Source organism: Allobosea sp. FG18, from assembly GCF_057809495.1.
Window position 1 is genome coordinate 1 of the sequence record NZ_JBMDKB010000015.1, and the last position, 54,915, is coordinate 54,915.

Consider the following 54,915-nt stretch of genomic DNA (forward strand, 5'->3'; position numbering starts at 1 on the left):
CACCCAGTCGTGGGTTCCGGGTTCGCGCCTGCGGCGCGCCCCGGAATGACAAGGGCGGTTGTGCCTAAGGCAAAGGGACGCCCTCAGCCTTCGAGACGAGCGATGAGGCTCGACGTATCCCAGCGATTGCCGCCCATCTTCTGGACTTCGGCATAGAACTGGTCGACCAGCGCGGTGACCGGCAGCTGCGCGCCGTTGCGGCGGGCCTCGTCGAGCACGATGCCGAGATCCTTGCGCATCCAGTCGACGGCGAAGCCGAAATCGAACTTGTTCTGGTTCATCGTCTTGCCGCGGTTCTCCATCTGCCAGGAGCCGGCCGCGCCCTTGGAGATGACCTCCAGCATGGTCTCGACATCGAGCCCGGCGCGCTTGGCGAAATGCACGCCCTCCGACAGGCTCTGCACCAGACCCGCGATGCAGATCTGGTTGACCATCTTGGTGAGCTGGCCGGAACCGGCCGGGCCCATCAGCTTGCACATGCGCGCGAAGCTCGCGATCACCGGCTCGACGCGGGCATAGGTCTCGGGCTCGCCGCCGCACATCACGGTCAGCACGCCGTTCTCGGCGCCGGCCTGCCCGCCCGAGACCGGCGCGTCGACGAAGCCGAAGCCGCCCTGCTTCGCGGCTTCGTAAAGCTCGCGCGCGACATTGGCGGAGGCCGTGGTGTGGTCGACGAAGACCGCGCCCTTCTCCATGCCGGCAAAGGCTCCGTTCTCGCCCGTCGTCACCGAGCGCAGGTCGTCGTCATTGCCGACGCAGCAGAAGACGATCTCCTGCCCTCTGGCGGCCTCGGCCGGGGTCGGCGCCGAGAGCCCGCCATGGCGGGAGACCCAATCCTGCGCCTTCGTCGGGTTGCGGTTGTAGACGGTGACCTCATGACCCTTGGCCTTGAGATGGCCGGCCATGGGGAACCCCATCACGCCGAGACCGATGAATGCGACTTTGGCCATGCCGAACTCCCGCTTTTCTTCAAAGATAATCCCGCTTTAGCGTGCACGCGCCGGGCGGGGAAGGCGATTGCACGCCATTCGCCCATGCGGCTTTTCCCTTGCGGGCGCGAGGCGCGCGGCTTAGCTCCGGTTCATGACCATATCCAACGACGACGAATTGCAGGCGCTGAAGGAGATCGGCGGCATCGTGGCCCGCGCACTCGCGGCCATGGGCAAGGCGATCGAGCCCGGCATGACCACCGCCGAACTCGACACGATCGGCCGCGATTATCTCGAACACCATGGCGCGCGCCCTGCCCCGGAGCTCGCCTATGAATTCCCCGGCGCGGCCTGCATCAGCGTCAACGAGGAGATCGCCCACGGCATTCCCGGCGAGCGGCGCATCCTGGCGGGCGATCTCGTCAATATCGACGTCTCCGCCGAGAAGAACGGCTTCTTCGCCGATACCGGCGCGTCCTTCGCCGTGCCGCCGGTCAAGCCGAAACTGGATCGCTTGTGCCGCGACGGCCGGCGGGCACTCTGGGCCGGCATCGGGCAGGTCGGCGCCGGCAAGCCGCTGGCCGGAATCGGGCAGGCCATCGGGCGCTTCGCCGACAAGAACGGCTATACGCTGGTGCGCAATCTCGCGAGCCACGGCGTCGGCCGTTCGCTCCACGAGGAACCCAAGGAGATCGCGACCTGGCCGGATCGCAGCGAACGCCGGACCATGACGAACGGGCTCGTCTTCACCGTCGAGCCGTTCCTGTCGCTGGGCGCAGACTGGGCGGAGAACGCAGACGGTGATCGCTGGACGCTCTACAGCGATCCGTGCGCGCCCACCGTCCAGTACGAGCACACCGTCGTCGCCACCCCACGGGGCGCGGTGGTGCTGACCCTGCCGGGCTGAGACCGGGTCAGCGCAGCGCCATGTGCCGGCTCAACCTGATTTCGAGCCTGTCCCAGATGCGGCGGATGATCTCGACCAGCACGAGATAGATCAGCGCGGCATAGAGATAGATCGTGAGGTCGAAGGAGCGGGCGAAGGCGAGCCGCGTCGCGCCCATCAGGTCGAACAGGGTCACCAGCGAGACGATGGCGCTCGACTTGATCATCACGATCAGCTCGTTTCCGAGCGGGCGCAGCGCCAGGATCATCGCCTGCGGCAGCACGACGAGGCGCAGCGTCGACCAGCGATGCAGGCCGAGCGAGAGCGCCCCCTCGAATTGGCCGCGCGGGATGGCCTGGATGGCGCCGCGCAAGATCTCGGCCTGATAGGCGGCGGTATTGATGGTGAAGGTGAACAGCGCGCAGAAGAACGGCTCGCGGAAGAACCACCACAGGCCGATGCCCTGCCAGAACTCGCGGAACTGGCCGAGCCCGTAATAGACGAGGAAAAGCTGGCAGAGCAGCGGCGTGCCGCGCAGGAAGGTGGTGTAGCCGCTCACCGCCATCCGTGCCCAGCGCGGGCCGTAGAGCCGGGTCACGGCAAGGCCGAGCGCCAGAAAGAACCCGATGGCGACCGAGATCGCCACGAGTTCGAAGGTGACCCAGAGGCCGCTCGCCATGCGGCAGCCGTAGTTCTGCAGTACTTCGCTGCCGACCCAGGCGCCGGGATATTCGCACCAGTTCATCGCGTCGCTCCGCCGAAGGCGGCCTGGCCGCGATTGGTGCGCTGCTCGAGCTTGTCGATGCCCCAGGCGGAGACCAGCGAGAAGAAGAAATAGAGCAGCATCGCCGTGCCGAAGAACAGGAACGGCTCCTTGGTCACGACATTGGCCCGCGTCGCAATGAACATGATGTCCTGCAGCGTGATCACGGAGATCAGCGAGGTCTCCTTCAGAAGCACCATCCAGTTATTGCCGAGGCCGGGCAGCGCCACGCGGATCAGTTGCGGGAAGACGACGAGGCGAAAGGCCTGCGCCTTCGAGAGGCCGAGCGCGGCGGCAGCCTCGCGCTGGCCCTTCTGGATCGAGTTCAGCGCGCCGACCCAGACCTCGCTGGAGAAGGCCGCGAGCACCATGCCGAGCGCGACCATGCCGGCGCCGAAGGGCGGGATCGAGAAGCCGGTCCAGGCCTTCTGCACCAGGATCTGGATGCCGAAATAGATGATGTAGAGCGTGAGCAGCTCCGGCACGCCGCGGAACACGGTGGTGTAGATCGTGGCCAGCGCCCGCAGCAGGACGTTGTCGGAGCGCTTCAGCAGCGCGATGACGAGGCCGAGCCCCAGGCCGAATGGCAGGGTTGCGAGCGCGACCGAGAGCGTCGTGGCGGCGCCCTGAAGCAGCGCCGGCCCCCAGCCGGAAGGACCGAAGCCGAGCAATGCGAATTTTTCGAGCATGAGGTGCCGTGCGGGAGAGAATGCTCGCCGGCGCAAAGGCGCCGGCGAGAGTCAGGCGTTTGCAGGCGTCACTTGGAGAATTTCAGCCACTTGTCCTGAATTTTCTGGTTCGAGCCGTCGGCGGTCGTCTCGGCGATCGCCTTGTCGAACATGGCCTTCAGCGCCGTGTCGGACTTGCGGATCGCGGCGCCTACACCCGGGCCATGGATCGCGTCGTCGCGCTTCACCTCGGCGACGAACTTGCAGCAATCCTTGCCCTTGCCGGTCAGGAAGTCCGAGAGGGCGAGCGCGTCAGCGACGATATAGTCGAGCCGGCCGTTGATCAGGTCGAGATTGGCCTCTTCCTGGGTCGGGTAGAGCCGGGGCGTCGAGTCCTTGTAGTACTTCTCGAGATAGTTGGCGTGGATGGTCGAGCCCTGCGCGCCGATCGCCTTGCCCTTCAGCGCCGCCGGCGAGATGTCGTCCGACTTGGTGCTCTTCGGGCCGATCATCCAGATCGGGGTCTTGTTGTAGGGCGTGGTGAAATCGACCTGCTTCTTGCGCTCATCGGTCGCGTTCATGCCGGCGATGATGACGTCGTATTTGTTGGCCAGCAGCGCCGGGATGATGCCGTCCCAGTCCTGCACGACCCAGGTGCATTTCACCTTCATCCGCTCGCAGAGCAGGTTGCCGTAGTCGATCTCGTAGCCTTCGAGCTCCTTCTTGGCATTCAGGTTGTTGAAGGGCGGATAGGCGCCTTCCGTGCCGATCCGGATCTCCTTCCACTCCTTGGCCTGCGCGAGCGCACCTGTCGCGCCGGCAACCGTCAACGCCGCCGCCGCGATGAAACGAACGAAACTCTTCATGGAACCTCCGCAGATTCAGCCGGCCGGTCTTCCTGTTGTCCCGGTCCGGTTCTGTGGCGACAGATTGGGCGCAGTTTCGCGCCGCTCGCAAGAGGGAGCGGTGCAGCTTTTCGCGGCTTGCACGCCCAAACGACCGGCGCTGACCGGAATGCGACCAAAGAAGCAGGTGATGGGCGGGCCGGAAAGGCCCCGCCATCAGGTTCAGCGGCGCGCGTCGAGAACAGCGACGATCCAGATCGCGAGACCGCCCAGCGCCAGGCCTGAGCCGACCCAGCCGGTCGAGGTCCAGCCGTAGCCGGCGGCGATCGCCATGCCGCCGAGCCAGGGGCCGAGCGCATTGGCGGCGTTGAAGGCGCTGTGGTTGAGCGCGGCAGCGAGCGTCTGCGCGTCGTCGGCAACGTCCATCAGGCGGGTCTGGAGCATGGCGCCGAGTCCGCCGCCGCTGCCGATCATGAAGATGACCAGCGAGACCGCCCAGATATTGCCGGCCGCGAAGGGAAAGGCCGCCAGCCAGAAGGCGCTCCAGAGCAGCATGCCTGCGGTTGCGGGAACGAGCGCACGGTCGGCGGCCCAGCCGGCGACGAGCGTGCCGGCCGTCAATCCCAGGCCGAAGATCGCGAGCACGACGGGAACGAACGCGGGCGAAACCTCGGTCACCGCCATCAGGGTCGAGGCGACATAGGTATAGACAGCAAAGAGGCCGCCGAAGCCGATCGCGCCGGTCGCCAGCGTCAGCCAGACCTGCCGCCGCTTCAGGGCGCCGAGCTCCCGCAGCGGGCTCGCGCCCGGCTGGACGGTGTCGCGCGGCGCGAACAGGGCGATCAGGACCACCGTCAGCAGGGCGAGGCCGGCGACGATGGCGAAACCCGTGCGCCAGCCCAGCACCTGCCCCATCCAGCTCGCGGCGGGAACACCGAGAATCGTCGCAACCGTCAGGCCGAGCATGACGCGCGCCACCGATTGCGCCCGGCGATTCGGCGCCGAGAGTGAGGCCGCAACCAGCGCCGCGACACCGAAATAGGCGCCGTGCGGCAGACCGCTCAGGAAGCGGAAGACCAGCATCCAGTGATAGGTCGGGGCCAGCGCGCTCAGCCCGTTGCCGAGCGCGAAGAGGGCCATCAGACCGATCAATAGCGTGCGGCGCGGAATCCGCGCCGCCAGCACGGCGATCAGGGGCGCGCCGACGACGACGCCGAGCGCATAGATGCTGATGACATGGCCCGCGGTCGGCTCGTCGATGCCGAGACCCGCCGAGAAATACGGCAGCAGGCTCATCGTCGCGAATTCGGTGGTGCCGATGGCGAAGCCGCCCATGGCGAGCGCGAACAGCACGAGCCCTGCCGAGGCAGGCGCATGAGCGGACGCGGATACGTCCAGGCTGCGATCGTTCGCGGCGAGCGTCATATTGGGCTTTCACGGAAGGCGGCAGCGAATGCTGCGGCGCAACATGAAATAGCCATGCACCATCAAACGATCAACGACGTGCACGGCAATATTTCATGCAATCCGTGCATATCGTTTTGGCTTCCGAGCCCTCGGATCAAATGCGCTATAAGGCGGCTTCCCAGACAGGCGAGAGCGACGTGATACCCTGGACCACCCTTGATACGGCAGCCTTGCCGGATGGCAGCGGCGATCTCCGGCTGAAGCAGCGCGGCACCGAATTCTCGATCATGCTCGGCAGCAACGAGCTGATGAACAGCCGCCTCAGCGGATCGGAGGAGGCTTTGGCGACATTGGTCTGCGACAGGCTGGGACAGCGCCGGCAGCCGAGCATCCTGATCGGCGGCCTCGGCATGGGCTTCACGCTGCGGGCCGCGCTCGACCATCTGCCTGATGATGCGCAAGTGGAGGTGGCGGAACTCATTCCCGCCGTCGTCGCCTGGGCGCGGGGGCCGATGGCCGCGGTCTTCGCCGGCTCTCTCGACGATGCCCGCGTGCGGGTGAATGTCACCGACGTCGCCGCCGCGATCGGCGCCGGCAAGGCGCGCCACGACGCCATCCTGCTCGATGTCGACAATGGCCCGGAAGGGCTCACCGTCGCCGGCAACGACCAGCTCTACGGGGCGGAGGGGCTGCAGGCCGCCCGGGCGGCATTACGGCCGGGCGGCATTCTGGCGGTCTGGTCCTCGGGGCCGGATCACGGCTTCACGCGGCGTTTGCGCCAGGCCGGCTTCGCCACCGAAGAGGTGACCGCACGCGCCCGCCGCACCGGCGGCGGGGCTCGGCATGTGATCTGGCTGGCGACGCGGCCCTGAGAGCGGCGGCGCCGCCGCTCAGTTGACGAGGCAGAAGAGCTCGCAAGGAGCGGCGGTCACGGCCGTGGCGAAATCCGTGATCGCCTTCTGCGCTTCCGGCTTCAGGGACGGGCGAACCGCCTGGAGCGCCGACACGAGCGCAGTCCGATCCGGCGGGGCCAGTGCGGTGGCGATGCCGGCGGCATTCTCGGCGAAGGCCTGCGCGATCAACAGGCGATTCGCATCGCGCAGTTCGGGGCTGCGCAGCGCCAGCGCCGCGCCGACGACGATCTCCTGCAGGCCGAGCCGCATCTCCCGCAAGCCCCGTGCCCGATCCTCGGTCTTGTCCTGATCCTTCAGCCTGGCGGCGAAATCATTGATCGCCGACAGGACGCCGCCCGCCGTCTGAAGCAGGAAGACGCGCGCCCGGGTCAGCTCGTCCTGAAACTCGACGGCATTCGCCGCCTGGTCCGGGGCCTTCCGGCCCGGCTGCGGCGAGAACAGGGCATAGGCCTGCAGGATGCTGGTCTGCTTCTTCACGAAATCGATCAGCGTGGGGAGATCGTCGGCGCCATAGGGCGGCTTGCCGAGGATTGCCGGGGCGTTCCAGACATCGGCCAGAACCTTGCCGTCGACCGGGTCCGACAGGCGCGGCAGGTTGGGCTTGCCGTCATACAGCTTGAACAGCGATTCGACGGAGGCGTAGGCGGCGTCCAGATAGGCCTTTCCGTTGGCGGGCACCTCGGCGCGCGCGGCGGGAGCCAGCAGGCAGAGCCCGCCGAGCGCGGCGATCCGTGCGATCGATCGAATCCGAATCATGGTCGTCCTTTTCCCGAAGCGCGCGCCTCAGCCAGCAGGCAGAGCTCGGTGAAGAGCACCTGTGCCGCGCACTGCGCCGTGTTGCTTGTCGCGTCGTATTGCGGGGCGACTTCTACGACATCCGCGGCGACGATGTCGCGTCCCTTCAGCGCCCGCAGGATCGCCAAGGCCTCGCGCGGGCTCAAGCCCCCGACTTCGGGCGTGCCCGTACCCGGCGCAAAGCCCGGATCGAGCGAATCGACATCGAAGGAGACATAGGTCGGCCCGTCGCCGATCACGGCCAATGCCTTCGCAATCACCGCCTCCAGGCCGAGATCGTCGACCTCGTTGGCGTGGATCACGGTCATGCCGGACTCGTAGGAGAACTCCCAGAGATATTCGGCGCCGCCGCGGATGCCGATCTGGATCACGCGCTCGGGATCGAGCACCCCGTCGAGCACCGCCTGCCGGAACGGCCCGCCATGATGGAATTTCGAACCCTCATAGGGGCCGGATGTATCGCAATGGGCGTCGATATGGACCATGCCGACCGGGCGCTTCGCGCCGACCGCCTTCAGGATCGAATAGGTGATGGAATGGTCGCCCCCGACGGCCAGCGGCGAAACGCCGGCCTCGACGATCGTCCTGAAGGTCGCCTCGATATCCTCGTGGCAGCTCTCCAGCGAGTAACGCGAGCGGAACGGCACGTCGCCGATATCGGCGGCCCTGAGCATGGTGAAGGGCGCGGTGCCCAGCACATGATCCATCGGCCCCATGCGCTCGATCGCACGCACCGCGCGCGGACCGAGGCGCGCGCCGGCGCGATTGGTGACGCCGAGATCCATCGGCACGCCGATGATCGCGACGTCGAGCCCGCCGAGGCCGGGCGTGGTCAGGGCATCGGGGCGGTAGGGCGCACCGACGAAGGTCGCGACATCGGCGAAGGGCCATTTGCGCTTGTCGCCGGTGAACTGGGCCGCGGCCACCTTGGCGAAATGCGGATCGTGAATGTCGCCGCCTCCGGCTCCGGCATAACGCTGCCGCAGCTTCGCGAGCCTGTCCTGATCCATGCCGGCCTCCCCGCCTCACGCCCTTCCGCCGGGGATGCGTTCGAGCATCACCACCGGCCTGTTCTGATAATCGACCTGTCCGAAACTCTTGTAGCCGAGCTTGTGCGCGACGCGGAAGGAGGCAAGATTCTCGGGCGCGATGATGCAGACGCTGCGCTGCTCGCCATGGGTCGCGGCGAACCAGCGATGGGCCGCCGCCGCAGCCTCACCCGCATAGCCCTTGCCATGCGCGGCGCTGGCCAGGATCCAGCCGGCCTCGGGCGCATTGTCGAAATCGGGGGACAGGCCCCGGCAACCGTCGAACAGGCCGACTTCGCCGACCAGGGCGCCGCTGCCCTTCTCGACGACCGCGAACATGCCGTAGCCGCGCAGGGCCCAGTGGCCGACGAGGCGCATCAGCCGGTGCCAAGCCTCCTCGCGATTGAGCGCGCGGCCGCCGAGGAAACGGACGACATCGAGGTCGCTGCGCATCGCATGGATCGCGTCGAGATCATCGATCTCGGGACGGCGCAGGCGCAGGTTTTCGGTCTCGATCATGCCCGCTTTAACCATCGCCGGAGGAGCGCGCCAAGATGCGGACGGAAACTAGCCGAAAGTCGCAGGAATCGGCGATGAAATCCCTCGCGCTTCGAAAACCCATTCGCTACAACCCGATTCCGAACGCCGGGCGGCAGAAGCTGTTTCGAAACGCCCGCACCCGCCAGACATCCGAGGAGAGTCCCTAGATGAAGCGTCGTCAGTTTATCCAGACCGCCGCAGCCGGCGCCGCTGCGACCGCCGTCGCCATGCCGGCCGTCGCCCAGTCGAATCCGGAAATCAAATGGCGCCTGGCGTCGAGCTTCCCGAAGTCCCTCGACACGATCTATGCCGGCGCCGAGATCATGGCGAAAATGGTCTCCGAGCTGACCGACGGCAAGTTCCAGATCCAGGTCTTCGCGGCCGGTGAAATCGTGCCGGCGCTGCAGGCGGCCGACGCCGTGACCAACGGCACCGTCGAGATGGCCCACACCGTCTCGTACTACTATGTCGGCAAGGACCCGACCTTCGCTGTCGCCGCCTCGGTGCCATTCGGCCTCAATGCCCGCCAGCAGAACGCCTGGCTGTTCCAGAACGGCGGCAACGAACTGTTCAACGAGTTCTACAAGAAGTTCAACATCTACGGCCTGCCCTGCGGCAATACCGGCGCGCAGATGGGCGGCTGGTTCCGCAAGGAGATCAAGTCGGTCGCCGACCTCCAGGGCCTGAAGATGCGCATCGGCGGCATCGCCGGCTCGGTGCTGAGCAAGCTCGGCGTCGTGCCGCAGCAGATCGGCGGCGGCGACATCTACCCGGCGCTCGAGAAGGGCACGATCGACGGCGCCGAGTGGGTCGGCCCCTATGACGACGAGAAGCTCGGTTTCGCCAAGGTCGCACCGTACTACTATTATCCGGGCTTCTGGGAGGGCGGCCCGACCGTGCACGCCTTCGTCAACCTGGAGAAGTGGAACGCCCTGCCGAAGGCCTACCAGGCCGCGCTGACCGCCGCCTGCACCTATGCCAACACGCAGATGGCCGCCCGCTACGACGTAGTGAACCCGGCGGCGCTGAAGCGCCTCGTCGCGGCCGGCACGCAGCTTCGCCCGTTCCCGCAGGACGTGATGGAAGCCTCCCTGAAGGCCTCCAACGAGCTCTATGCCGAGATCTCGGCCAAGAACCCGGACTTCAAGAAGGCGATCGACGCCATGGCTGCCTTCCGTTCCGACCAGTATCTCTGGTGGCAGGTCGCCGAGCTCAGCTTCGACGTCTTCCAGGTCCGCACCCGCGCTCGCTGAGCGCTCCGGCGCGACACTCGCTCGACGATGCAAGGCCCCGGCGAAAGCCGGGCCTTGCTGCATTTCGGGCTCGGCCCTTCCCCCTCCGCCCACCATCGATCTGGAAGAAGCAGGGTTCGGCGTCGATTCATGATGAAATTGCATGATAGCTATGCAAATTTCTCTTGCGCCGGCCAACAGACCTGCTTTGCTGGCGCGCATCGGCACGACCGGAAAACCGGCGAGACCCAGAGGGAGGGCATAGTTGATGAAGCGACGCCTATTCTTGAAGACCGCAGCGGCAGGGGCAGCTGCGGGCGCGATCGCCAGTCCGGCCATCGCGCAGTCGATGCCGGAGATCAGGTGGCGCATCACCTCATCCTTCCCGAAATCGCTGGATACCATCTACGGGGCTTCTGAAGTTCTCGCCAAAGCCGTCTCGGAAGCGACCGACGGCAACTTTCAGATCCAGGTTTTTGCGGCCGGCGAGATCGTGCCGGCATTGCAGGCGGCGGATGCCGTCACGAACGGCACCGTCGAGATGTGCCACACCGCGTCCTATTACTATGTCGGCAAGGATCCGACCTACGCTTTCGGCACCGCGGTGCCGTTCGGGCTCAATGCGCGCATGCAGAACGCCTGGTTCTACCATGGCGGCGGCAACGAGCTGCTGAACGAATTCTACAAGAAGGCGAGCATCTACGCCCTGCCCGGCGGCAATACCGGCTGCCAGATGGGCGGCTGGTTCCGCAAGGAGATCAAGACGGTCGCCGACCTGCAGGGCATCAAGATGCGCATCGGTGGCTTCGCCGGGCAGGTGATGAGCAAGCTTGGCGTCGTGCCGCAGCAGATCGGCGGCGGCGACATCTATCCGGCGCTCGAAAAGGGCACGATCGACGCGGCCGAGTGGGTCGGCCCGGCCGATGACGAGAAGCTCGGCTTCAACAAGGTTGCGCCGTATTACTATTATCCGGGCTGGTGGGAAGGCGGCGCCTCGCTGCATTTCTTCATCAACACGAAGAAATGGGAAGAGCTGCCGAAGACCTACAAATCGCTGCTCACCACGGCCGCGGCCCAGGCCAATATCGACATGCAGGCGAAATACGACGCCCGCAATCCGCCGGCCCTGAAGCGTCTGGTCGCCGGTGGCGCGCAGTTGCGCCCGTTCTCGCAGGAGATCCTCGAAGCCTGCCTGAAGGCCTCGAAGGAGGTCTATGCCGAAACCTCGGCCAAGAATCCGGATTTCAAGAAGATCTACGATTCGATGGCGGCCTTCCGCGGCGACGAATATCTCTGGTTCCAGATCGCCGAATACACCTTCGACAATTTCCTGATCCGCTCGCGCGTTTCGAATCAGCTCTGATCCAACAGAGCCCGTAGCGCGAGGGATACTCACCCCGGCGCGAGCCGGGGTTTTTCTATGGCCGGGCCTGAACGGGCGATCTTGCCACAACTGCGCCTTGCTGGCTCAGTAGCAAGGACCGTCGCCACGGATGTTCGCCATGCTCCGCACCGCCACCCTCGCCCTGCTTCTGACCGGCCTCGCAACGGCAGCTTCGGCACAGTCGATCGGCGAGCCGTTGCCCCGGAAATCAGCGCCGTACGAGGCCACCGCGAAACCGGCCGCCAAACCCGGTTCCGCCGCCCGTCCCTGCCCGGAATACGGCGCGGGCTTCATCCGGATGGAAGGTTCGGCTTTCTGCGTGCGGGCGGGCGGCGCCGTCCGCGCCGAATTCGGCAAGAGCTCCCGCAATGGCTATGGCAGCCGCGCCGACGGGGTAGCCTATCTCGAAAGCCGCGGGCAAACCGCGCTCGGCCCCGTCCGCACGGTGGTCGGTGTGCGTGGCCAGGTCAATCGCGGGCTCGATTCCGGTCCCTTCCGCTACTGAGCATCCGGACTACCGCAGCAGGCGCCCGACTTCCTGTCGCAGGGCGGGCAGGAGTTCCTCCTCGAACCATGGGTTGCGCTTGAGCCAGGCATTGTTGCGCCATGACGGGTGCGGCAGCGGCAGGACGCGCGGAAAGCCCGGCCGCGCGAGGATTTCACGCCAGTCAGCGACGGTCGCAGAGAGATTGGCCGCTTCCTTCGCACCTAGATGCCAGCTCTGGGCATAACGCCCGATCGCCAGCACGAGTTCGACCCGCGGCAGCCCCGCGAGAACGCGGCTCCGCCAGGTCGGCGCGCATTCCCGCCGCGGTGGCTTGTCGCCGCCCTTGGCATCGAGGCCGGGAAAGCAGAACCCCATCGGCACGATCGCCACCTTGGCCGCATCGTAGAACAGCGCTTCGTCGATGCCGAGCCAACTGCGCAGGCGCACGCCCGAAGGGTCGGTGAAGGGCCGGCCGCTGGCATGGACGCGGGTGCCCGGCGCCTGCCCGGCGATGCAGAGCCGGGCCGTCGCCGCAGCCTGGATGACCGGGCGGGGCTGATGCGGCAAGGGCGGCAGGTAGAGCGGAGCGTCACGGCAGATGCGGCAGGCTCGCAGCTCCGCCAGCACCTCATCGAGCCCCTCGCCGGGGCTCATCGGCCTGCCAGACGCGACCGGCCCGGTGCCCGCGAGATCAGGCCGTCGCAAACCCAGTCGGATTTCTTCGTGGCGTAGCCGTAGGGATCGCCCTTCTCGACGCGGGCGAGGCCGTTGATCCGGCCGCTCGGGCGGCTGCGGATGACGATCAGGTCGCCGCTGGTCTCGATGGCGAAGCAATAGGTGCGGCGTTTTTCGATCGGACCGTAATAATAGCAGACGGAATCCGGCGTCGTGGTCCAGCAGGCATCGGTGTTCGTCAGATGGCGATTATGCCCGCTCGCCCGACCATCAGCGTGATGATACTCACTGAACAGCAGGTTGCTGCCGGAATAGCGGCCGGAGACGGTGTTGCCCTCGAAGAGCCGCCTGATCTGATCGCCGCTCAGGCGCTCGACCGCAGGTGCCTGGCTTGCGGCCAGCAGGCCGAACGCAAAGCCGGCGATACCTGCGAGCCTGGTCATCAGCGCCGCGCCAGCTTCCGGCTCATCGGGGGACCGGGCGCCCGCGAGATAAGCCCGTCGCAATACCAGGGCGTGCCGTTATCGCTATGATTGCGGGGATTGCCGAGTTCGACCTTGGCCAGCGCGTTGACCATGCCGTTGCCGTTGTTGCGCAGGACGTAGAGATCGCCGCTCATCTCAACCGAGAAGCAATGCACCGTGCGATCGGTCTGCGGGCCGTAATAGTAGCAGATGCTATCCGGCTTGGTGATCCAGCAGGCATCGGCATTGGACTGCCAGCCGTTATGGCCGAGCGCCCTGCCATCGGGGTCGTGATATTCGGTGAAGAAGCCGCCATTGGTGTAGCGGCCGGAGACCGTATTGCCCCGGAAGGCGCGCTCGATCGCCTCGCCGCTCAGCCTTTCGGCGGCCGGTGCATGAGCGGGCGAGGTCAGGACGGCGAGCAGGGCCAAAGCGAACCGGCGCATCAGATCTTCCAGCTCGGGCGGCCGGACAATTCGCCATGCCAGCGGCGGATATGGACAAAATCCTCCGGCAGCGGGATGCGCGATGGCTTCATGAAATCGATGGCGATGCCGGCCGTGATGTCGGCCACCGTCAGGGCATCGCCGCAGATGAAGGGATTGGCCGCGAGCTGCAATTCGAGCAGCCAGAGATGGTCGTCCATCTGGTCGCGATTGGCCTCGGCCCATTCCGGCACCTGCTCCTCCAGCTCCGCCATCGAGGGATGGCTGTGGCGGAAGACGGCGGCGACGCTGGCGAAGAGGCCGAGCTCGACGCGGCGGTTCCACATCTCGATGGTCGCCTGCTCCTTCGCATCGCGGCCGAAGAGCGGCGGCTGCGGGTGCAGCGCCTCGATATAGCGGCAGATCGCGATGGTCTCGGCGAGTGCCGTGCCGTCGTCGAGTTCGAGGACAGGCAGGCGCTGGGCGGGGTTGAGCCGGGTGAAAGCCTCGGTCCTGTGCTCCTTCTTGGCGATGTCGACCGGCACGAGCTCCGGCAGCGGCACGCCCTTCTCGGCGAAGAAGATGCGGACCCGTCGTGGATTCGGCGCCCGTCCGCCATCATAGAGCTTCATCGGATCCCCTCCGTCTGCCGCCGTACCCGATCACGGCCCACGCCGGAAGGTCAACCGGATTGCCGGCGCTTCATGACGCCAGCAAGGCGGAAAGCCTCAGCGAGAGTGGCTGCGGCGCCAGGCTTCCGGGCGCTCGAACTGCGTGGCCCAGATGCCGCGGCCGGCGGCTCGCGCCGCGTCCTCCTCGGCACGGTAGGCGCCGTAGGAGACCGCATGGCCTTCGCGCACCAGCGTCGCGTTGATGTCGGTGCCGCCCTGCCGGCAGCGGGCGAGGCCGCGGCCATAGCGATCGGCCTTGCCGATCTCGCAATGCGTCTCGCCGCGCGCCAGCATCGCCTGCAACGCGCGGCGCGCCTCGCGCCCGCACGCAACCGGCCTGCCGTCGCGGGCAGTGCAGCTCTGGCGGTATTCGGGTGCGTCGATGCCTTCCAGACGCAATTCCTCGCCGAGCAGCCGGACCGAATCGCCATCGATCGCCTGAGCCGCTCCCGTGAGTTCGCGCGCCGGCCCGAGCCGATACTGCAGGATCGCGCCGGCAAGCCCGAGAAAGCCGAGCAGGCCGAGCGCCACGACGAAGTCGACCGGCCGGCCGACGCGGCGCCAGCCGAAAGGTCCATAGCGGGAGCGACCGAATCCGAAGGGTGCCATCAGGAAGAGCTTAACGATTTGGTGTCCATGATGGCGAGCCGGGCCCTGCATGCCGCAGGGACCGAACGAGGATACACGCTCCCTATCATGGCGGAAGTGACGGCCGAACAGGTGCAGCGCGGGCGCGGACCCGACCCCTCGGCCGTGGCACGCCGGAAGCTGGTCACGCGCGAGGTCAAGTCCGCGCGCGAACGGCTGACCTCCTCGACCGGGCTGGAACGCGCCTTCGACAACGAACTGCTGCGCGTCTTCGCGCAATACCGGATCGCGGGCTCCGCCGGCACGCTGGTCCTCGTGCTTGGCATCGCCGCCGCCTCTTGCCTCTGGCTGCCTGCTCCGCTCGTCGCGGTCTGGAGCGGCACGGTGCTGCTCTCGACGATGATCATCGTGCTGATGGCGCGACGCTTCCTGACAAAGGCTGCCGGCGAGGTCCGGTTGAAATTCTGGCGCCGGCTCTTCGCCCTCGCCGAGGGCATGCACGGCCTGACCTGGTCGCTGCTGCTGTTCCTGTTCGTCTCGGTCGATGCGCCCGGTGCCAAGGTCTTCGCCACCACCGCCCTGCTGATCGTCAGCGCGCTCACCGTCATGCTCTCGGCGACGATCCCGATCGCGGTCTATGCCGGGCTGAGCCCGATCATCCTCGGAATCATGGTCTTCTTCTGGGACCGGCGCGACATGGACAGCGTCACCATGGCGCTGATGGCGGCCTCGGCCCAGCTCTTCTTCATCTTCCTCGCCAACCGGCTCTATGCGAGCTCGGTCGCCTCGATCGTGTTCAGGGCCGAGAAGGACGCGCTGATCGCCGAGCTCGAAACCGCCAACGCCAATTCGGACGAGGCCCGGCGCAAGGCGGAAGAGGCAAACCTCGCCAAATCGCGCTTCCTCGCGACGATGAGCCACGAGTTGCGCACGCCGCTCAACGCCATCCTCGGCTTTTCCGAGGTGATGAAGAACGAGATCTTCGGCGGGCATGCCAATGCCGCCTACAAGGAATACTCGGCCGATATCCACGGCTCGGGCCAGCACCTGCTCAATCTGATCAACGAGATTCTCGACCTCTCGCGCATAGAAGCCGGCAAATACGAGCTGAACGAGGAGGCGCTTTCGCTTCCCAGCATCGTCGAGGAGTGCCAGCACATGCTGGCGCTGCGGGCCAAGGCCAAGGGCCAGAGCATCCGGGCGCTGGCCGAGCCCGACCTGCCGCGCGTCTGGGCCGATGAGCGCGCCATCCGTCAGGCCGTGCTCAACGTGCTCTCGAACGCGATCAAGTTCACGCCCCAGGGTGGCGAAATCACCGTCAAGGTCGGCTGGACCGCGACGGGCGGACAATATGTCTCCGTCACCGATACCGGCCCCGGCATTCCCGAGAACGAGATTCCGATCGTGATGCAGAGCTTCGGGCGTGGCTCCCTTGCGATCAAGACGGCCGAGCAGGGCTCAGGCCTCGGCCTGCCGATCGTCAAGGGGCTGATCGACCTGCATGGCGGCGGCTTCCTCCTCAAGTCCAAGCCGCGCGCCGGCACCGAGGTGACGATCACGCTGCCGGCCGAACGCGTGATGGACACGCTCGCCGCCTTGCCCGAACCGAAGGCGAAGCCGCGCGCCGCCTGATCCAGCCGCCCGAATCTCGCCTCATCGCTCGGCGACATCCTTTCACAGCCTCGTTCAGGCATTTCCTCCAGCCTCTCGGACCATCGGATCATGAACCGGAAAACGCGCGTCGCCGTGCTCTATGGGGGTAAGTCGGGCGAGCATGAGGTATCGCTGAAATCGGCGGCCTCGGTCCTGCGCTATATCGACCGCGAGCGCTTCGAGCCCGTCCCGGTGAGCATCGATAAGCAGGGCCGCTGGCAGTGCCACGACTTGCGCCGGATCGAAGGGGCCAATACCGAGAGCCTGCCCATCCCAACGGATTCGCCCGCGATCCGGCTGGAGCCGCAAGGCGAGCGCACCGCGATCCTGCCTGCCGACAGCACCGCGCCGGCGATCGCGCCGGTCGATGTCGTGTTCCCGGTGATCCATGGCCCGCTCTGCGAGGATGGCGCGATGCAGGGCCTGCTGGAACTCGCCGGGGCGGCCTATGTCGGCTCGGGAGTGCTGGCCTCGGCGGTCGGCATGCACAAGGACATCGCGAAGCGGCTGGCGGCGCTCGCCGGCCTGCCGGTCGCGCCTTATCTCGCCCTATCCCGCCGCGACTGGCGGCGCGATCCCGCGGGCTCGGCCAAGGCGGCAGAGGGGCGGCTCACGCTCCCCGTCTTCGTCAAGCCCTGCAACATGGGCTCCAGCGTCGGCGTCCATAAGGTCAAGAGCTGGGAGGCGCTCGACGCCGCGCTCACCGACGCCTTCCAGTACGACACCAAGGTCCTGATCGAGCAGGGCATCGATGCCCGCGAGATCGAGGTCGCGGTGCTCGACGGCGATCCGCCGGTGGCGAGCGTCGCCAGCGAACTCAATGCCGGCCCGCAGCATGAATTCTACTCCTACGAGGCGAAGTATCTCGACCAGGACGGCGCCAGCGTCGACCTGCCGGCCAAGCTCGATGCCGCGCAGATGGCGCGCGTGCGGCAGCTCGCGATCGATGCCTTCCTTGCGCTGGAATGCAGCGGTCTCGCGCGCGTCGATTTCTTCCTCGATCGCCAGAGCGGCGCCTTCTACTTCAACGAGATCAACACGCTGCCGGGCTTCACCGCGATCAGCATGTATCCGAAGATGATGGAGGCCTCCGGCCTGCCTTACCCCGCCCTGATCACACGGCTGATCGAGCTGGCACAGGAGCGCCATGCCGAGCGGGCGGGATTGAAGACGGATTACGCGGAGTAGGAGCTCCACCGCCGTCATTCTCGGGCGAAGCGAAGCTTCGACCCGAGAATCTCAGGACAAAAAAGATGCTGGTTTCCGAGATGCTCGGGTCAGGTCTGCGCATGACGGCTGGAATCAATCCTTCCGCGTGACCTGTGCCTGCTCGAAGGTCGCCATGCCCGAATGGACCGAAGCCGCCGCCTTGACGAGGCCGGCGGCAAGCGCAGCGCCCGTGCCCTCGCCGAGGCGCATGTCGAGCGCCAGCAGAGGCACCTTGCCGAGACGGGCGAGCACATCGGCATGGGCGCCCTCTGCCGAGAGATGGCCGGCGATGCAATGGTCGATGGTCGACGGCTCGATCGCGTGCAGGATCGCGGCGGCGGCCGTCACGACATAGCCGTCGAGAATCACCGGGATGCGCTGCGAGCGGGCTGCGATGATGGCGCCGCAGATCGCCGCAACCTCGCGCCCACCGAGCCGACGCAGGACTTCGAGCGGGTCCTTGAGATGGGCGCGATGCAAAGCGAGGCCGGCTTCCACCGCCGCGACCTTGCGCTTCAGCCCCTCGTCGTCGACGCCGGTGCCGCGACCGCACCAATGCGCGGCATCGCCACCATAGAGCGCCGCATAGATCGCCGCCGCCGAGGTGGTGTTGCCGATGCCCATCTCGCCGAGGCAGAGCAGGTCGGTGCCGCCGACGAGCGCTTCCATGCCGAAGGCCATGGTGGCGACGCAGGCGCGCTCGTCGAGCGCGTCGGTCTGGGTGAAGTCGCCAGTCGGCAGGTCGAGCGCGAGGTCGAAGACCTTGAAGCCGAGATCATAGGCCGCGCAGATCTGGTTGATCGCGGCGCCGCCGGCGGCAAAATTCTCCAGCATCTGCCGCGTCACCGTCTGCGGGTAAGCCGAGACGCCTTGCGCGACCACACCATGGTTGCCGGCGAAGACACAGACCAGCGGGCGCCTGACTTCCGGCGGAGCCTTGCCCTGCCAGGCGGCGAGCCATTCGGCGATCTCCTCCAGGCGGCCGAGGCTGCCGGCCGGCTTGGTGAGATTAGCGTCGCGGGCACGTACCGCATTGGCCGCCGCCATGTCGGGGCCAGGCATCGCGGCGATGAGCTCGCGGATATCGTCGAAGGGCAATCCGGAGGCGGCCATGGTCAAATCCATCTCGCGAGGGCGCCGCATCAGCGCATCGGCATGGCGGCAGGATTGACGCTGCTGCTATAGGGTCGGGAGCGTGAAGACAATCGAGCGAGACGACGCGGCAGGCATGTCAGAGGCTGAGACCACGAGCGAGGCGCCCCCGCCGGACTGGCCGGGCTGGGGAATCGCGACCGCGATCTGCCTGCGCTTCTGGTCGCGCCTGCCGGTGCCGCTGCTGCCGGGCGAGAGCGACGGCCATGGCATTCCGGATTTCCGCGAGGTGCCGCGTGCCCTGCCCTTCGCTGCGCTGGTCATCGCGGCGCCGGCCGCGCTCGTCGCGCTGGGGGCCGGGCTTGCAGGGCTTAGTGGCTTCATCGTCGCAGCGCTGGCGCTGACGACGCTCGCGCTGACGACGGGCGCTTTCCATGAGGACGGATTGGCCGATACCGCCGACGGTCTCTTCGGCGGGCATACGGTCGAGCGCCGGCTGGAGATCATGAAGGATAGCCGCATCGGCTCCTATGGCGCGCTGGCGCTGGGGCTCTCGCTGCTGCTACGTGCGAGCCTGATAGCGATGATCCTCGACAGGTCCGGCGCATGGGCGGCGGCGGCCACGGTGCTCGTGGCGGCGCCCTGGTCGCGTGCAGAAGGACTGTTCATGCTCGCGACGCAGCCGGCGGCACGCAACAGCGGGGCTGCGGCGGCCGTCGGCCAGCCGACGGTGCTGACGGCGCGGATCGCTTTGGGACTCAGCCTCTTTCTCGCGACCGGGATTGGCCTTGCGGCGCAATTGCCGATCGCTGGACTACTGATCGGGTTCGCGCTGGCGCATGGCGCGGCTGCCGTGTTGTCGCGCATGGCACGGCGGCTCATCGGCGGGCAGACGGGCGACATCCTTGGCGCGGCCCAGCAGCTCGCCGAGATCGCGATCTATCTCGGGCTGGCGCTGGCTCTGGGGCGGGTGGGACGGTGAGCGCCGCCTCGACGCCCTGCATCAAAATCTGCGTCATCGATCCCGTCAGCAAGCTCTGCGAGGGTTGCGGACGGACGCTCGCCGAGATCGCGCAATGGGGCCGGCTGAGCGAGGCTGAGCGGCTGGCGATCATGGCGGTGCTGCCGGAGAGGCTGGCCGATCGCAAGGACTGAAGGTCAGTCTTGATCCGCGCTGGCGAGACGAACCAGCGCATCGCCGGTCAGGCGATAGAACACCTTCTTCGGATAGGTGGCAGCGCCGAGGCCATCGTAGAAGCGCAGCAAAGCCGCGTCGTCGGCATCGGCCGTCCAGTCGATGCGTCGGTGCCCGCGCTCCACTGCCAGCTCGGCGAGCGCCGTCATCAACTTGCGGCCGAGCCCGGCACCGCGGGCTGCATCGGCGACGTAGATTTCCTTGAGGAAGAAGCCGCTCTTCAGGCCCGGACCCGGATAGAGATTGCAGGCGGAGGCGAAGCCGAGCACCGCCGCGCCCTTGACCGCGATCAGGATATCGACGCCGGCCGGCAGAGCCGCGAGGCCCGCAAGAATCTCCTCGGTAGCCGGGCACGGCACGCCGTAATGCCCTTGCATCTCGACCATCAGCGCTGTCAGCGCCTCATGGTCTTCGGGCCGCAGCAACCGGATCGCGGTCTCGCTCATGGCCGGTCGCCTCAGTGGATCAGCGACCAGACGAAGCGGCTGGCGACGAAAAGCAGGAACAGGCCGAAGGCGATCTCGAGGCGGCGCTTGGAGAGCCGATGAGCGAGGCTGGCACCGATCGGGGCGGTCCAGATCGAGGTCGGGATGAACAGGATCATGCCGATCAGCGAGACATAGCCGAGCGAAAGCGGCGGCAACGTGCCCAGGGCCATCTGCGGCCAGCCGGCATAGATGAAGCCGAGCGCGCCCGGGATCGAGATCAGCACGCCCAAGCCCGATGACGTCGCGACCGCCTGATGGATCGGCCGGCCGTAGAAGGTCATGAACAGACTGGAGAGCTGGCCGCCGCCGATACCCATCAGCGCCGAGAGCACGCCGATGATACCGCCATAGGCCACCATCAGCGGCTTGCCGGGCATATCCTCGCCGAATTTCCAGCGATCGGCGGCGAAGAGCAGGCGCAGCGCCGAGATCGTGGCGACCACGACGAAGACGATCTTGAAGAGATCGGCCGGTGCGAAACGGGCGATCCAGCTTCCGGCGAGGACGCCGACGATCACGGGCACGGCCCAGACCTTGAGGATCGAGAGATCGACCAGCCCCTTGGCGCGGTGGGCGTTGAAGGAGCGAATCGACGTCGGGATGATGATCGCGAGCGAGGTGCCGACGCTGAGCGGCATGCGCACCTCCTCCGCCACGCCGATGACGCGGAAGATCTCGTAGAGCACGGGCACGATGACCGCGCCGCCACCGACGCCGAAGACGCCAGCGAGAAGGCCAGTGACCGCGCCGGCCAGCACGAGCGAGACGGCGAGGAAGGCGAGATCGCCGATGGGGATGCCAGCAAACATGACGAGAGATCCGGTGAAGCCGCCCGATCTCTCGGCGATTTGGCCGGCGGGGGCAAGATGCCACCCCCGCATAGCCGTTGCGTGTAGCAAGACCCTGGGGCTGCCGCGCTTCGATGGAAACGCGGGTCATCCCGGACGGAGCGAAGCGAAGATCCGGGATCCATGCCTGAACCTTGATCGGCGACGTTCCGGCATGGATCCCGGGCCAAGCCCGGGATGACCGCGTGCTTCCTTGCAGAAACGGCACGCTTTCGTCTTGTCCGCCCCAGCGGCCTCAGCCGCGCGCGGTGTCGAGGATCGGAGCGAAGCCGCCATAGACGACTCGCTTGCCATCGAAAGGCATCTCCAGCGTCGCCATGCGCGGATCCGACATCATCTTGCCCCAGGCGGCGGCGCGCACCTCTCGGGAGGGCCATTCGACCCAGCTGAAGACCACCGTCTCGCCAGCCTGCGCCTTCACCGCGCCCTTGAAGTCGGTGAGCTTGCCGTCCGGCACATCGTCGCCCCAGGCATCGACCACGCGGCGGGCGCCGTATTCCTTGAACAGGGCGGCGTGCCCGGCGGAGAAATCGCGGTAGGCCGCCTTGCGCTCGTCAGGCACGGCGACGAGGACACCGTCGAGATAGCCCATCGCGCCGCCCTCGCCCTCATCGAGAATCGGGGCGAAGCCGCCATAGATCATGCGCTTGCCGTCGAAGGGCATGGCCTCGCCCATCGCCTTCATGCGCGGATCGCTCATGATCTTCTCGTTGGCGGCGTCGCGCGTCGCCCGGTCGGGATATTCGAACCAGGAGAAGACCACGACCTCGTCCGGCGTCGCCTTCACGGCGCCCTTGAAATCCGTGACCTTGCCGTCCGGGACATCGTCGCCCCAGGCTTCGACATGGCGCCTGACGCCGAATTCCTTGAACAGCGGCGCCGCGTCGGCCGCCTGCTTGCGGTACTCTTCCTTGTTCGCGGCGGGCACCGCCGCGACGAAACCATCGACATAGGCCATTGCACATCTCCCTGCTCGCGGCTGCATCGGCAGCAGCTCGATAAACGTTGATATCAACACGACAGACCCGGAATGGGTCCGCAAAATCGTTCTCAATCGCAGCGGGAGCTCACGGCGAGCTCAGGCTGGAAACTCGCCGCGCCCAGAGGCTTGCTGGGATAGCGGTCATGATGGCGGACCCAGTCCATGATGCCGACCTCGTTGCGCCCCTTCGGGGTCATGTCGAGGAAGTTATGGGCGCCGATCAGGAGGTCGCCGCCGCGGGCATAGGTCGAGTAGGTGTGGAAGATCTCGCCGGCCTCGTTGCGATAGAAGACGCTGAAGCCCGGCATCTCGCCGCTCTGCCCGTCATGCATCGCGTAATTGTACTCGTAGCGGCCCGCCGCCTTCTCCTCCGCGCTCGGCGAGACGTGGAAGTCGTGGTTGAAGTCGCTGTTGGCCGAGGAGACCCAAGGGAAATCCCAGCCCATGCGGTGCCGGAAATTCTGGAACTCGGCGTAAGGAGCGCGCGAGACCACGACGAGGCTGACATCGTGATGCCTGAGATGCCGGTTGGCGCCGTCGAAATGATCGGCGAGAAACGAGCAGCTCGGGCAGCCCTCCCGGGCACCCGGCCCGAACATGAAGTGGTAGATGATCAATTGGCTGTTGCCGGCGAAGAGATCGCCCAGCGACAGCGCCCCATCCCATCCCTCGAAGGTGTAATTCTTCCCGATCCTGACCCAGGGCAGCGCGCGCCGCTCGGCCGACAGGGCGTCGCGCCGGCGTGTCAGCTCCTTCTCATTGGCGAGGTGCAGCTTGCGCGCGGCAAGCCACTCCTCACGGGATACGATCCTGTGTTCCATCGTCTCCTCTCCTCCAATTTCCGCCGGCTCCGGGCCGGCGGCTTCTTCGGCGCGGCGCGGATCATGCCGCGGCGCGCGCTCGCTCAGGCGAAATAGGCCTCGAGCTTGACCATGGTGCCCGTCCAGCCATGGGTGTGGCCGCGGACGGCGGCATCGTCGGCGAGCTTCTCGTGCAGGAGCGTCAGGATCGTGCCCTCGCCATCCGGCTTCAGCGTGACGGTAACGCGCGAAACCCGCTCGGGCGTGGTGATCCAGGACCAGCTGAAGACGAGGCGCTCGTTCTCGACGACCTCGAGATAGCGGCCGAGAACCTCGTGGCGCTCGCCAGTGTTTTCGATCATCACGACGCGATAGGCACCGTCGACGCGCGGATCGATCTCCGCCTCCTGCGCCACGACATTCTCCGGGCCGAACCAGCGGACGAGCAGGTCCGGGTCGGTCCAGGCCTGGTAGACCTCGGCCGGCGAGGCATTGAGGCGGCGCTTCATCGTGAGGCTGGGTGTCACCGGTTGATGCATATGCCCTCTTCCCTCTCCCGCCCTCTAGCCTCTTGGCTCTTCAGCCTCTTGGCGTTTTTTGCCCCGGCTCTTCAGCCTTCACCCTTGCGCCGCGCTTCGAGCAGCGCTTCCAGCGCATCCAGGCGCTCGGTCCAGAACCGCTGATAGCGCGCCAGCCAGCCCATCGCCTCCTCCATCGGCTCCGCATTCAGGTGGCAGGACACGGTGCGCCCCGCCTTGGTCCGCGTCAGCAGCCCGGCATCCGAGAGGACGTCGAGATGCTTCATGATGGCCGGGAGCGAGACCGGAAACGGCTTCGCCAGCTCGCTGACCGACAGCCCGTCCTCCCGCTCCAAGCGCGCCAGCAGGGCCCTCCGCGTCGGATCCGCCAGGGCGGAGAAGGTTCGATCGAGCTGCGCGTCCTTAAACTTAACCATTAAGTTAAGTGTAAGCAACCAAGACACCGCGTGTCAAGTCGGGCTTTCGGACGTGCTGGCTGGCTCAGGCCGCAGCAGCAGCCTCGTGGCGCGACACATGGGCAATGGCGGCGCGCAGGTCTTCCAGCGTGGCCTCGGCGCCGACGCAGCGCTCGGCAAGATGGCGGCGGAACATGCGCGCGCCGGGGCGGCCCGGAAAGAGCCCGACGAGATGGCGGGTGAAGGCATGCACGCGCCCGCCCCGCTCGATATGCGCAGCGATGTGCGGCTCCAGCGCCTCCAGCATGGCGAAAGCCTCCGTCACCGGCGCCTCCTGCCCGAAGAGCAGCGGATCGGCCTTAAGCAGGATTTCGGGGTTCTGATAGGCCTCGCGGCCGATCATCACGCCGTCGAGCTTCTCCAGATGCCCCTGCCATTCGGACGGGGCCTTGATGCCGCCGTTGATCGCGATCGGCAGGTCCGGATTGGCCGCCTTCAGGCGATAGGCGCGCTCGTAATCGAGCGGCGGAATCTCGCGGTTCTCCTTGGGCGACAGCCCCTGCAGCCAGGCCTTGCGGGCATGGACGATGAGGGCATCGACGCCGGCCGCGCGCACCGAAGCGGTCAATGCATCAAGCGCGCTTTCAGGGTCCTGATCGTCGACGCCGATGCGGCATTTCACCGTGACGGGGATCGAGACCGCCGCCTTCATCGCCGCGACGCAATCACCGACCAGTGCTGGCTCGCGCATCAGGCAGGCGCCGAATGCCCCGCCCTGCACCCGGTCCGAGGGGCAGCCGCAGTTCAGGTTGATCTCGTCATAGCCGAAGTCGGCGCCGATCTTCGCGGCTTCCGCCAGCAGCCTGGGGTCATTGCCGCCAAGCTGGAGCGCAACCGGATGCTCGACCGCGTCGAAACCGATCAATCGCTCGCGGTCGCCGCGGATCACCGCCTGCGCCGTCACCATCTCGGTATAGAGCAGCGCATGGCGCGACATGAGGCGGTGGATGACCCGGCAATGCCGGTCCGTCCAATCCATCATCGGCGCCACGGAGAAGCGCATATTCGGAAGCGGCAAGGTCATGGCCGCTCCCGTATAGCATTCGGCCCGGTTTTGCACGCCCGAGCCGCGTCTCTCACTTCTTGGCGCGGGCGACGATCTGCGTCGGGTTGACGAAGCGCAAGGCGATCACGAGCCAGATCAGGGTCGTGACCATGTAGATCACCGCCATGGCGTCGATCGACTGCACCGCGCGGACACCAGCAGCGAAGACCGCGTAGTAGAGTGCGACGACCAGCGTCTGGCTGGTCGGGCCAGCCGTGAGGAAGGTCAGCTCGAACATGGCGAGCGTCCTGACCAGCACCAGCAGCAGCGCCGCGAGGATGCCGGGCATGAGCAGCGGCAGCAGCACATGTACGAAGAGCTTGAAGGTGTTGGCGCCGAAGACGCGCGCCGCCGCCTCGATCTTGGTGTCGATCTGCTCGATGAACGGGATCATCACCAGGATGACGAAGGGCACGGTCGGCACGAGATTGGCGAGCACGACGCCCGACATCTGGCCGGCGAAACCGGTCTGGTAGAGCACCGTCGCCAGCGGGATGCCGAAGGTGATCGGCGGTACCAGGAGCGGCAGCAGGAAGAGCAGCATGACGAGCTTCTTGCCCGGGAAGTCGCGACGGGCCAGCGCATAGGCTGCCGGCACGCCGATCAGACCGGAGAGCGCCACCACCAGGAAGACGATCTGGAAGGTGACGGAGAGCACGTCATAGAGCTGGAATTCCGACCAGGCGGCCGAATACCAGCGCGTCGTCCAGCCGGCCGGCAGCCAGGTACCGAGCCAGCGCGTCGAGAAGGACGAGGTCACCACAGTCGCGATCATCGCGAACAGGTTGACGACGAAGAAGCCGATCAGCGTCCAGTTGGCGGCCGCCCAGAGCTTCGTCGAGAGACGGGTGTCTTTCACCATCGGATCAGCCCTTTCCGCCGCCGGCAGGGCCGCGATACAGCAAGCCACGCGCGGCCAGCACCACGACGACGATGGTGAGCTGAACCACGCCCATGATCATCGCGACGGCCGAAGCCATGGAGTAGTCGTATTCCTCGAAGGCCGCCTGATAGGCCGCGATCGAGATCACCCGGGTCGGCCCCGAGGGCGCGCCGAGCAGCACCGCCGAGGGGAAGACCGAGAAGGCCTGCACGAAGCTCAGGCAGAAGGTGATCGCGAGCCCCGGCAGCAAGAGCGGGAACAGGATGTGCTTGAAGCGGTCCCAAGGCCCCGCCCCCAGCGTCGCGCCCGCCTGCTCCAGCGCCGGATCGATGCCGGAGAGATAGGACAGCGTCAAAAGGAAGGTGAAGGGGAAGCCGGTGATGACCAGCGAGAGCATCACGCCCCAGTAATTGTGCAGCAGCTTCACCGGCGAGGAGATGATGCCGAAGGTCATCAGCACGCGGTTGAACCAGCCCTGCGGCCCGAGATAGTTCAAGAGGCCCTCGGCGACGAGAACGGTGCCGAGCGTGATCGGAATGACCAGAATCGTGGTCAGCAGGCGCTGGTTCTTCATCAGCCGGACGCGGAAGGCGATCGGGATCGCCAGCAGAAGCGTCGCGATGGTGACCGGCAGCGCGAGCCAGAGCGTCGTCGCGATCGTCCCGTAGAGGAAGCGATCCGAGAAGAAGCGCTGGTAATTGGCGAAGATGCCGCCCTGCTTCGGCTCGAACGAGAGGAAGAGCCCGTAGAAGAACGGGTAGATGAACAGCGCCAGCAGGAACAGCACCGCCGGCAGGACGAGCAGCGTCAGCCCGTCGAGCCCGCGTGCCGCCAGCCGCTGCTTCAGCGGGATGGTGGAGGTGTCGGTGCTCACGCCGCCGCTCCATAGACGAGGACGCGGTCGGGATCGGCGGCGAGCGTAACGGCCTCGCCGGGCGACAGCTTGTCATGGGCGAGGAAGGAGAGGTCGGTTCCGTCAGCCATGCGGGCGAAGCCGACGAATTCGCGGCCGCGGAACTCGGTCGAGACCACCTGCGCCTTGAGGCCGGACTGGCCGGCAGCGACCGGATGCAGGTCCTCCGGGCGGATCGCCAGATAGCCCTCAGTGCCGGCGGACAGCGCGGCTCGCGCACGGCCGGAGAGCTGCGCATCGCCGACCGTGACAGCCGCCTTGCCGTCGCCGACGGAGGCGACCTTGCCCTTCACCTTGTTGCGGAAGCCCATGAACTCGGCGACGTCGAGATGGTCCGGCCGCATGAACAGGTCTTCCGGCGTGCCGACCTGGCGGACCTGGCCGTCACGCAGCACCACGATGCGGTCGGCGAGCGAGAGCGCCTCCTCCTGGTCGTGGGTGACGTAGATCGTGGTGGCGCCGAGCGTATTGTGGATGCGGCGGATCTCGGCGCGCATCTCGAGACGCAGCTTGGCGTCGAGGTTAGAGAGCGGCTCGTCCATCAGCACCAGCGGCGGCTCGACGACGATGGCCCGCGCGATGGCGACGCGCTGCTGCTGGCCGCCGGAGAGCTGGCCCGGCAGTTTCTCGGTCTGGCCCTGCAGGCGCACCAGCGCGGCGGCCTCGGCGACGCGCTTGTCGATCTCGGCGCGCGGCAGGCCGCGCATCTTCAGGCCGAAGCCGATATTCTTGTTCACATTCATATGCGGGAAGAGCGCGTAGCTCTGGAAGACCATGCCGAAGCCGCGTTCTTCCGGCCGCAGCGGATCGATGCGCTTGTCGTCGAGCCAGATGCCCCCGCCGGTCGCCGGTAGCAGCCCCGCGATCAGGTTCAGCGTCGTCGACTTGCCGCAGCCGGACGGACCGAGCAGCGCGATGAACTCGCCCTTGCCGATCGTCAGCGAGACGTCCTTGAGCGCGTTATGGGTGCCGAAGTCACGGCTCAGACGGTCGAGCCGAAGCTCGCGGAACGAGGCTGCGTTGATGGTCATGGCTTCCGGATGAATCTGAGAAACGGGATCGGAACAGCAGGCGACGGGCCTCGGACCAAGCCAAGGCCCGCCGCTGCAATCGCAGTTACTTCTTCTTGGCGCCGCCGACCTGCTCGTCCCAGATGCGGAAGGCGATCACCATCTTGTCGGGGTTGAGCGGGGTTTCCATCGGGTTGTCGGCGATGAGCTTCTCGTATTCGGGGCGGCCGAATTCGGCGATCGCCTTCTGGCTGGAGGCCGGAGCCATCGAGAGCGGCACATCCTTCACGGCCGGGCCCGGGTAGAAATAGCCCTCGTCATAGGTGTAGGCCTGCTGAGCAGGCGTCAGCATGTGGCGGATCAGGTCGAGCAGCACATTGAGCTTCTCGTCGGACACGCCCTTCGGGATCATCATGTACTGAGCGTCGGTGACCCAGTGGAACCCCTTGAGCGCCTGGACCTTCGCCTCCTTCGGCACGATGCCGAGCACGCGCGGGTTGATGTCCCAGCCCGTCGTCGAGACGATGATGTCGCGCGAGCCGTCGCCGAGCTCCTTCATCGTCTGGCCGGTACCACCCGGATAGTATTCGATGTTCTCGCCGAGCTCCTTGAGATAGGCCCAGGTCTTGTCCCAGCCCTTCTCGGGGTCCTTCGGGTCCTTGTCGCCGAGGAGATAGGGCAAGCCCATGATCCAGGTGCGGCCGGGGCCGGAATTGGCCGGGCGGCCGTAGAAGAAGCGGTTCTTGTTCTGCTTGGTCCAGGCCAGCAATTCCTCGGCCGTGGTCGGCACCTGCTTGACGCGGTCCGGCATGTATTCGAGCAGCGGGCCGGAGGGGTAATAGACCATCGCCATGGCCTGGCCCTGCCCGAGATTATGCATGGCGAGCGCTGGCTTGAGGTAGATATCCTCCGGCTTCGGCAGTTCGGCCTGCAGGCGCGGCAGCAGATCGACCCAGAGCTTCTGGTCGATGCCGGCCGACAGCACGTCCAGGCCGCCGATGACCATGTCGATATCGAGGCGGCCGGCGCTCTGCTGGGCCTTGATCTTGGCCGGCAGCTCAGGCGCCGGGGCCTTGGTGAAGACCATGCGCGAGACGGCCTTGGGATTGGCCTTCGGGTAGTTCTCCAGCGGAGTCTGGACCAGGGCAAGCGCCCCGCCGACGTCGATGATGCTGATCGTCAGCGGCGAGGCCGGCAGCTTGAGCTGCTGCGCGAAGACGCCGGGCGCATGCGCTGCGACGCCGAGACCGGCGACGCCGCCGATGAAATGACGCCGATTGATGCTGTCGTGAGCCATGATCTCTCCTCCAGATGTGGATGCCCGCTTACGAGCTTTATTATGTTGCGCTGGCCCGACCGCTCCGATCCGGCCCCCTGCCCCTCGCCCCGGAAACCGGCCAAGTTGACGCAGCCCCCGGTTGATCAGTATCCTAGTATACTAGTCGTCGAGAGCTTGGCAATGGCCCACCCTGCAACCCGTCACAGCACGGACCAAATCTACAGCGTTCTGCGCGCCGACGTGATCAGCGGCGCACTGAAACCGCGCGAAGCCATGTCGGAGGCGCGAATGGCGCTGCGCTTCGGCGTCAGCCGCACGCCGGTGCGCGAAGCGTTCAAGCGACTGGTCGACGAGGGCTTCCTCGTCGCCGTGCCGCAGGTCGGCACCTTCGTCGCGCCGATCGACCTCGCCGCCGTCCGAGACAGCCAATTCATCCGCGAGACGCTGGAATGCCGCACGGTCGTGCTGGCCGCACAGCGCATCAGCGATGCCGATTGCCGCCGGCTCGCGGCGCAGATCGAGGAGCAGGCGGAGGCTGTGCGACGGGGAGAGCGCTCCGAAATCTTCCGCCTCGACGAGGTGTTCCATGCCGAGATTTCCCGCATCGCCGGGCACCGCGCCGTCTGGAGCATGATCGAGGGCGTGAAGGCCCAGATGGACCGGGTGCGCTGCCTGTCACTGGAAACGCCGTCCTGGTCCGAGGTGATCCTGAACGAGCACCGGATCATCGCGGCCTGCGTCATGAAGCATGACGCCAAAGGCGCGGAGGCCGCGATGCGCGCGCATCTGCGCACGGTGTTCGCGACGATCGACACGATCGCGAAGGACCACGCGGACGCCTTCGACGATTCCCGCCTCGCCCACGACGCCTCCTGACTCCCGCCTGCCGCACAGCGACCTTTCTCACAAGGATATCATATCATGGAACAATGCTGGCGCTGGTTCGGGCCGGACGATGTCGTGACTCTGGCGCAGGCCCGGCAAGCCGGCGCGACCGGCATCGTCAACGCGCTGCACCAGATCCCCTATGGCGTGGTCTGGAGCCTCGAGGAGATCGAGAAGCGCCGGGCGATGATCCGTTCCGACAAGAGCCTCGGACTCCGCTGGAGCGTGGTCGAGAGCCTGCCGATCCATGAGAGCGTCAAGATCGGCAACGGCGACCTCGAAACCATCTTCGAGAACTATCGCCAGTCGATGCGCAACCTCGCCGCCTGCGGCATTGAGGTCATCTGCTATAATTTCATGCCGGTGCTGGACTGGACCCGCACCGAGCTCGCCCACAAATTGCCAGGCGGTGGCACGGCGCTTCGCTTCAACCTGCACGAATATGTCGCGCTCGACCATTTCATGCTGAAGCGGAAGGGAGCCGACGAAGGACATTCGGCCGAGGTGATGGACAAGGCCAGGGCCTGGTTCGACAGGTCTTCGCAGGCCGACCGCGACCGGCTGCTCTCCAGCGTGATGGCCGGCCTGCCCGGCGCCTTCGACCGCTATGACCTGCCCGGCCTCGCCCGCATCCTCGAGCGCTATGCCGGCATGACCCATGACAAGCTGCGCGCCAACCTGAAGCGCTTCCTCGAAGAGATCATCCCGACCGCCGAGGAGGTCGGCATCCGCATGTGCATCCATCCAGACGACCCGCCGCGCTCGCTCTTCGGCCTGCCACGGATCTGCTCGACCGAGGACGACATCGCCTTCATCCTCGGCTCGGTCGATTCGCCCTCGAACGGGCTGACCCTTTGCTCGGGCTCGCTCGGCGCCAATCCGAAGAACGACGTGCCGCAGATTGCGCGGCGCTTCGCAGACAAGATCTGGTTCGCGCATCTGCGCAACGTCGCCAAGGACCCGGACGGCTCCTTCATGGAGGCCGAGCATCTCGGCGGCGACACCGACATGGTCACGCTGGTCGACGTGCTGATGGCCGAGGAGCAGCGCCGGAAGGCTGCCGGTCACCCGCACTGGCAGATCCCGATGCGGCCGGACCATGGCCACGAACTGCTCGACGATATCGGCAAGGGCGGCTTCCCGGGCTATCCCGCCGTCGGGCGCCTGCGCGGCCTCGCGGAACTCCGCGGCGTGATGACCGCGCTGGCGCAGGTCAAGGGCTACGCGGCCTGAAACACGAAAGGCGGGCCAAAAGCCCGCCTTTCGCAATTAGTCGCAGCTATTGCGAGATCAATGATCGTGGGAATGGCCCTTGTGGCCATGCGCGGCGCCATGGCCGTGACCATGATCGTGGTGGCCGTGCCCGTGATGGTCGCGGTCATGACCGCAGCCACAGCCGTCGCCATGGGCGTGCTCGTGCTCGTGCTTGTGGTCATGCGTATGATCGTGGCTGTGCTGCACGTGGTCATGCCCATGGCCGTGATGATGACCGTGATGGTCGTGACCATGGTGATGATCGTGCCCGCAGCCGCAATCGTCGCCATGAGCGTGGTGATGGACTTCCGCCTCCGGCTGGAACGGACGCTCGACCACCGTCATCGAACAGCCCTGCCCGCGCACCAATTCACCGAGCGCCGCATCGTTCGGAACGTAGAGGGCGTCAGCCGTCATCTCGGCCGGGACATGATGGCCGCCGAGATGCCAGGCGAGGCGCACCAGCCGCAACGGGTTCTCGGCGCGGATCTCCAGCAGGCTTTCCGGCGCGGCCTTGATCTGGACCAGCGTGCCGTCTTCCAGCTTCAGCGCGTCGCCATCGTTCAGCGCCGCCGGCTTGTCGAGCGCGATCGCGAATTCCAGCCCGCCCGTCGCTCGTACGCTCACGCCATTGATCGTGCGGTCGCGGTGGCCCAGCGGCAGCGTATCGACGACGCGCTCGGCCTTGACGGCGGCCTTGCGAAGAACGGAGGTGGCGCGAAGCATCGGCGGCGATCCCATGACTTGAGGCCGGACGCCACGCGCCCGAACCCGGATCGCAGCTTAGTAGCACAAACCGGCGGCCGTGCTACCAAGCTTGGATGTCACAGGGGCCTCAGCGCGGCAGCGCCTTGACCTCGGTGTCGAACTTCTTGAGCAGGCGCGAGCGCTCGGCCGGCGAGCCCCAGCGCGGTGTGTCGTAGTCGATCAGCTTCATCTCGGAGAATTTCGGCGCGTCCGGCGAGAGCAGCGAATTCTTGTTGGACGGGATCGAGTTGATCTTCAGCTTCGCATTGATGTTCTGGGCATCGGGCGAGAGCGTGAAATCGACGAACTTGCGCGCAGCCTCAGGGTTCTTGCCGCCCTTGATGATCGAGACCGAGCCGGTCTCGTAGCCCGTGCCCTCGCAGGGAGCGACCGTCTCGATCGGCGCGCCCTGCAGCTTCTGTGTCAGCATGTCGTGGATGAAGGCGATGCCGACCGCCGTCTCGCCGAGCGCCGCCGCCTTGACGGGAGCGATGCCGGACTTGGTGTACTGGCTGATGTTCTTGTGCAGGGCCTTGAGATACTCGAAGCCCTTCTCCTCGCCGAGGCGCTGCACCGTGGTCGCCAGGAAGACATAGGCCGTTCCGGACGAGCTGGGATCGGCGATCTGAACCTCGTCGCGCAGCTTGGGATCGAGCAGGTCCGCCCAGCATTTCGGCGCAGCGATGCCCTTCTTCTTCAGGACCTCGGTATTGTAGCCGACGCCGAGCGCGCCGAGATAAATGCCGTTGGTGCGGAACTTCGACTGCTCGGCATGGCGCTGCGCCCAGTCATGCAATTCCGGCAGCTTCGGCGACTTGTACTCGTCGAGCAGGCCTTCGTCGGCCGCCTGGAGATGCGGCTCGCCCGGCCCGCCCCACCAGACGTCGCCGCGCGGATTGCTCGCCTCGGCCTTGACCTGCGCATAGACCTCGCCGGTGCTCTTGCGGACCATCGCGACCTTGATGCCGGTCGCCTTCTCGAACATCGCCGCGCCTTCGCGGCACTGCTCCTCGAGGATCGAGCAATAGACGGTGACCTGGCCCTGGGCGAAGGCCGGAGCCGTGAAAGCCAGGCCGGCAAACAGCGCGCCAACGGGCGCAAGACGCGAAGCAACCATGATGATCCTCCCGATCGGATTCGTTTGCCGACGAAAAGACCGATGGGAGGTTGGGGAGTCAAGCGAAGGGCGGCTAGGCCTCACCTTCCGGCTTGTCGGGCGCGGGAGCGGCCACCGCCTCGACCGGCTTCGCGCGTTTCTTCTTGGCAACGGGCTTCTTGCGCCGCTTCGCCCGCGCCTTCGGCAATTGCGCCTCCTGCAGCATCTCCAACTGGACCTGCTGGATCTCTGCGAGACGCTGCCATTGCCGGGTGACGAGATGGTCCATCTTCTCGTGCAGGTGGCGGATTTCGAGTTCGGCCTTCAGGTTGACCTGGTAGTCGTTGAGCGAGCGCAGGCGGTCCTTCGATTCCTGCCGCTTCTGACTCATCATGATGATCGGCGCCTGCACCGCCGCGATGCAGGACAGCACGAGGTTGAGCAAGATGAAGGGATAGGGATCGAAGGCCTTCAGCTCGCCCATCAGGGCGTTGATCGCCATCCAGACCACCAGCACGACACCGAAGCTGATCAGGAAGGCCCAGGAGCCGCCGAAGCTCGCGAGATTGTCGGAAAAGCGCTCGCCCAGCGTGCGGTGCTCCTCGAAATCATCCTCGGTATTCTCGGCGATGGTCTCCTGCCGGGCAATGCTTTCGGCGACCTCGCGGTCGAGGTCGGAATATTCGCCGTGCTCCTCGCGCAGGATTTCCTCGACATAGCGGGTGCGGTAGCGCGCCAGCTCCTTCAGGCTGATCAGCGCGTGATCGGGCATATCCGGGAAATCACTGCGGATATGGTCGGCCAGCGCGGGGCGCAGCGTGCCGACCTCGACGAGGTTCTTTCGAGCCGTCTCCTGCCCGCTGATGGCGCAGATGCCGCGCTTCTTGCTGGCCGCGACGGCGGCGCTCGCCGGATCGGCAAGGGTCGCGAGAGAGGCCGACGCCGTCCCCGCGACCCGATCTTCATCCTGTTCCTGTGTCATTCCCCGCCCGTCATCGCGTGCCGTGCCTTCCGCAGATTGCACCTGATCCCGCGACTGATACCAGCACCTGAAAAAGCCGTGCCTATGGCAGCCTCCACCGAAACGAGATCGCCCGGCGAGGCAGCTGCCTCTCCGGGCTCATGGTCGTCGCGGGGCCGCAGGCCGGCCGTTCAGGCGAGGCCTCAGCCTTTCGGCTTGCCGTCCTTGTCCGATGCGTCGGAATCCTCGTCATCCTCTTCGGACTCCTCAGCCTCATCCTCTTCGTCTTCGTCGTCCTCTTCGTCGAGGTCGAGATACTCGTAGCCGAAGACGATCTCGCCGGTTTCCGGATCGAAGGCGCTGGCCGAGGAATCCTCGAAGGCCTCGATCAGCAATTCGGCATCATCGGCCCCGTCGACGTCGAAGCGGCGCACAGCCTCCTCGCCATCGGCCCGGAGAACGAGCTCGATCGACCAACCCTTCCCCGTGGTGTCGTAGATGCATTTCAGACCCTGGATCGCCAGCATGATGCTCTCTCCTGAGCTTAACCGATGCGCGGCAGCGCGCGCCGGGTCAGATGCCCGACGCGCGTGACGACTGCACGACGCTGGAGAGGAGAAGGCCGTCGCGTCTGCTAGCAGGCGGCCTGCGCCAGGAAGCGCTCGACCTCGTCACGCTTTGGCGCACCGCTGCGGCCGCCGAAGCGGGTGCATTTGATCGCCGCCGCCGCCGAGGCGAAGTGGATCGCCGCCGGTTCGGCCTGCCCCTCGGCCAATGCGAGCGCGAAGGCGCCGTGCCAGACATCGCCGGCGCCCAGCGTATCCACCGTCTCGACGACGAAAGCCGGGCTGTGCCGGACCTCCCCGTCCTCGACGAAGAGCACGCCGTCCTTGCCGAGCGTGACCGCAAGCCACGTCGGGACGCCGGCCGCAACCTTGGCAAGGCCGGCACGCGGATCCTCCTCGCCCGAGATCTCGCGCAGGGCCTGCTGGCTGAAGGCGACATGGCTCGCCGTGCCTACCAGATCGGGATGCGGCGGCCTGCGGTCGCCGTCGAGCACGCCGGGCACGCTGGCTGCGCGGGCGAGCTTCAGGGCGGCAAGCGCCCCCTCCCCCCAGCGCGTATCGGCGAGCACCGCTCCTACGCCCTCGGGAAGGTTCCGGGGCAGCCAGGCGACATCCTCCGGCATGGCAGGGTCGGAATGCGAGATCACCATGCGCTCGCCTTCGGCATCGACGATGACGGCCGAAACCGGCGAGCTCAGCCCTGCGACGCGGCGCGCGAAGGCCGTATCGACCCCTTCCGATTCGAGATCGGCGACGATCTGATCGCCGGTCAGGTCATCGGCGAGGCGCGTCGCCAGCCAGCATGCGCCGCCGAGGCGGGCGATCGCGACCGAGGCATTGCCGGCGCAACCGCCGCCGACGACAGCGAGCCCGCGCGAGCGGTATTTCTCGCCGCGGGTCGGCATGGTCTCGACGCTGTAGACATAGTCCAGCGTCGCGATTCCCAGGCAGAAGACGCCGGCCAAGGCCTTACCAGCTCCCGGTGTTCGGCATGCTCGCCCACGGCTCGGCCGGCGGCTTCGGCTCGCCCTTCTGGAGCAGTTCGATCGAGATGTTGTCGGGCGAGCGGATGAAGGCCATGTTGCCATCGCGCGGCGGGCGGTTGATGGTGACGCCAGCCTTCATCAGCTTGTCGCAGGTCGCGTAGATGTCATCGACCTCATAGGCGAGATGGCCAAAATTGCGGCCGCCGGTGTAGTTCTCCGGGTCCCAATTATAGGTCAGTTCCAGCGTCGGGCTGCCGCGCGAAGCACCGGCCTTCGCTCCCGCCAGATCGTCTGAAGCCGCGAGGAAGACCAGCGTGAAGCGGCCCTTCTCGTTCTCGATGCGGCGGGTTTCGACCAGCCCGAACTTGGTAACGTAGAAATCCAGCGCCTGATCCAGATTGGTCACGCGCACCATGGTGTGGAGATATCGCATCGGTCTTCCTCGTTGTGGGGCGGCAGGGTTGATCCGTTTCCTAAATCAGGCAAGAGCATCGGCACTCCAGACCACCTCGCCAAGCCATCTGAACAGGACGCGCCATGACGACAACGCAAGACGGGCCGGCAACGGCACCGGCCGTGCGCGCTACGCCCGCCCAGATCGCCCAGATCAAGCAGCGCGCCGCGATCATCTCGGTGATGGCGACGATCCTGCTGACGGCGGCCAAGATCGTCGGCGCCATCATCTCCGGCTCGCTCGCCCTGCTGACCGATGCCCTGCAGGGGCTGGTCGATGTCGGCTCGACGCTGTTCACCTGGTTCGCGGTCCGCGCCTCCGACAAGCCGGCCGACGACGAGCATCATTACGGCCACGGCAAGGTCGAGGCGCTGGCCGCGCTGGTCGAGACCGCGATCCTGTTCACGCTCGCCGGTGCGATCCTCTGGGAGGCCGGCAACCGGCTCTGGACCAATGTCATCGCGCATGTCGAGGTGACGCCGCTCGTCATCGGCGTGCTCGTGCTGTCGATGATCGTCGACGCCATCCGCTGGCGTTCGCTGACCAAGGTCGCCAAGGAAACCGGCAGCGAGGCGCTTGCCGGCGAAGCCACGCATTTCTCGGCGGATTTCGTCGGCTCGACGCTGGTCCTTATCGGCCTGATCGGTGTCTGGTACGGCTTCGAGCGGGCCGACACCGCCGCCGCCTTCGCGATTGCGGCCTATACCGCCTTCTCGGCCTACCGACTTGCCCGGCGCGTACTCGACACGCTGATGGACACCGCGCCCGAAGGCGTCAGCGAAAAACTTCGTGAGGTCGCACGCGGCGTGCCCGGCGTCGTCGGCGTCAACTGGCTGCGGGTTCGCCCGGCCGGAGGACGCGTCCATGGCGAGATCGGCATCAGCGTCTCGCGCACCCTGCCGCTCGACCGCGTCGTCGCGATCAAGGCCCAGCTTGGCGAGGCCTTGCTCAAGGCCGAGCACGGCGCCGAGATCACGATCACGGCCGACCCCGTGCAGGTCGACGACGAGACCGCGCTGGAGCGCGTGCTGCTGATCGCGCTCAAGCTGAAGATCCCGGTGCATCACGTCACCGTGCACTCGATCGGCGACAAGCTCTCGGTCAGCCTCGACATGGAGGTCGACCAGGGCCTGCCGCTCGGCGAGGCGCATGAGATCGCGACCCGGCTGGAAAGCGCGATCCGGGCGGAATTCGGGGGCGAGACCGAAGTCGAGACCCATATCGAGCCGATGGAGACCGGCCAGCCCTCCGGCCACAACGCCGCCTGGGAAACCGTCGAGGACATCGGCAAGGCGCTTGCGGGCGAGGCCGCGAAGGTTTCCGGACCGATCCACGACATCCACAGCGTGCGTGTGCGCCAGACCGCCAAGGGGCTGGTGGTCAATTACCATTGCCGCGTCGACCCCACGCTCAATGTTGCCGCCGTACACGACGCCGTCGACGCGATCGAGCGCGCGGTGCGCCTCGCACGGCCGCAGGTCTGCCGGCTGGTGAGCCATGCGGAGCCGGCGGTTCCGACCGCGTCGTAACGCTCCACCCGCGTCATTCCGGACAAGCCGCGCCAGCGGCGCCGATCCGGAATCCATCGCAGGGCAATGCGCTCTTCAATGGATTCCGGGTCAAGCCCGGAATGACGGGTGTTTCCCTCCCAAGATGAAACGCCCTACATACGCACCCTGACTCTCGCCATCAGGGCTTCCATGCGTACCGAAGATGCTCCGCTGATCCGCCTCGAGGATTACCGCCCCAGCGACTGGCTGATCGACACGGTCGATCTCGACGTCAGCTTGCATCCGCAGAAGACGCGGGTGCGGGCCCTGCTGGCACTGCGCCCCAATCCGGAAGGGCAGCCCGGCGCGCCGCTCAGGCTCGACGGCGACGAACTCGTCCTGAAATCGCTGGCCATCGACGGCAAGCCGCTCGATGCGTCTGCCTACACCGTGACGCCGCAGGCACTGACGCTCCCGAATCCGCCGCCGCATGACTTCACGCTGACGATCGAGACCGAGCTCGATCCATCCGCCAATACCAAGCTGATGGGGCTCTATCGCTCCTCGAAGGTCTATTGCACGCAGTGCGAGGCGGACGGCTTCCGCCGCATCACCTATTTCCTCGACCGGCCGGACGTGATGAGCGTCTACACCGTCAGGCTCGAGGCGGCGAAGGCGGAAGCGCCGGTGCTGCTCTCCAACGGCAATCTCGTCGCGGCGGCGGAACTGCCCGGCGGCGACCGGCATTTTGCCGTCTGGCATGACCCGCACCCGAAGCCCGCCTATCTCTTCGCGCTGGTCGGCGGGGCGCTGGACCATGTCCGGCAGGATTACGTCACCGCCGACGGCCACAAGGTCGAGCTCGCCGTCTATGTCGAGCCGGGCAAGGCCGATCGCGCCGGCTGGGCGCTGGATTCGCTGGTGCGCTGCATGCGCTGGGACGAGCAGGTCTTCGGCCGCAATTACGATCTCGACGTGTTCAACGTCGTCGCCGTGTCCGATTTCAACATGGGGGCGATGGAGAACAAGGGCCTCAACATCTTCAACGACAAGTACGTCCTCGCCGATCCGCAGACCGCGACCGACGGCGACTATGCCTCGATCGAGGCGATCATCGCGCATGAGTATTTCCACAACTGGACCGGCAACCGCATCACCTGCCGCGACTGGTTCCAGCTCTGCCTGAAGGAGGGCCTCACCGTCTTCCGCGACCAGGAATTCTCGTCCGACGAACGCTCGCGCCCGGTGAAGCGCATCGCCGATGTCCGCACGCTGCGCTCGACCCAGTTCTCGGAGGATGCCGGCCCCCTCGCCCATCCGGTCAGGCCGCGCGCCTACAAGGAAATCAACAACTTCTACACGCCGACGGTCTATGAGAAAGGCGCGGAAGTCATCCGCATGCTCAAGGTGCTGATCGGCGACGACGCCTTCAAGCGCGGCATGGACCTCTATTTCGAGCGCTGCGACGGCACGGCCGCGACGATCGAGGAATTCCTCGCCTGCTTCGCCGAGACCTCGGGCCAGAACCTCGACCATTTCGCCCGCTGGTACGAGCAGGCGGGCACGCCGACCATCGTGGCGTCGGGCCGCTATGACGCGGCTGCCAAACGCTACACGCTCGACCTGGCGCAGAGCACGCCGCCGACGCCCGGCCAAACCGAGAAGCAGCCGGTCGTTCTCCCGATCAAGCTCGGCCTCGTCGGCGCCAAGGGCGACCTGCCGCTGAAGACGGCCTCGAACGCCTATGCCGGCGACGGGCTCATCGTGCTCGACCAGGCTTCCCTCTCGATCACCTTCGAGGATGTTCCCGAGGCGCCGATCCCCTCGCTGATGCGCGGCTTCTCGGCCCCGGCGCGGCTCGACCTCGATTTGAGCGATAGCGACCTGCTGCGGCTATTCTCGGCCGACAGCGATTCCTTCAACCGCTGGCAGTCGCTCCAGAGCGTTGCCACACGCGTGCTCGTGGCCGCCGGCAAACCCGGCGCCGACGCCAACGTGCTGACAACGACCGCCAGCAAGCTCGGTGAGGCTCTGCAGGTCTTCCTCAAGGCCGATGCGCTGTCCGATCCCGCCTTCGCCGCGCAGGTGCTGCGCCTGCCCGCGCCGGCCGACATCGCCCGCGAGATCGGCGGGGATGTCGATCCCGACGCGATCTTCGCCGCCCATCGCAAGCTGTCGGGCGCGATCGGCAAGGCATTGCTCGGCGAATTGCCTGGGCTACGCGGGGCGCTCGCTGCGAGCGGCGCCTATCGCCCCGATGCGGCCTCGGCCGGGCGGCGGGCGCTGCGCAACGAATTGCTCGGGCTGGCGGCGCTGGCTGCCCCGACCGAGGCCGCCGATCTCTGCGAAGGGCAGTTCACTGGGGGCGACAACCTGACCGATCGGCTGGCGGCGCTTGCCGCCATGACTCTGATCCCCGGCGAGCGCCGGGAAGCCCTGATCAGGCGCTTCGCCGAGGCCTATGCCGGCGAGCCGCTGGTGCTCGACAAATGGCTAATGGCCCAGGCGCTGATCGCCGAGCCCGGCACGCTGGAGCGGGTCAAGCAGCTGATGCAGCACCCGGCCTTCTCGCTCGGCAATCCCAACCGCGTGCGGGCGCTGATCGGCGGCTTCGCGGCCAATCTCACCCAGTTCAACCGGGCCGATGGTGCGGGCTACGAGTTCGTCGCCGATATCGTCGTCGCGCTCGACAAGACCAATCCGCAGGTCGCCTCCCGGCTGCTCGGCTCGTTCAAGAGCTGGCGTATGCTGGAGCCCGGCCGCAAGCGCCTCGCGCAGGAGGCTTTGGGCACCGTCGCACGCCTGCCGAACCTGTCGCGGGACGTCGCAGACATCGCCGAAAGAGCGCTCGCCTGAGAAGCTGACACCATCCGCAGCCCTCATCCTGAGGAGCAGCCGCAGGCTGCGTCTCGAAGGATGTTCCGGGAGGCTCCGGAACCATCTGGAGCATCCTTCGAGACGCAGCCTGCGGCTGCTCCTCAGGATGAGGGCTGAGGCGTCACGACAGCCTTCCGGGCCAAGCTTCACAGGCGTTCCGCGGAATGGTTAACGGCGACCTGTCCAAAACGTTAACGTTTCATTACCCGCGCAGGATTCATCGCCATAAGCACTGCAACCTAAAGGAGAATTCGACACTCCTGACTCAACTCAGGGCTAGACAAACCGAGGCGCCCGGATTCAACTGACAGTGATTCGCGGGGATGCGGCACGTCTCCCGATCTTACTGACGGTAAAGTTCCGAAGGGGGACCGGGCATGTCGCGTGCCAACGCGGGCTGCGCACCTGTGCGCGCCGATACGATTCTGGGTGTAGCGCGTTCGCTGACGCACCCTCTGTATCATCGCTTCGAAAGCTTCGAACCCACCTTCCGCACCGCAATCCCTGCGTTTGTGGGACTTTTCCTCATCATTCTCGGCGCCGGCGCGCTGATCCAGACATCGGCCATGCGCGACGACGCCCTCATCGATGCGGCCAGCGACATGGACCTGGTCTCGGCGCTGATTGCCCGTGAACTCGACACCGCCACGCTGGCGGGCAAGGAGCCGGCCACGGTCCTGGCAGCGCTGACCGCTCGCCACCTCGCAGCCCATGGCCGCTTCGTCCATGTCAGCGGCGCCGATGGCCGCGTCATCGCCAGCGAGCCGGTGATCGGCCAGACGCAACGCACCCTCGTCGACTTCCTCGGCCAGACCCAGCCGCTCACCGTGTTCGGTGACCGCGCCGGCGTGATGCGCATCACCTTGCCGAGCGGCGCCGATGTCTTCGCCAGCGTGCGCAATCTCGCCGCCCCCCTCGGGCAGGTCGCAGTGCTGCAGCCGGTCTCCCGCGCGCTCTCGGTCTGGCAGCTCCGCCGGTCGGGGCTGATCCTCCTGTTCGGCGCCGCCGGCCTCATCCTCGGCGTCACCACGCTCGCCTTCATGCTCCAGTCGAAGCGAGCGAGCGCCGCCGACCAGGATTGCGACTGCGTCCGCGAGCGCATCGACACCGCGCTCAACCGCGGCCATTGCGGCCTGTGGGACTGGGATCTCGCGCGCGGCCGCATCTACTGGTCGGATTCGATGTATGCTCTGCTCGGCTATGACCGCACCGGCGAGTACATGTCCTTCGGCGAGGTCTCGAGCTTCATCAACCAGGAAGACGTCGATCTCTATGCGCTGGCCGACGCGATCAGCCGCGGCGAGGCCGATCATCTCGACCGCGAGTTCCGCGTCCGCTCCGCCTCGGGCGAATGGATCTGGCTCAAGGCCCGCGCCGAGCTGGTGATCGACCGCCGCACGCGCTCCCGCCATCTCGTCGGCATCGTCGTCGACATCTCCGAGCAACGCCGTATGGCCGAGCGCACCGCGACCTCGGACGCCCGCCTGCGCGATGCCGTCGAGGCGATCTCGGAAGCCTTCGTGCTCTGGGATGCCGACAATCGCCTCGTGCTCTGCAACGCCAAGTATCAGCAGCTCCACCAGCTCCCGACCGACGCCCTGCAATCGGGCGTCTCCTACGACGAGATCATGGAGCTTTCCGCCCAGCCGCAGATCGACCGCGAGCCGCTGCGGGTCCAGCGCGGCAATGCCGGCGCCTCCTACGAGGCCCGCCTCTCGGACGGCCGCTGGCTGCAGATCAACGGCCGCCGCACCAAGGATGGCGGCTCGGTCTCGGTCGGCACCGACATCACCAAGCTCAAGCAGCAGGAAGAGCGGCTGACCCAGTCCGAGCACCAGCTCCTGATGCATGTCACCGATCTCAAGGCCTCCCGCCAGAAGCTCGAAGCCCAGGCGCAGCAGCTCGCCGATCTCGCCGAGCGCTATCTCGAGCAGAAGGCCGCCGCCGAAGGCGCCAACCGCGCCAAGTCCGAGTTCCTCGCCAATATGAGCCATGAGCTGCGCACGCCGCTCAACGCCATCATCGGCTTCTCCGAGATCATGGAGAACGGCATGTTCGGCCCGCTCGGCGAGAAGTACACCGACTATGTCCGCGACATCCGCACTAGCGGCGGCTACCTCCTGGGCATCATCGACGACATCCTCGACATGTCGCGCATCGAATCCGGCCGTGTCCGGCTGGAGAAGACCGAGATCGCGCTCGGCCCGGTGCTTGACCAGGCGCTGCAGAAGGTCCAGCCGGAAGTCGAACGCAAGCAGCTCGTGCTGGCCATCGAAGGCCCGCTCGACACCCATCTCGAAGCCGATCCGCACGCGCTCTACCAGATCCTCGGCAACCTGCTCGACAACGCCGCCAAGTTCACGCCGGAAGGCGGACGGATCGCGGTGCGCACCCGCCATGTCCCCGGTGCGCTCAACATCTTCATCGAGGATACCGGCATCGGCATCCCCAAGGAGAAGATCGACCGCGTCGGCCGCCCGTTCGAGCAGGTCGAGGGCGATCTCGTCCGCAGCTACAAGGGCTCGGGGCTCGGCCTCGCCATCGCCCGCTCGCTCACCGAGCTGCATGGCGGCTCGCTGCGCCTGCGCTCGGCGATGGGCGCCGGCACCATCGTTATGGTCCACCTGCCGCTCGACGGCGGCGCCCATCGCGTGACCGCCCAGGCAGCATAGGGCTCACCCAGCCTTCGCCTGGGACAAGATGCGGGTGAAGATCGCCCGCACGCTGGAGCGGACCTCGTCCAGCTCCGCCTTCAGAACCTTCGCATCCGGCCGCCCGACCGCCGTCGCGATGCGACGCAGCACCCGGGGCGGCACGGCCTTGGGATCGAACGCCTCCTCGACCGTGAAGCGCTGCCAGAGCTGGACGTCACCGATCAGGCGATGCGCCTCCAGCAGCACAGAGGCATCGCCATCCGAAAGCAGACCGGCAGCCTTGGCCGCCGCAAAGACCGAGGCGGTGTCGTTGACGATCAGGCCGGGATGCTTGCTGGCATAGGCGAGCAGCAGGAACTGGGCGAGGAAGTCGAGATCGGTGATGCCGCCGGCCGCGAGCTTCAGGTCCCACGGGTCCTTCTCGCCCTTCTCCTTGGCGATCAGCGCGCGCATCTCGGAGACAGCCGTGGCGACCTTGGCCGGCTCGCGCTTGCGCGAGAGGATCGCGCGGATCGAGGCCTCGACGCGCTTGGCCAGACCGGCATCGCCGGCGACGACGCGGGCGCGGGTCAGCGCCATCTCCTCCCAGATCTCGGCCTCCCCGGCATGATAGGCCTCGAAGCCCGCGAACTGGGTCGCGGCCGGGCTCTTGTTGCCGGTCGGGCGCAGGCGCATGTCGACCTGATAGAGCGTGCCGCGCCGCGTCGGCACAGTCAGCGCCGCGACGAGGCGCTGGGTGAAGCGGACATGCCAGGTGACCGGATCGAGGCTCTTGGCGCCATCGCTGGGGCCGGCGTCCTCCGGCCGGTCATAAAGCAGGATCAGGTCGAGATCGGATGAGGGCGTGAGTTCGCCGGCGCCGAGCCGGCCGAGGGCAAGCACCACGGTCTCCGCTCCTTCGATCGCGCCATGATCTTCCGTGAAGGACCGGCGCGTATCGGCGAAGGCGACGCGCAGGCAGGCTTCGGCAACCACGCAATAGGCCTGCCCCGCTCCTTGCGCCGGATAGACGCCGGAGAGCAACCGGGCGCCGACGAGGAAATTCTCCTGCCTGGCAGCGTCACGCAGGCGGTCGAGCCCGTCCTCGACGCTCGGCGGTGGCGCTCCGACATAGTTGCGGATGCGGCGCTCCAGCGCCTCGACATCGAGCACCGCCTGCCCGAAGGCGGGATCGATGACGCCGTCGAGCACATGCGGGTGCAGGGCCGCGACCTTGGCGAGGCGCGGCGCGCTGCCGAGAATCTCGGCGAAGAGCGTCAGCAGGGAATCATGCGAGCGCAGCAGCGTCAGCAGTTCGATCGCCGCCGGCATACGGACGAAGGCGTTGTCGAGATGAGCGAGCGCGCCGTCGGGATCGGCGGTACGGCCGAGCGCGACGAGCAAGGCCGGCGTCAGTTCCGTCAACACCTCGCGGGCGCGGGCGCTGGTGACGGCGGCGCGGCGGCCGAAATGCCAGCCACGCACGGTTTCCGCAGCGGTCGCGCCATCGCGGAAGCCAAGCTTGCCGAGCGTCTCGATGGTCTCGGGATCGGCCTCCGAACCGGTGAAGCTCAGCGTCCCGGCCTCGGAGGCCAGGCTCGGCCCTTCCTCGAACAGCAGGGCGTAATGTCCTTCGACGCGCCTGGCATGGGCGGTCAGCGCCTTGCCGAAGGCAGCCGTCGAGGGATAGCCGCAGAAACGGGCGAAGCCTTCGAGTTCGCCCGCCGCCTTGGGCAGCGTCTGCGTCTGCTCGTCGGCCTGCATCTGCAGGCGGTGCTCGATGGTGCGCAGCCAGCGATAGGATTCGGAGAGCTCGTCGCGGGCCGGCGGCGTGATCCAGCCCTCATTGGTCAGTTCCCCGAGCATGTCGAGCGTACGCGGGCCGCGCAGGGCCGGCCGTCTTCCGCCGAAGACGAGCTGCTGCGTCTGCACGAAGAACTCGATCTCGCGGATGCCGCCGCGCCCGAGCTTCACGTTATGGCCGGCGACCGCGATGGTCTCGTGGCCCTTCACCGTCTGGATCTGGCGCTTCATCGCGTGGATGTCGGCGATGGTGGCGAAGTCGAAATACTTGCGCCAGATGAAGGGCGCGAGGTCCCCAAGAAAACGGCGGCCCAGCTCGATATCGCCCGCGATCGGCCGGGCCTTGATCATGGCGGCGCGCTCCCAGTTCTGGCCGACCGTCTCGTAATAGGAATAGGCCGAGGGCAGCGAGACCGCGACATGGGTCGAGGCCGGGTCCGGCCGCAGGCGCAGGTCAACGCGGAAGACATAGCCGTCGGGCGTCCGCTCCTGGATGATGCGCGCGATCTGCTGGGTCAGCTTGACGAAGAAGCTCGAGGGCTCGCCGACGCCGGCCGCCTCCGCGGCCTCGGGATCGAAGAAGACGACGATATCGATGTCGGAGGAATAGTTCAGCTCGCCGGCACCATGCTTGCCGAGCGCCAGCACGACGAGACCGGAGCCGAGGCCAGGATCGGCGGGATCGGCGAGGTTGATCCGGCCGAGATCGGCGGCCTGGCGCAGGACATGGTTGGTGGCGAGGCGCGTCGCCGTGTCGGCGGTCGCGGTCAACGCCTGTGTCACGGTCTCGACGTCCCAGGCGCCGCCGATATCGGCGAGCGCGATCAGCAGCGCCATCGAGCGGCGGAAGCGGCGCAATTCGCGCATCAGGTCGGCGGTTTCGCAGCCCGCCCCGGCAAAGGCCGCGATGCCAGCCAGCAGCACGTCGCGGCGGGTCTCCGGCGCTTCCGTCAGGGCGGCGAGCAGCCCAGCCGGATCAAAGCGCATGATCTGCGTCAGAAAGGGCGAATGAGCGAGGATGCCGGCGACCAGCGCGGCGCTCAGCGGTTGTTCCGCCAGATGCGCGCTCAACGCCCCGGCCACTTCCTCGTCATGCAGCCGCTCGATCAGCTCGCGCTTCAGCAGCGCTTCGGCCTTGGCCTTCGCCGGCAGGACCGGCGCAGCCGCAAGCCTGTCACAGAGCCGTTCCGCCATTGCTCACCGTCCTGCCTCAAAGAGACGGCAGGCCAGCAGGGTTTGGCGCCGCTGTCGAGGCGGCAGGTTCCGCGAGGGCCGGCGTGTCCACAGGCTTCGGGCTGCCGGCCGGCAGGAGGATGACCACGCGCAGGCCAGGCGCATTGTCCTCCAGCCGGAGCTGACCGCCATGCAGGCGCACCACGCCGGCCACCAGTGACAGGCCGAGGCCGAAGCCCGGCTTGCTGCGGCTGGCATCAAGCCGGACGAAGCGATCGAGAACACGGCCGCGATCGACCTCCGGGATGCCGGGGCCGTGATCGGCCACAGAAAGCTCGACCTGATCGCCGATCTGCCGGGCCGAGACCGCCACTGTGCCGTCGCCACCCTGCTCCGGGGCGCCGTATTTCAGAGCGTTGTCGATGAGGTTATTCAGAGCCTGGCCGATCAGCTCGCGGTTGCCCTGGACTTTGAGACCGGGCGCGACCTCGCAGGTCAGCGTCAACTCCGCCTCTTCGGCCAGCGGCTCGTAGAGCTCGGCGAGGCCGGAGACGATCTCGGACAGGTCGAGCTCACCCATGTTCTCGCTGGCGCGGCCGGCCTCCAGGCGGGCGATCATCAGAAGAGCATTGAAGACGCGGATCAGGTTGTCCGCCTCCTCGATCGCACCATCGAGCGCAGCCCGCAATTCGTCCGGCGACTGTGCCGTGCGCAGAGCCTCCTCGGCGCGGTTGCGCAGGCGGGTCAGCGGCGTCTTGAGGTCGTGGGCGATATTGTCGGTGACCTGCTGCATCCCGGCCATCAGCTCGCCGATGCGATCGAGCATGGCATTGAGGTTCAGCGCGAGCCGGTCGAGCTCGTCGCCGGTGCCGGTGATTGCGAGCCGGCCTTTCAGGTCGCCCTCCATGATACCGTGCGCGGTCTCAGTCATGCCGTCGATGCGCTTCAGCACGCGCCGCGCCACGAACCAGCTCGCGAAGCAGCCGAGGACGAAGACCAGCGCCAGCGACCAGCCGGCGGCGCGGCGGATGACGATGCCGAGCCGGTCGCGCTCCTCGAGATCGCGGCCGACGAGCAGGCGGAACCCCGCCGGCAGCAGGTAGACGCGCACAAGCGCATGGCTCGGCCGGTCGAGCGCCTCGCTGGTGCGGGCATATTCGATCTCGCTTTCGCCGGTCTGGTCGAGCGTGCCGGGGGGAATCGCCTCGACATTGCCGGCAATGCGCTCGCCGACCGGCGTTGTGACGAGATAGAGCGAGGCACCCGGCGCCCGCGAGCGGCGCTCGATGATGTTGGCGAGGCGGCGAATGCCGCCCTGGCGCTGCTGCTCGGCCAGGCCCTGGATCTCGGCATCGATGGTCGAGCGGATCTGGTCGGTCAGCAGGCGCTGCGCGTTCCAGGCGACATAGCCAAGCGCGAACGCCGCAAAGAGCGCGAAGATGACGAGATAGGCCGCCGTCAGCTTGAAGGCGGTCGTGCGGAACAGCGTCGGCAGGAACTTCTGGCGCTTGCGCGGAAGAGCGTCAGCGGGTGTCACGGACCATGTATCCCGCGCCGCGGATGGTATGAATCATCGGCTGCTCGAAGCCCTTGTCGACCTTGGCGCGCAGGCGGCTGACATGCACGTCGATGACATTGGTCTGGGGGTCGAAATGATAGTCCCAGACGTTCTCCAGCAGCATCGTGCGGGTCACGACCTGCCCGGCATGCTTCATGAGATATTCGAGCAGCCGGAATTCGCGCGGCTGCAGGACGATCTCCTGCCCCGCGCGGGTGACGCGATGGGCGAGCCGGTCGAGCACCAGTTCACCGACGCGATAGGTAGTTGGCTCGGAGGCAGGCGCGCCGCGGCGGCGGGCCAGCACCTCGACGCGGGCGAGCAGCTCCGAGAAGGCGTAGGGCTTGGGCAGGTAGTCGTCGCCGCCGGCACGCAGGCCCTTCACCCGGTCGTCGACCTGGGCGAGCGCCGAGAGGATCAGCGCAGGCGTGTCGTCCTTCTGTTCGCGCAGCGAACGGATCAGCGAGAGCCCGTCGAGGCGCGGCAGCATGCGGTCGACGACCAGCACGTCATACCCGCCCCCCTCGGCCATGGCATAGCCCTCCAGCCCGTCCGCGGCATGGTCGGCGACATGGCCGACCTCGCGGAATGCCTTGGTCAGATAGGCCGCAGCCTCGGCGTCATCTTCGACGATCAGGAGTCGCATGGACCAACTCTAGCTTATCAAACGCGAGAACGGCAGGCTGGATGATACGCATCCGGCCTGCCGCCGCGAGGGCAAAGTCCCTGGGCTGGGGCGACAGGGAACCGAGGGACCTGCCGACTACATTCAGGCCGCCGGCTGGCGGCCGACCTCGAAGGTCACGTCACGCGACTTGCCTTCGCGGAAGACGGTGATCGTCGTCTTGGTGCCCGGCGCGAAGGTCGCGATCTTGCGCGACAGCTCGCGGGCATCCTTGATCGCCTCGCCGTTGACGGCGGTGATGGTGTCGCCGCGGCGGATGCCGGCCTTGGCTGCGGGGCCGTTGCCCTGCGCCTCGGCGACAAGCGCGCCCTTGGCGTCCTTCAGGCCAATGGCGTCGGCCACCTCGGTCGTGACCGGCTGGATCTGCACGCCGATGAAGCCGCGCGCCACCGTGCCGTCCTTCTTCAGCGACTCGACGACCTGCTTGACGGTGGAGGCCGGGATCGCGAAGGCGATGCCGACATTGCCGCCGGAAGGCGAGTAGATCGCAGTGTTGACGCCGACGACCTCGCCGGCCTGGTTGAAGGTCGGGCCGCCCGAATTGCCGCGGTTGATCGGCGCATCGATCTGGATGAAGTCGTCATAGGGTCCCGACCCGATATCGCGGCCCTGCGCCGAGACGATGCCGGCCGTGACCGTGCCGCCCAAGCCGAAGGGATTGCCGATCGCCAGCACCCAGTCGCCGATCCGCGCCTTGGCGTCGGCGAGCTGGACGTAAGGATAGTTGCCGCTGTCCTTGACCTTGAGCAGGGCGAGATCGGTACGCGGATCGGTGCCGACCACCTTGGCTTCCAGCGTCTTGCCGGAATCGGTGACGAGCTGGACCTCGACCGCGTTCTCGACGACGTGGTTGTTGGTCACGACATAGCCGTCCTGGCTGACGAAGAAGCCGGAGCCCTGGGACATGCTCTGGCGCGGCTGCGGCCGGTTCGGCATGGCGCCCTCGCCGCGCTCCCGGAAGAAGCGACGCAGCTGCGGGGGAATGTCGTCAAGGCTCTGCTCGTCACCGGCGGAGGCGACCTGCGCCTTCACGCGGACGGAGACGACGGCCGGCTTCACCTTCTCGACGAGATCGGCGAAGGAGGGGAGCGCCGTCTGCGCGCCGGAAAGCTGGATCGGCTGCGCGATGGCATTGTGGTTCTGCATCAGCGCGCTGTCGGCGATGCCGGCGGCGAGGCCGATGCCGAGAATGGCGGTGCCGGCGAGAAGGGCGCCGCGCTTCAGGATGGACTTGCGATTTTCGGTCTGTGTCGTCATGGCGGGAACCTCATGGAGTGACAGGGTTCTGTCCCTGCTCATGAGGAAGACCATGACGCCCGCCGCCTTACGCGGCTTTGGCCTGAAGATGACGGTTTCGTAAGGTTGCGCGGTTCAGCCCTGCTCGTCCCGCAACAGCCTATCGACGCGCCTGCGCTCCTCATCTGTCAGCGGCACCGACGCGACAGTCTCCTCGCCCATCCGTTGCCGCCCGCACCGCCAGACGAAGGCCACACCGGCGAACAGGATGAGGAACGGCGCGCCCCAGAGCAGCAGCGTCCGCGCATTGAACGGCGGGCGTAGCAGGACGAAATCGCCGTAGCGCGCGACGACGAAATCGACCACGGCCTTGTCGTCGTCCCCGGCGACGAGACGCTCCCTCACCAGAATGCGCAGGTCGCGGGCGAGCGGCGCATCGGAATCGTCGATCGACTGGTTCTGGCAGACGAGGCAACGCAGGCCGCCGGAGATGTTGCGCGCTCGCTGTTCCAGCGCCTGATTGGGCAGGACCTCGTCGGGCTGCACGGCGCGGGCACCGGGCGCCACCAGCAGTATCAGGCCGAGGATGAGGGCGATCCGCCGCATCGGCCTACTCCGCCGGCTGCACGGCAACTGCCGGCGCGGCGCGCTTCGGCGCCGCGAGCCGGAAGCGCCGGTCGGTCAGCGAAAGCCCGCCGCCGAGCGCCATTACGAGCGAGCCGATCCAGATCAGCAGGATCAACGGCTTGTCATAGAGGCGAACCGCGACGCCACCATCCTGCGCCTCGCCAAGGCTGACATAGGCCTGGCTCAGGCCGTCGGTCCGGATTCCGGCCTCGGTCGTCGGCATCGAGCGGGCCGTGTAGACGCGCTTGGATGCTTCGACCGGCATCAGTTCGCGATCGCCCGAGAAAACCTGGAAGCGGGCGACCTCGGCCCGGAAATTCGGGCCGGTCCGCGGTGAGATGGCTTCCAGCACGATGGTGTAGCGGCCACTGGTCAGGCGCTCGCCGGGCTTCAGGACCGTGATCGCCTCGGTGCTCCAGGCCTGCGCGGCGATGCCGATGATGCTCAGGCCGATGCCGGCATGAGCGAAAGCCGTGCCCCAGGCCGAGCGCGGCAGGCCGCGGGCCCGCGACAGCATCGCGCGCCAACCGCTGGCACGCGCGACGATGCGCTCGCCGAGATCGAAGCCGGCAGCAAGGACGAGGAACACGCCCAAGCCGATACCGAGCGGTGCCAGAACCGGCCCGCCGCGAGTGAAGAAGAGCAGCGCGAGCGCCGCCAGCACCGCGATGCCGAAGGCAAAGGCATTGCGCTGTGCCGCGCCGAGCAGGTCGCCACGCTTCCAGGCCAGCGACTGGCCGATCGGCAGGAGCAGCAGCAGCGGAACCATCACCGGCACGAAGGTCGCGTTGTAGAAGGGCGGGCCGACCGAGATCTTGTCGCCGGTCACCATCTCCAGCAGCAGCGGATAGAGCGTGCCGACGAAGACGGTGGCGCAGGCTGTCGCCAGGAAGACGTTGTTGACGACGAGCGCGCTCTCCCGGGAGACCGGCGCGAACAGACCGCCCTGCCGCAGCAGCGGCGCCCGCCAGGCGAAGAGCGCCAACGAGCCGCCGACGAAGAAGATCAGGATGAGGAGAATGAAGAGGCCGCGCGCCGGATCGGTGGCGAAGGAATGGACCGAGGTCAGCACGCCCGAGCGGACGATGAAGGTGCCGAGCAGCGAGAGCGAGAAGGTCAGGATCGCGAGCAGGATCGTCCAGACCTTCAGCGCGTCGCGCTTCTCCATCACCACGGTCGAGTGGATCAGGGCCGTTCCGGCAAGCCAGGGCATGAAGGAGGCGTTCTCGACCGGGTCCCAGAACCACCAGCCGCCCCAGCCGAGCTCGTAATAGGCCCAATAGGAGCCCATCGCGATGCCGAGCGTCAGGAAAGTCCAGGCCAGGAGCGTCCAGGGGCGAACCGCGCGCGCCCACATCGCATCGATGCGCCCGTCGATCAGGGCGGCGACCGCGAAGGCATAAGTGATCGAGAAGCCGACATAGCCGACATAGAGCAGCGGCGGATGGATCGCGAGGCCGAGGTCCTGCAGAATCGGGTTGAGATCCTGCCCCTCGGCCGGCACCGGCGACAGCCGCTGGAACGGGTTCGAGGTCAGCAGGGTGAAGGCGAGGAAGGCGACCGCAACCAGCCCCTGTGCGGCGAGCGTCCCTGCCCGCAGACGCGGCGGCAGCGAGCGGCGCGAGAGTGCGACCAGCGCCCCGAACAACGTCAGGATCAGCACCCAGAGCAGCATCGAGCCTTCATGGTTGCCCCAGACGGAGGTGAATTTGTAGATCAGCGGCTGGGCCGAGTGGGAATTGGCGACGACATTGCCGACCGAGAAATCGGAGCGGACATAGGATGTCACCAGAGCGGCGAAGGACAGGGCGACCAGCGCGAACGAGACCAGCGCCGCGCTGCTGCCGACAGAGGCCAGCGTGCGATCCTGCCGGAGCACGCCCCAGAACGGCACGACCGCCTGGATGACGGAAACACCGAGCGCCAGCGCCAGCGCGTAATGGCCGATTTCGACGATCATGCTCGGCTCACGGCTTTGCCGGGGCGGCAGCCGGCGTGCTGGTACCGCCTGCCTGCCAATGCCCCTGCTTCTTCAGCGCGTCGGCGACCTCGCGCGGCATATAGGTCTCGTCATGCTTCGCCAGCACCGAATCCGCCTTGAAGCGCCCGGCGCCCTCGAAGACACCCTCGGTGACGACGCCCTGCCCTTCCCGGAAGAGATCGGGCAGCAGGCCGTCATAGCCGACCTTGATCGAGGTCTTGCCGTCGGTGACGCCGAAGGAGATGCGCTGGCCTGTGCCACGCTGGACCGAGCCGGTCTCGACCAGCCCGCCCAGGCGCATGCGGGTACCGGGCTGTACGCCCTTCTCGGCGATCTCCGTCGGACCGTAGAAGAAGACGATGGTATCGCGCATCGCGAAGAGGACGAGGCCGGCTGCAAGGAACAGCACGGTGCCGGCCGCCGCGATCAGCGTCAGCCTGCGTTGCTTGCGGGTGAAGCGGCGTTTCGCCGGAAGCGGCTGCGTCGGCTGTGCGATCGTCATGGCGCGGCCTCCTTCAAGGCCAATTCATCGGCGAGAGCGTCGATGGCCGCAAGCGCGGTCTTGTCCTCGGCCAGCCGCTCGCGCGCGGTCTTGACGGCCTGGAGCGCCGCGGGCTTGTCCCCAAGGACGGCGCGGGCGCGGATCAGGCGGCTCCACTCGGACACGCTGCCGCCCCCAGTGCTCAGCCGCTCGGCAAGCCCGTCGACCATCGCCTTGATCGCCTGCTGGCGCTCGGCTTCGGGAAGGGCTGCGACCGCCTGGCGGCCGGCATCGGCCTGCATCCGCTCCAACCGGGCGCGGACGGCCCCGGCCCAGTCGGCATCGGCGGGCGCTTCGGCGAGGAGCTGAGAGAGCGCGGCCTGTGCGCCCTCGCCGTCACCATCCTGCTCCTTGGCCAGAGCGAGATAATAGCGCGCCCGAGGGCTTTTCGGATCGAGCTTGACGGCCTCGCCCAGCGCTTCGCGCGCCGCGGCGGTCACGACGCCGCCGGCTTCCATGATGCGGGCCTCGCCCAGCCCGGCGAAGAGATCAGCATCGGGCTTGCCGGATCGGACCGCGGCGGCGAAGGCTTTCGCAGCCTCCTCGTAGCGACCCTGGCGCAGATAGATCGGCGCGAGCAGCGACCAGCCCTTGGCATCCCCCGGATTGGCGGAGAGATGGGCTTCCATGCGCGCGAGCACGAGGGCGAAATCCTGCTGCGGCCCGGCCTTCTCCAACCGCGCCGCCAGCGGCTGATCGGGTTGGCCGGGAGAGCCGTAGAGACCGTAGATCAGCAGGGCGAGCAGCGGCACGACCGAAAGCATCAGGGCGGAACTCGCTCGACGGCGGCGCAGCGAAGGCTCGGTCTCGCCAGCAGGCCCGGTTTCATCGCCAGCCGCGCGCAAGAGCCGGCGCGCAGCTTCGGTGCGGGCGGCCTGCGCCTCCTCTTCGCCGATCAGCTTGCGCGCGAGATCGCGGTCGATCTCCTTGAGCTGGGAGCGGTACAGGCTGCGGGCATCCGAAACATCGGCGAAGCCCTGCACCCGGCCATGGCCGAGCGGCCAGAGCAAGGCGAAGATCGCTGCTCCCGTCATCGCTGCAAAGATGGCCCAGATCATCATGCCGCGTTCTTAGCCAATCATCCGCTCGGGTTCATGGTGACAAAGGGTCACGCGGCAAAGAATTCTTCTAAACCGAAGGCAGTTCCAGCCGCGCCCTCAAGCCGCCCAGCGGCGAGCGTTGTAGGGTCAGGCCGCCGCCATAAAGCTTGGCGAGGTCGACGACGATGGAGAGGCCGAGGCCGGAGCCCGGCGTGGTCTCGTCGAGCCGGCGCCCGCGTTTCAGGACTTCGGCCATAGCGCCCTCCGGCAGACCGGGGCCGTCATCGTCGATCAGCAGCGCGATCCGCTCGGTATCGGCAGCCTTTTCGCCGGCAAGGGAAACCTCGACGGTCGACCCCGCCCATTTGAAGGCGTTATCGAGGAGATTGCCGAGCATTTCCTCCAGATCCTGCTTCTCGCCGCGGAAGCGCAGGTTGGGCGGAATCGTATGCGAACCGGAGATGCCCTTGCCCTGCGAGATCTTGATGAAGGTGCGCAGCAAGGCATCGAGCGAGGGCGCGATCTCGGTCACGCCGCCGAGCGCGCCCGAAAGCGCCGCCGCCCGTGCCCGGTCGAGATAATATTGCACCTGGTCGCGCATGATCGCGGCCTGCGCGCGGACGGTCTGGGGCAACTGGCCGTCGCCGCCGCTCGTGCCGGCCTCGTTCATCATCACGCTGAGCGGTGTCTTCAGTGCGTGCGCGAGGTTGCCGACCTGGGTGCGGGCGCGATCGAGAATCTCGTGATTGGCATCGATGAGCTGGTTGAGCTCGCTCGCGAGCGGCGCGAGATCGGGCGGATACTGCCCGACGATCCGCGGATTTTCGCCCGTCCTGACAGCACCGACAGCGGAGCGCAAGCGCACCAGCGGGCGCAGGCCGAAACGGACCTGCACAAGCGTGGAAGCGACCAGGGCGATGCCGAGCAGCAGGAAGGTCATCGCCAGCGCGAAGCGGAAATCCTGGATATCGCCCTCGATTTCATCAGCCGGCGCCGCTACGGCGACCGTAAAGCGCCCGTCCTCGCCGACATCGATCTCGCGCTCCAGGATGCGCAGGCGGCGGTCGTCCGGACCGGAAACATAGCTTTCGCGCAGGCCACGACTGTTCGGCGCGATCGATTGGTCGAGCAGTTTGGGCAGTTGCCCGCCGACCAGCGAGCGCGAGGCGCGGACATTCGGCCGCTCGCCGTCGAGCCTGGTGATCTGCCAGTACCAGCCGGTCAGCGGCA

Annotated in this window: 54 protein-coding genes (1 of these 54 only partly in view); 14 read left to right on the forward strand and 40 right to left on the reverse strand. The window is 66.9% G+C overall.

What is annotated here, in order from left to right; translation table 11 throughout:
• Positions 1 to 83: 83 nt before the first annotated feature.
• Complete coding sequence (locus tag ACODTJ_RS16845; protein ID WP_454657606.1) at positions 84 to 950, reverse strand: NAD(P)-dependent oxidoreductase; 867 nt, start codon at positions 948 to 950, stop codon at positions 84 to 86.
• A 133-nt stretch (positions 951 to 1,083) separates the two neighbouring features.
• On the opposite strand from ACODTJ_RS16845, the gene map reads away from it, so the two are divergent.
• On the forward strand, positions 1,084 to 1,836 hold the full coding sequence (map, locus tag ACODTJ_RS16850; RefSeq protein WP_454657607.1) for a type I methionyl aminopeptidase: 753 nt from the start codon (positions 1,084 to 1,086) through the stop codon (positions 1,834 to 1,836).
• Between the two features lie 7 nt (positions 1,837 to 1,843).
• On the opposite strand, the gene ACODTJ_RS16855 is transcribed toward map, so the two are convergent.
• From ACODTJ_RS16855 to ACODTJ_RS16870, 4 genes are all read right to left on the reverse strand, one after another.
• Entirely contained in the window at positions 1,844 to 2,560 is a 717-nt protein-coding gene (locus tag ACODTJ_RS16855; RefSeq protein WP_454657608.1) for an ABC transporter permease, read from the reverse strand.
• A complete protein-coding gene (locus ACODTJ_RS16860) occupies positions 2,557 to 3,267 on the reverse strand; it encodes an ABC transporter permease (RefSeq protein WP_454657609.1) in 711 nt (236 codons plus the stop codon). Before ACODTJ_RS16860 ends, ACODTJ_RS16855 begins: the two co-directional genes overlap by 4 nt.
• Before the next feature lie 68 nt (positions 3,268 to 3,335).
• Positions 3,336 to 4,112, reverse strand: a complete 777-nt coding sequence (locus tag ACODTJ_RS16865; RefSeq protein ID WP_454657610.1) for a transporter substrate-binding domain-containing protein — start codon at positions 4,110 to 4,112, stop codon at positions 3,336 to 3,338.
• Between the two features lie 201 nt (positions 4,113 to 4,313).
• On the reverse strand, positions 4,314 to 5,516 hold the full coding sequence (locus ACODTJ_RS16870) for an MFS transporter (protein WP_454657611.1): 1,203 nt from the start codon (positions 5,514 to 5,516) through the stop codon (positions 4,314 to 4,316).
• Positions 5,517 to 5,695: 179 nt separating this feature from the next.
• On the opposite strand from ACODTJ_RS16870, the gene ACODTJ_RS16875 reads away from it, so the two are divergent.
• Positions 5,696 to 6,370 (forward strand): spermidine synthase, encoded by a 675-nt coding sequence (locus ACODTJ_RS16875; RefSeq protein WP_454657612.1) that lies wholly within the window; start codon positions 5,696 to 5,698, stop codon positions 6,368 to 6,370.
• A gap of 18 nt (positions 6,371 to 6,388) precedes the next feature.
• Here the strand turns inward: ACODTJ_RS16875 and ACODTJ_RS16880 are convergent, their stop codons facing one another.
• The 3 genes from ACODTJ_RS16880 to ACODTJ_RS16890 are packed head-to-tail and all read right to left on the reverse strand — an operon-like array spanning position 6,389 to position 8,754.
• A complete protein-coding gene (locus tag ACODTJ_RS16880) occupies positions 6,389 to 7,168 on the reverse strand; it encodes a hypothetical protein (protein ID WP_454657613.1) in 780 nt (259 codons plus the stop codon).
• Positions 7,165 to 8,217, reverse strand: coding sequence for an agmatinase (gene speB / locus ACODTJ_RS16885; protein WP_454657614.1), 1,053 nt, complete (start codon positions 8,215 to 8,217; stop codon positions 7,165 to 7,167). The genes ACODTJ_RS16880 and speB overlap by 4 nt, the downstream gene beginning before the upstream one ends.
• 15 nt (positions 8,218 to 8,232) lie before the next feature.
• Entirely contained in the window at positions 8,233 to 8,754 is a 522-nt protein-coding gene (locus tag ACODTJ_RS16890; RefSeq protein WP_454657615.1) for a GNAT family N-acetyltransferase, read from the reverse strand.
• 188 nt (positions 8,755 to 8,942) lie between these two features.
• On the opposite strand from ACODTJ_RS16890, the gene ACODTJ_RS16895 reads away from it, so the two are divergent.
• The 3 genes from ACODTJ_RS16895 (at position 8,943) to ACODTJ_RS16905 (ending at position 11,896) form a co-directional block, all read left to right on the forward strand.
• Positions 8,943 to 10,028 (forward strand): TRAP transporter substrate-binding protein, encoded by a 1,086-nt coding sequence (locus ACODTJ_RS16895; protein ID WP_454657616.1) that lies wholly within the window; start codon positions 8,943 to 8,945, stop codon positions 10,026 to 10,028.
• A gap of 247 nt (positions 10,029 to 10,275) precedes the next feature.
• Complete coding sequence (locus ACODTJ_RS16900; RefSeq protein ID WP_454657617.1) at positions 10,276 to 11,370, forward strand: TRAP transporter substrate-binding protein; 1,095 nt, start codon at positions 10,276 to 10,278, stop codon at positions 11,368 to 11,370.
• A 139-nt stretch (positions 11,371 to 11,509) separates the two neighbouring features.
• Positions 11,510 to 11,896 carry a porin family protein gene (locus ACODTJ_RS16905; protein ID WP_454657618.1) on the forward strand — a complete coding sequence of 129 codons (387 nt, stop codon included), beginning with the start codon at positions 11,510 to 11,512 and terminating at the stop codon, positions 11,894 to 11,896.
• A 9-nt stretch (positions 11,897 to 11,905) separates the two neighbouring features.
• Here ACODTJ_RS16905 and ACODTJ_RS16910 read toward each other — a convergent pair whose 3' ends face one another.
• From ACODTJ_RS16910 to ACODTJ_RS16930, 5 genes are all read right to left on the reverse strand, one after another.
• Positions 11,906 to 12,532 carry a uracil-DNA glycosylase family protein gene (locus tag ACODTJ_RS16910; RefSeq protein WP_454657619.1) on the reverse strand — a complete coding sequence of 209 codons (627 nt, stop codon included), beginning with the start codon at positions 12,530 to 12,532 and terminating at the stop codon, positions 11,906 to 11,908.
• Complete coding sequence (locus ACODTJ_RS16915; protein ID WP_454657620.1) at positions 12,529 to 12,996, reverse strand: hypothetical protein; 468 nt, start codon at positions 12,994 to 12,996, stop codon at positions 12,529 to 12,531. The genes ACODTJ_RS16910 and ACODTJ_RS16915 overlap by 4 nt, the downstream gene beginning before the upstream one ends.
• On the reverse strand, positions 12,996 to 13,463 hold the full coding sequence (locus ACODTJ_RS16920; protein ID WP_454657621.1) for a hypothetical protein: 468 nt from the start codon (positions 13,461 to 13,463) through the stop codon (positions 12,996 to 12,998). Before ACODTJ_RS16920 ends, ACODTJ_RS16915 begins: the two co-directional genes overlap by 1 nt.
• Complete coding sequence (locus ACODTJ_RS16925; protein ID WP_454657622.1) at positions 13,463 to 14,074, reverse strand: glutathione S-transferase family protein; 612 nt, start codon at positions 14,072 to 14,074, stop codon at positions 13,463 to 13,465. The genes ACODTJ_RS16920 and ACODTJ_RS16925 overlap by 1 nt, the downstream gene beginning before the upstream one ends.
• Positions 14,075 to 14,170: 96 nt before the next feature.
• On the reverse strand, positions 14,171 to 14,722 hold the full coding sequence (locus ACODTJ_RS16930; protein ID WP_454657623.1) for a thermonuclease family protein: 552 nt from the start codon (positions 14,720 to 14,722) through the stop codon (positions 14,171 to 14,173).
• A gap of 87 nt (positions 14,723 to 14,809) precedes the next feature.
• Here ACODTJ_RS16930 and ACODTJ_RS16935 point away from each other — a divergent pair, with 87 nt between their 5' ends.
• Together ACODTJ_RS16935 and ACODTJ_RS16940 are read left to right on the forward strand one after the other, a co-directional pair.
• A complete protein-coding gene (locus ACODTJ_RS16935; protein WP_454657624.1) occupies positions 14,810 to 16,333 on the forward strand; it encodes a sensor histidine kinase in 1,524 nt (507 codons plus the stop codon).
• Between the two features lie 90 nt (positions 16,334 to 16,423).
• The gene (locus tag ACODTJ_RS16940) at positions 16,424 to 17,542 is read left to right on the forward strand and encodes a D-alanine--D-alanine ligase family protein (protein ID WP_454657625.1); all 1,119 of its coding nucleotides are present in this window, start codon (positions 16,424 to 16,426) and stop codon (positions 17,540 to 17,542) included.
• Between the two features lie 114 nt (positions 17,543 to 17,656).
• On the opposite strand, the gene cobT is transcribed toward ACODTJ_RS16940, so the two are convergent.
• On the reverse strand, positions 17,657 to 18,676 hold the full coding sequence (cobT, locus tag ACODTJ_RS16945) for a nicotinate-nucleotide--dimethylbenzimidazole phosphoribosyltransferase (protein WP_454657626.1): 1,020 nt from the start codon (positions 18,674 to 18,676) through the stop codon (positions 17,657 to 17,659).
• A 115-nt stretch (positions 18,677 to 18,791) separates the two neighbouring features.
• On the opposite strand from cobT, the gene ACODTJ_RS16950 reads away from it, so the two are divergent.
• Both ACODTJ_RS16950 and ACODTJ_RS16955 read left to right on the forward strand, forming a co-directional pair.
• Positions 18,792 to 19,637, forward strand: a complete 846-nt coding sequence (locus ACODTJ_RS16950; protein WP_454657627.1) for an adenosylcobinamide-GDP ribazoletransferase — start codon at positions 18,792 to 18,794, stop codon at positions 19,635 to 19,637.
• On the forward strand, positions 19,634 to 19,810 hold the full coding sequence (locus ACODTJ_RS16955; RefSeq protein WP_454657628.1) for a DUF1289 domain-containing protein: 177 nt from the start codon (positions 19,634 to 19,636) through the stop codon (positions 19,808 to 19,810). Before ACODTJ_RS16950 ends, ACODTJ_RS16955 begins: the two co-directional genes overlap by 4 nt.
• Positions 19,811 to 19,813: 3 nt before the next feature.
• On the opposite strand, the gene ACODTJ_RS16960 is transcribed toward ACODTJ_RS16955, so the two are convergent.
• From ACODTJ_RS16960 to ACODTJ_RS17010, 11 genes are all read right to left on the reverse strand, one after another.
• Positions 19,814 to 20,296: a GNAT family N-acetyltransferase gene (locus ACODTJ_RS16960; protein WP_454657629.1), complete on the reverse strand. Its 483-nt coding sequence runs from the start codon at positions 20,294 to 20,296 to the stop codon at positions 19,814 to 19,816.
• Between the two features lie 11 nt (positions 20,297 to 20,307).
• The gene (locus tag ACODTJ_RS16965) at positions 20,308 to 21,147 is read right to left on the reverse strand and encodes a sulfite exporter TauE/SafE family protein (protein WP_454657630.1); all 840 of its coding nucleotides are present in this window, start codon (positions 21,145 to 21,147) and stop codon (positions 20,308 to 20,310) included.
• Positions 21,148 to 21,421: 274 nt separating this feature from the next.
• Positions 21,422 to 22,144 (reverse strand): DUF1428 domain-containing protein, encoded by a 723-nt coding sequence (locus tag ACODTJ_RS16970; protein WP_488849499.1) that lies wholly within the window; start codon positions 22,142 to 22,144, stop codon positions 21,422 to 21,424.
• A 92-nt stretch (positions 22,145 to 22,236) separates the two neighbouring features.
• Positions 22,237 to 22,989, reverse strand: coding sequence for a DUF899 domain-containing protein (locus ACODTJ_RS16975; RefSeq protein WP_454657632.1), 753 nt, complete (start codon positions 22,987 to 22,989; stop codon positions 22,237 to 22,239).
• Between the two features lie 83 nt (positions 22,990 to 23,072).
• Positions 23,073 to 23,495, reverse strand: coding sequence for an SRPBCC family protein (locus tag ACODTJ_RS16980; RefSeq protein ID WP_454657633.1), 423 nt, complete (start codon positions 23,493 to 23,495; stop codon positions 23,073 to 23,075).
• 83 nt (positions 23,496 to 23,578) lie between these two features.
• Positions 23,579 to 23,923, reverse strand: a complete 345-nt coding sequence (locus ACODTJ_RS16985) for an ArsR/SmtB family transcription factor (RefSeq protein WP_488849502.1) — start codon at positions 23,921 to 23,923, stop codon at positions 23,579 to 23,581.
• A gap of 64 nt (positions 23,924 to 23,987) precedes the next feature.
• Positions 23,988 to 24,986 carry a tRNA dihydrouridine(20/20a) synthase DusA gene (gene dusA / locus ACODTJ_RS16990; protein WP_454657635.1) on the reverse strand — a complete coding sequence of 333 codons (999 nt, stop codon included), beginning with the start codon at positions 24,984 to 24,986 and terminating at the stop codon, positions 23,988 to 23,990.
• A gap of 52 nt (positions 24,987 to 25,038) precedes the next feature.
• A complete protein-coding gene (locus tag ACODTJ_RS16995; protein ID WP_454657636.1) occupies positions 25,039 to 25,869 on the reverse strand; it encodes an ABC transporter permease in 831 nt (276 codons plus the stop codon).
• 4 nt (positions 25,870 to 25,873) lie between these two features.
• Positions 25,874 to 26,764, reverse strand: a complete 891-nt coding sequence (locus ACODTJ_RS17000; protein WP_454657637.1) for an ABC transporter permease — start codon at positions 26,762 to 26,764, stop codon at positions 25,874 to 25,876.
• Positions 26,761 to 27,828, reverse strand: a complete 1,068-nt coding sequence (locus tag ACODTJ_RS17005; RefSeq protein WP_454659018.1) for an ABC transporter ATP-binding protein — start codon at positions 27,826 to 27,828, stop codon at positions 26,761 to 26,763. Before ACODTJ_RS17005 ends, ACODTJ_RS17000 begins: the two co-directional genes overlap by 4 nt.
• Before the next feature lie 91 nt (positions 27,829 to 27,919).
• A complete protein-coding gene (locus ACODTJ_RS17010; RefSeq protein ID WP_454657638.1) occupies positions 27,920 to 29,110 on the reverse strand; it encodes an extracellular solute-binding protein in 1,191 nt (396 codons plus the stop codon).
• On the opposite strand from ACODTJ_RS17010, the gene ACODTJ_RS17015 reads away from it, so the two are divergent.
• Together ACODTJ_RS17015 and uxuA are read left to right on the forward strand one after the other, a co-directional pair.
• The gene (locus ACODTJ_RS17015; RefSeq protein WP_454657639.1) at positions 29,042 to 29,968 is read left to right on the forward strand and encodes a GntR family transcriptional regulator; all 927 of its coding nucleotides are present in this window, start codon (positions 29,042 to 29,044) and stop codon (positions 29,966 to 29,968) included. The genes ACODTJ_RS17010 and ACODTJ_RS17015 overlap by 69 nt on opposite strands.
• Positions 29,969 to 30,013: 45 nt before the next feature.
• Positions 30,014 to 31,210, forward strand: coding sequence for a mannonate dehydratase (uxuA, locus tag ACODTJ_RS17020; protein ID WP_454657640.1), 1,197 nt, complete (start codon positions 30,014 to 30,016; stop codon positions 31,208 to 31,210).
• A 57-nt stretch (positions 31,211 to 31,267) separates the two neighbouring features.
• On the opposite strand, the gene ACODTJ_RS17025 is transcribed toward uxuA, so the two are convergent.
• The 6 genes from ACODTJ_RS17025 to ACODTJ_RS17050 all read right to left on the reverse strand — a co-directional run bounded on the left by ACODTJ_RS17025 (position 31,268) and on the right by ACODTJ_RS17050 (position 36,020).
• A complete protein-coding gene (locus ACODTJ_RS17025) occupies positions 31,268 to 31,957 on the reverse strand; it encodes an urease accessory protein UreE (RefSeq protein ID WP_454657641.1) in 690 nt (229 codons plus the stop codon).
• A 109-nt stretch (positions 31,958 to 32,066) separates the two neighbouring features.
• Positions 32,067 to 33,095: an ABC transporter substrate-binding protein gene (locus ACODTJ_RS17030; protein ID WP_454657642.1), complete on the reverse strand. Its 1,029-nt coding sequence runs from the start codon at positions 33,093 to 33,095 to the stop codon at positions 32,067 to 32,069.
• 73 nt (positions 33,096 to 33,168) lie between these two features.
• Positions 33,169 to 34,056 carry a DUF1003 domain-containing protein gene (locus tag ACODTJ_RS17035; RefSeq protein WP_454657643.1) on the reverse strand — a complete coding sequence of 296 codons (888 nt, stop codon included), beginning with the start codon at positions 34,054 to 34,056 and terminating at the stop codon, positions 33,169 to 33,171.
• 182 nt (positions 34,057 to 34,238) lie between these two features.
• Entirely contained in the window at positions 34,239 to 34,562 is a 324-nt protein-coding gene (locus tag ACODTJ_RS17040) for a hypothetical protein (protein WP_454657644.1), read from the reverse strand.
• 107 nt (positions 34,563 to 34,669) lie between these two features.
• Positions 34,670 to 35,566, reverse strand: coding sequence for a PfkB family carbohydrate kinase (locus tag ACODTJ_RS17045; RefSeq protein ID WP_454657645.1), 897 nt, complete (start codon positions 35,564 to 35,566; stop codon positions 34,670 to 34,672).
• A 4-nt stretch (positions 35,567 to 35,570) separates the two neighbouring features.
• On the reverse strand, positions 35,571 to 36,020 hold the full coding sequence (locus ACODTJ_RS17050; protein ID WP_454657646.1) for a VOC family protein: 450 nt from the start codon (positions 36,018 to 36,020) through the stop codon (positions 35,571 to 35,573).
• 104 nt (positions 36,021 to 36,124) lie between these two features.
• Between ACODTJ_RS17050 and ACODTJ_RS17055 the strand changes: the two genes are divergently transcribed.
• The 3 genes from ACODTJ_RS17055 to ACODTJ_RS17065 all read left to right on the forward strand — a co-directional run bounded on the left by ACODTJ_RS17055 (position 36,125) and on the right by ACODTJ_RS17065 (position 43,080).
• Positions 36,125 to 37,570, forward strand: a complete 1,446-nt coding sequence (locus ACODTJ_RS17055) for a cation diffusion facilitator family transporter (RefSeq protein ID WP_454657647.1) — start codon at positions 36,125 to 36,127, stop codon at positions 37,568 to 37,570.
• 171 nt (positions 37,571 to 37,741) lie between these two features.
• Positions 37,742 to 40,387 (forward strand): aminopeptidase N, encoded by a 2,646-nt coding sequence (gene pepN, locus ACODTJ_RS17060; protein ID WP_454657648.1) that lies wholly within the window; start codon positions 37,742 to 37,744, stop codon positions 40,385 to 40,387.
• 398 nt (positions 40,388 to 40,785) lie between these two features.
• Complete coding sequence (locus ACODTJ_RS17065; RefSeq protein ID WP_488849508.1) at positions 40,786 to 43,080, forward strand: PAS domain-containing sensor histidine kinase; 2,295 nt, start codon at positions 40,786 to 40,788, stop codon at positions 43,078 to 43,080.
• 3 nt (positions 43,081 to 43,083) lie between these two features.
• On the opposite strand, the gene ACODTJ_RS17070 is transcribed toward ACODTJ_RS17065, so the two are convergent.
• The 9 genes from ACODTJ_RS17070 to ACODTJ_RS17110 all read right to left on the reverse strand — a co-directional run.
• Positions 43,084 to 46,038, reverse strand: a complete 2,955-nt coding sequence (locus ACODTJ_RS17070; protein ID WP_454657650.1) for a bifunctional [glutamine synthetase] adenylyltransferase/[glutamine synthetase]-adenylyl-L-tyrosine phosphorylase — start codon at positions 46,036 to 46,038, stop codon at positions 43,084 to 43,086.
• A 16-nt stretch (positions 46,039 to 46,054) separates the two neighbouring features.
• Positions 46,055 to 47,554 (reverse strand): sensor histidine kinase, encoded by a 1,500-nt coding sequence (locus tag ACODTJ_RS17075; RefSeq protein WP_454657651.1) that lies wholly within the window; start codon positions 47,552 to 47,554, stop codon positions 46,055 to 46,057.
• Positions 47,541 to 48,221, reverse strand: a complete 681-nt coding sequence (locus ACODTJ_RS17080) for a winged helix-turn-helix domain-containing protein (RefSeq protein ID WP_454657652.1) — start codon at positions 48,219 to 48,221, stop codon at positions 47,541 to 47,543. The genes ACODTJ_RS17075 and ACODTJ_RS17080 overlap by 14 nt, the downstream gene beginning before the upstream one ends.
• A 123-nt stretch (positions 48,222 to 48,344) precedes the next feature.
• Positions 48,345 to 49,517 (reverse strand): Do family serine endopeptidase, encoded by a 1,173-nt coding sequence (locus ACODTJ_RS17085; RefSeq protein ID WP_454657653.1) that lies wholly within the window; start codon positions 49,515 to 49,517, stop codon positions 48,345 to 48,347.
• Between the two features lie 114 nt (positions 49,518 to 49,631).
• Positions 49,632 to 50,102 carry a cytochrome c-type biogenesis protein gene (locus ACODTJ_RS17090; RefSeq protein WP_454657654.1) on the reverse strand — a complete coding sequence of 157 codons (471 nt, stop codon included), beginning with the start codon at positions 50,100 to 50,102 and terminating at the stop codon, positions 49,632 to 49,634.
• A 4-nt stretch (positions 50,103 to 50,106) separates the two neighbouring features.
• Positions 50,107 to 52,083, reverse strand: a complete 1,977-nt coding sequence (locus ACODTJ_RS17095) for a heme lyase CcmF/NrfE family subunit (RefSeq protein ID WP_454657655.1) — start codon at positions 52,081 to 52,083, stop codon at positions 50,107 to 50,109.
• Between the two features lie 7 nt (positions 52,084 to 52,090).
• Positions 52,091 to 52,606, reverse strand: a complete 516-nt coding sequence (gene ccmE, locus ACODTJ_RS17100; protein ID WP_454657656.1) for a cytochrome c maturation protein CcmE — start codon at positions 52,604 to 52,606, stop codon at positions 52,091 to 52,093.
• The gene (ccmI, locus tag ACODTJ_RS17105) at positions 52,603 to 53,706 is read right to left on the reverse strand and encodes a c-type cytochrome biogenesis protein CcmI (protein ID WP_454657657.1); all 1,104 of its coding nucleotides are present in this window, start codon (positions 53,704 to 53,706) and stop codon (positions 52,603 to 52,605) included. The genes ccmE and ccmI overlap by 4 nt, the downstream gene beginning before the upstream one ends.
• A gap of 67 nt (positions 53,707 to 53,773) precedes the next feature.
• Positions 53,774 to 54,915, reverse strand: partial view of an ATP-binding protein gene (locus tag ACODTJ_RS17110; RefSeq protein ID WP_454657658.1) — the 3' portion only. It continues 241 nt past the right edge of the window; 1,142 of the gene's 1,383 nt are visible here — the last part of the coding sequence; its start codon lies beyond the right edge, outside the window; its stop codon occupies positions 53,774 to 53,776.

Excerpts from the sequence above, each read along its gene's own strand:
- ACODTJ_RS17095 (WP_454657655.1), bottom strand. The coding sequence starts at position 52,083 with ATGATCGTCGAAATCGGCCATTACGCGCTGGCGCTGGCGCTCGGTGTT.
- ACODTJ_RS16985 (WP_488849502.1), bottom strand. The coding sequence starts at position 23,923 with ATGGTTAAGTTTAAGGACGCGCAGCTCGATCGAACCTTCTCCGCCCTG.
- ACODTJ_RS16845 (WP_454657606.1), bottom strand. The coding sequence starts at position 950 with ATGGCCAAAGTCGCATTCATCGGTCTCGGCGTGATGGGGTTCCCCATG.
- ACODTJ_RS16880 (WP_454657613.1), bottom strand. The coding sequence starts at position 7,168 with ATGATTCGGATTCGATCGATCGCACGGATCGCCGCGCTCGGCGGGCTC.
- ACODTJ_RS16905 (WP_454657618.1), top strand. The coding sequence starts at position 11,510 with ATGCTCCGCACCGCCACCCTCGCCCTGCTTCTGACCGGCCTCGCAACG.
- ACODTJ_RS16860 (WP_454657609.1), bottom strand. The coding sequence starts at position 3,267 with ATGCTCGAAAAATTCGCATTGCTCGGCTTCGGTCCTTCCGGCTGGGGG.
- ACODTJ_RS16950 (WP_454657627.1), top strand. The coding sequence starts at position 18,792 with ATGTCAGAGGCTGAGACCACGAGCGAGGCGCCCCCGCCGGACTGGCCG.
- pepN (WP_454657648.1), top strand. The coding sequence starts at position 37,742 with ATGCGTACCGAAGATGCTCCGCTGATCCGCCTCGAGGATTACCGCCCC.
- ACODTJ_RS16940 (WP_454657625.1), top strand. The coding sequence starts at position 16,424 with ATGAACCGGAAAACGCGCGTCGCCGTGCTCTATGGGGGTAAGTCGGGC.
- ACODTJ_RS17070 (WP_454657650.1), bottom strand. The coding sequence starts at position 46,038 with ATGGCGGAACGGCTCTGTGACAGGCTTGCGGCTGCGCCGGTCCTGCCG.
- ACODTJ_RS16975 (WP_454657632.1), bottom strand. The coding sequence starts at position 22,989 with ATGGAACACAGGATCGTATCCCGTGAGGAGTGGCTTGCCGCGCGCAAG.
- ACODTJ_RS16970 (WP_488849499.1), bottom strand. The coding sequence starts at position 22,144 with ATGGCCTATGTCGATGGTTTCGTCGCGGCGGTGCCCGCCGCGAACAAG.
- ACODTJ_RS16855 (WP_454657608.1), bottom strand. The coding sequence starts at position 2,560 with ATGAACTGGTGCGAATATCCCGGCGCCTGGGTCGGCAGCGAAGTACTG.
- ACODTJ_RS16910 (WP_454657619.1), bottom strand. The coding sequence starts at position 12,532 with ATGAGCCCCGGCGAGGGGCTCGATGAGGTGCTGGCGGAGCTGCGAGCC.
- ACODTJ_RS17090 (WP_454657654.1), bottom strand. The coding sequence starts at position 50,102 with ATGCGGCGGATCGCCCTCATCCTCGGCCTGATACTGCTGGTGGCGCCC.
- cobT (WP_454657626.1), bottom strand. The coding sequence starts at position 18,676 with ATGGCCGCCTCCGGATTGCCCTTCGACGATATCCGCGAGCTCATCGCC.
- ACODTJ_RS17025 (WP_454657641.1), bottom strand. The coding sequence starts at position 31,957 with ATGCTTCGCGCCACCTCCGTTCTTCGCAAGGCCGCCGTCAAGGCCGAG.
- ACODTJ_RS17030 (WP_454657642.1), bottom strand. The coding sequence starts at position 33,095 with ATGGTTGCTTCGCGTCTTGCGCCCGTTGGCGCGCTGTTTGCCGGCCTG.
- ACODTJ_RS17050 (WP_454657646.1), bottom strand. The coding sequence starts at position 36,020 with ATGCGATATCTCCACACCATGGTGCGCGTGACCAATCTGGATCAGGCG.
- ACODTJ_RS16930 (WP_454657623.1), bottom strand. The coding sequence starts at position 14,722 with ATGGCACCCTTCGGATTCGGTCGCTCCCGCTATGGACCTTTCGGCTGG.
- ACODTJ_RS16925 (WP_454657622.1), bottom strand. The coding sequence starts at position 14,074 with ATGAAGCTCTATGATGGCGGACGGGCGCCGAATCCACGACGGGTCCGC.
- ACODTJ_RS17080 (WP_454657652.1), bottom strand. The coding sequence starts at position 48,221 with ATGCGACTCCTGATCGTCGAAGATGACGCCGAGGCTGCGGCCTATCTG.
- ACODTJ_RS17010 (WP_454657638.1), bottom strand. The coding sequence starts at position 29,110 with ATGGCTCACGACAGCATCAATCGGCGTCATTTCATCGGCGGCGTCGCC.
- ACODTJ_RS16960 (WP_454657629.1), bottom strand. The coding sequence starts at position 20,296 with ATGAGCGAGACCGCGATCCGGTTGCTGCGGCCCGAAGACCATGAGGCG.
- ACODTJ_RS16935 (WP_454657624.1), top strand. The coding sequence starts at position 14,810 with ATGGCGGAAGTGACGGCCGAACAGGTGCAGCGCGGGCGCGGACCCGAC.
- ACODTJ_RS16870 (WP_454657611.1), bottom strand. The coding sequence starts at position 5,516 with ATGACGCTCGCCGCGAACGATCGCAGCCTGGACGTATCCGCGTCCGCT.
- ACODTJ_RS16900 (WP_454657617.1), top strand. The coding sequence starts at position 10,276 with ATGAAGCGACGCCTATTCTTGAAGACCGCAGCGGCAGGGGCAGCTGCG.
- dusA (WP_454657635.1), bottom strand. The coding sequence starts at position 24,986 with ATGACCTTGCCGCTTCCGAATATGCGCTTCTCCGTGGCGCCGATGATG.
- ACODTJ_RS17035 (WP_454657643.1), bottom strand. The coding sequence starts at position 34,056 with ATGACACAGGAACAGGATGAAGATCGGGTCGCGGGGACGGCGTCGGCC.
- ACODTJ_RS16915 (WP_454657620.1), bottom strand. The coding sequence starts at position 12,996 with ATGACCAGGCTCGCAGGTATCGCCGGCTTTGCGTTCGGCCTGCTGGCC.
- ACODTJ_RS17015 (WP_454657639.1), top strand. The coding sequence starts at position 29,042 with ATGCGCTGCGACGCCGAGACCGGCGACGCCGCCGATGAAATGACGCCG.
- uxuA (WP_454657640.1), top strand. The coding sequence starts at position 30,014 with ATGGAACAATGCTGGCGCTGGTTCGGGCCGGACGATGTCGTGACTCTG.
- ACODTJ_RS17040 (WP_454657644.1), bottom strand. The coding sequence starts at position 34,562 with ATGCTGGCGATCCAGGGTCTGAAATGCATCTACGACACCACGGGGAAG.
- ccmE (WP_454657656.1), bottom strand. The coding sequence starts at position 52,606 with ATGACGATCGCACAGCCGACGCAGCCGCTTCCGGCGAAACGCCGCTTC.
- ACODTJ_RS16965 (WP_454657630.1), bottom strand. The coding sequence starts at position 21,147 with ATGTTTGCTGGCATCCCCATCGGCGATCTCGCCTTCCTCGCCGTCTCG.
- ccmI (WP_454657657.1), bottom strand. The coding sequence starts at position 53,706 with ATGATGATCTGGGCCATCTTTGCAGCGATGACGGGAGCAGCGATCTTC.
- ACODTJ_RS17085 (WP_454657653.1), bottom strand. The coding sequence starts at position 49,517 with ATGACGACACAGACCGAAAATCGCAAGTCCATCCTGAAGCGCGGCGCC.
- ACODTJ_RS16865 (WP_454657610.1), bottom strand. The coding sequence starts at position 4,112 with ATGAAGAGTTTCGTTCGTTTCATCGCGGCGGCGGCGTTGACGGTTGCC.
- speB (WP_454657614.1), bottom strand. The coding sequence starts at position 8,217 with ATGGATCAGGACAGGCTCGCGAAGCTGCGGCAGCGTTATGCCGGAGCC.
- ACODTJ_RS16995 (WP_454657636.1), bottom strand. The coding sequence starts at position 25,869 with ATGGTGAAAGACACCCGTCTCTCGACGAAGCTCTGGGCGGCCGCCAAC.
- ACODTJ_RS17065 (WP_488849508.1), top strand. The coding sequence starts at position 40,786 with ATGTCGCGTGCCAACGCGGGCTGCGCACCTGTGCGCGCCGATACGATT.
- ACODTJ_RS16890 (WP_454657615.1), bottom strand. The coding sequence starts at position 8,754 with ATGATCGAGACCGAAAACCTGCGCCTGCGCCGTCCCGAGATCGATGAT.
- ACODTJ_RS16895 (WP_454657616.1), top strand. The coding sequence starts at position 8,943 with ATGAAGCGTCGTCAGTTTATCCAGACCGCCGCAGCCGGCGCCGCTGCG.
- ACODTJ_RS17055 (WP_454657647.1), top strand. The coding sequence starts at position 36,125 with ATGACGACAACGCAAGACGGGCCGGCAACGGCACCGGCCGTGCGCGCT.
- ACODTJ_RS16920 (WP_454657621.1), bottom strand. The coding sequence starts at position 13,463 with ATGCGCCGGTTCGCTTTGGCCCTGCTCGCCGTCCTGACCTCGCCCGCT.
- map (WP_454657607.1), top strand. The coding sequence starts at position 1,084 with ATGACCATATCCAACGACGACGAATTGCAGGCGCTGAAGGAGATCGGC.